General features: G+C 72.8%; 50 protein-coding genes (2 of these 50 cut by a window edge). 16 read left to right on the top strand and 34 right to left on the bottom strand.

From position 1 onward, the window contains the following. The 6 genes from E0L36_RS10675 to E0L36_RS10650 form a co-directional block, all read left to right on the top strand. Positions 1-269 carry the 3' portion of a fumarate hydratase gene (locus tag E0L36_RS10675; protein WP_180928794.1) on the top strand. The gene continues 1,432 nt to the left of window position 1, outside the view, so the window shows 269 of its 1,701 coding nt (coding positions 1,433-1,701); its start codon lies beyond the left edge, outside the window; it ends in the stop codon at positions 267-269. A 193-nt stretch (positions 270-462) separates the two neighbouring features. Then, positions 463-1,866, top strand: coding sequence for an aspartate ammonia-lyase (locus tag E0L36_RS10670; RefSeq protein ID WP_180928793.1), 1,404 nt, complete (start codon positions 463-465; stop codon positions 1,864-1,866). Positions 1,867-2,124: 258 nt separating this feature from the next. Then, positions 2,125-2,838 (top strand): DUF402 domain-containing protein, encoded by a 714-nt coding sequence (locus E0L36_RS10665; RefSeq protein ID WP_180928792.1) that lies wholly within the window; start codon positions 2,125-2,127, stop codon positions 2,836-2,838. 184 nt (positions 2,839-3,022) lie between these two features. Beyond that, complete coding sequence (locus E0L36_RS10660; RefSeq protein WP_180928791.1) at positions 3,023-3,703, top strand: class I SAM-dependent methyltransferase; 681 nt, start codon at positions 3,023-3,025, stop codon at positions 3,701-3,703. Between the two features lie 47 nt (positions 3,704-3,750). Continuing rightward, positions 3,751-5,898: a SpoIIE family protein phosphatase gene (locus tag E0L36_RS10655; protein ID WP_180928790.1), complete on the top strand. Its 2,148-nt coding sequence runs from the start codon at positions 3,751-3,753 to the stop codon at positions 5,896-5,898. 62 nt (positions 5,899-5,960) lie between these two features. Beyond that, entirely contained in the window at positions 5,961-7,292 is a 1,332-nt protein-coding gene (locus tag E0L36_RS10650) for a hypothetical protein (RefSeq protein ID WP_180928789.1), read from the top strand. A 169-nt stretch (positions 7,293-7,461) separates the two neighbouring features. Here E0L36_RS10650 and E0L36_RS10645 read toward each other — a convergent pair whose 3' ends face one another. Continuing rightward, positions 7,462-7,995: an alkyl hydroperoxide reductase gene (locus E0L36_RS10645; RefSeq protein ID WP_180928788.1), complete on the bottom strand. Its 534-nt coding sequence runs from the start codon at positions 7,993-7,995 to the stop codon at positions 7,462-7,464. Positions 7,996-8,000: 5 nt separating this feature from the next. After that, a complete protein-coding gene (locus E0L36_RS10640; protein ID WP_180928787.1) occupies positions 8,001-8,555 on the bottom strand; it encodes a peroxiredoxin in 555 nt (184 codons plus the stop codon). 719 nt (positions 8,556-9,274) lie between these two features. Here E0L36_RS10640 and E0L36_RS10635 point away from each other — a divergent pair. Next, complete coding sequence (locus tag E0L36_RS10635; protein WP_180928786.1) at positions 9,275-10,261, top strand: hydrogen peroxide-inducible genes activator; 987 nt, start codon at positions 9,275-9,277, stop codon at positions 10,259-10,261. A 36-nt stretch (positions 10,262-10,297) separates the two neighbouring features. On the opposite strand, the gene E0L36_RS10630 is transcribed toward E0L36_RS10635, so the two are convergent. Together E0L36_RS10630 and E0L36_RS10625 are read right to left on the bottom strand one after the other, a co-directional pair. Further along, a complete protein-coding gene (locus tag E0L36_RS10630) occupies positions 10,298-10,549 on the bottom strand; it encodes a hypothetical protein (RefSeq protein ID WP_180929916.1) in 252 nt (83 codons plus the stop codon). 125 nt (positions 10,550-10,674) lie between these two features. Further along, on the bottom strand, positions 10,675-11,595 hold the full coding sequence (locus tag E0L36_RS10625; protein ID WP_258016197.1) for an SPFH domain-containing protein: 921 nt from the start codon (positions 11,593-11,595) through the stop codon (positions 10,675-10,677). Positions 11,596-12,153: 558 nt separating this feature from the next. Here E0L36_RS10625 and E0L36_RS10620 point away from each other — a divergent pair. Continuing rightward, a complete protein-coding gene (locus E0L36_RS10620) occupies positions 12,154-13,992 on the top strand; it encodes an alpha/beta-hydrolase family protein (protein ID WP_180928784.1) in 1,839 nt (612 codons plus the stop codon). Positions 13,993-14,082: 90 nt separating this feature from the next. Here the strand turns inward: E0L36_RS10620 and E0L36_RS10615 are convergent, their stop codons facing one another. From E0L36_RS10615 to E0L36_RS10600, 4 genes are all read right to left on the bottom strand, one after another. Further along, on the bottom strand, positions 14,083-15,588 hold the full coding sequence (locus E0L36_RS10615; RefSeq protein ID WP_180928783.1) for an AI-2E family transporter: 1,506 nt from the start codon (positions 15,586-15,588) through the stop codon (positions 14,083-14,085). A gap of 205 nt (positions 15,589-15,793) precedes the next feature. Beyond that, a complete protein-coding gene (locus E0L36_RS10610) occupies positions 15,794-16,534 on the bottom strand; it encodes a transglycosylase SLT domain-containing protein (protein ID WP_180928782.1) in 741 nt (246 codons plus the stop codon). A 465-nt stretch (positions 16,535-16,999) separates the two neighbouring features. Further along, complete coding sequence (locus E0L36_RS10605; RefSeq protein WP_180928781.1) at positions 17,000-18,322, bottom strand: PhoH family protein; 1,323 nt, start codon at positions 18,320-18,322, stop codon at positions 17,000-17,002. Between the two features lie 580 nt (positions 18,323-18,902). Further along, complete coding sequence (locus tag E0L36_RS10600) at positions 18,903-19,664, bottom strand: isoprenyl transferase (RefSeq protein ID WP_180928780.1); 762 nt, start codon at positions 19,662-19,664, stop codon at positions 18,903-18,905. A gap of 156 nt (positions 19,665-19,820) precedes the next feature. Between E0L36_RS10600 and mgrA the strand changes: the two genes are divergently transcribed. Further along, a complete protein-coding gene (mgrA, locus tag E0L36_RS10595; protein WP_180928779.1) occupies positions 19,821-20,867 on the top strand; it encodes an L-glyceraldehyde 3-phosphate reductase in 1,047 nt (348 codons plus the stop codon). Between the two features lie 625 nt (positions 20,868-21,492). Here mgrA and E0L36_RS10590 read toward each other — a convergent pair. After that, positions 21,493-22,182, bottom strand: a complete 690-nt coding sequence (locus tag E0L36_RS10590; protein ID WP_180929915.1) for an A24 family peptidase — start codon at positions 22,180-22,182, stop codon at positions 21,493-21,495. 164 nt (positions 22,183-22,346) lie between these two features. Between E0L36_RS10590 and E0L36_RS10585 the strand changes: the two genes are divergently transcribed. The 3 genes from E0L36_RS10585 (at position 22,347) to E0L36_RS10575 (ending at position 24,571) form a co-directional block, all read left to right on the top strand. Further along, positions 22,347-22,727, top strand: a complete 381-nt coding sequence (locus E0L36_RS10585) for a DUF192 domain-containing protein (protein WP_180928778.1) — start codon at positions 22,347-22,349, stop codon at positions 22,725-22,727. A 280-nt stretch (positions 22,728-23,007) separates the two neighbouring features. Continuing rightward, positions 23,008-23,811, top strand: coding sequence for a trypsin-like serine protease (locus E0L36_RS10580; protein ID WP_180928777.1), 804 nt, complete (start codon positions 23,008-23,010; stop codon positions 23,809-23,811). Between the two features lie 250 nt (positions 23,812-24,061). After that, a complete protein-coding gene (locus E0L36_RS10575; protein ID WP_180928776.1) occupies positions 24,062-24,571 on the top strand; it encodes a hypothetical protein in 510 nt (169 codons plus the stop codon). 232 nt (positions 24,572-24,803) lie between these two features. Here the strand turns inward: E0L36_RS10575 and E0L36_RS27590 are convergent, their stop codons facing one another. From E0L36_RS27590 to E0L36_RS10480, 19 genes are all read right to left on the bottom strand, one after another. Further along, positions 24,804-26,459 carry a bifunctional phosphatase PAP2/diacylglycerol kinase family protein gene (locus tag E0L36_RS27590; RefSeq protein WP_258016133.1) on the bottom strand — a complete coding sequence of 552 codons (1,656 nt, stop codon included), beginning with the start codon at positions 26,457-26,459 and terminating at the stop codon, positions 24,804-24,806. Between the two features lie 205 nt (positions 26,460-26,664). Next, positions 26,665-27,273 (bottom strand): OmpA family protein, encoded by a 609-nt coding sequence (locus E0L36_RS10565; RefSeq protein ID WP_180928775.1) that lies wholly within the window; start codon positions 27,271-27,273, stop codon positions 26,665-26,667. A gap of 10 nt (positions 27,274-27,283) precedes the next feature. Next, positions 27,284-27,898, bottom strand: coding sequence for a hypothetical protein (locus E0L36_RS10560; RefSeq protein ID WP_180928774.1), 615 nt, complete (start codon positions 27,896-27,898; stop codon positions 27,284-27,286). Positions 27,899-27,936: 38 nt separating this feature from the next. After that, on the bottom strand, positions 27,937-28,689 hold the full coding sequence (locus E0L36_RS10555; protein ID WP_308416718.1) for a pilus assembly protein TadG-related protein: 753 nt from the start codon (positions 28,687-28,689) through the stop codon (positions 27,937-27,939). Then, positions 28,674-28,880, bottom strand: coding sequence for a hypothetical protein (locus tag E0L36_RS10550; RefSeq protein ID WP_180930089.1), 207 nt, complete (start codon positions 28,878-28,880; stop codon positions 28,674-28,676). Before E0L36_RS10550 ends, E0L36_RS10555 begins: the two co-directional genes overlap by 16 nt. A 264-nt stretch (positions 28,881-29,144) precedes the next feature. Next, positions 29,145-30,227 carry a response regulator transcription factor gene (locus E0L36_RS10545; RefSeq protein WP_180928773.1) on the bottom strand — a complete coding sequence of 361 codons (1,083 nt, stop codon included), beginning with the start codon at positions 30,225-30,227 and terminating at the stop codon, positions 29,145-29,147. 74 nt (positions 30,228-30,301) lie between these two features. Further along, positions 30,302-31,762 carry a sensor histidine kinase gene (locus E0L36_RS10540; RefSeq protein ID WP_180928772.1) on the bottom strand — a complete coding sequence of 487 codons (1,461 nt, stop codon included), beginning with the start codon at positions 31,760-31,762 and terminating at the stop codon, positions 30,302-30,304. Between the two features lie 60 nt (positions 31,763-31,822). Further along, positions 31,823-32,695, bottom strand: a complete 873-nt coding sequence (locus E0L36_RS10535) for a DUF5936 domain-containing protein (protein WP_180928771.1) — start codon at positions 32,693-32,695, stop codon at positions 31,823-31,825. Positions 32,696-32,705: 10 nt separating this feature from the next. Continuing rightward, a complete protein-coding gene (locus E0L36_RS10530) occupies positions 32,706-33,647 on the bottom strand; it encodes a type II secretion system F family protein (protein ID WP_180928770.1) in 942 nt (313 codons plus the stop codon). Between the two features lie 98 nt (positions 33,648-33,745). Further along, a complete protein-coding gene (locus E0L36_RS10525) occupies positions 33,746-35,092 on the bottom strand; it encodes a CpaF family protein (RefSeq protein ID WP_180928769.1) in 1,347 nt (448 codons plus the stop codon). A 53-nt stretch (positions 35,093-35,145) separates the two neighbouring features. Continuing rightward, the gene (locus E0L36_RS10520) at positions 35,146-35,556 is read right to left on the bottom strand and encodes a TadE/TadG family type IV pilus assembly protein (RefSeq protein WP_180928768.1); all 411 of its coding nucleotides are present in this window, start codon (positions 35,554-35,556) and stop codon (positions 35,146-35,148) included. Positions 35,557-35,559: 3 nt separating this feature from the next. Further along, complete coding sequence (locus E0L36_RS10515) at positions 35,560-35,937, bottom strand: TadE/TadG family type IV pilus assembly protein (RefSeq protein ID WP_180928767.1); 378 nt, start codon at positions 35,935-35,937, stop codon at positions 35,560-35,562. Between the two features lie 109 nt (positions 35,938-36,046). Continuing rightward, positions 36,047-37,276, bottom strand: a complete 1,230-nt coding sequence (locus E0L36_RS10510; protein WP_180928766.1) for an AAA family ATPase — start codon at positions 37,274-37,276, stop codon at positions 36,047-36,049. 18 nt (positions 37,277-37,294) lie between these two features. Further along, on the bottom strand, positions 37,295-38,011 hold the full coding sequence (gene cpaB, locus E0L36_RS10505) for a Flp pilus assembly protein CpaB (RefSeq protein WP_180928765.1): 717 nt from the start codon (positions 38,009-38,011) through the stop codon (positions 37,295-37,297). 94 nt (positions 38,012-38,105) lie between these two features. Next, positions 38,106-38,993: a hypothetical protein gene (locus E0L36_RS10500; RefSeq protein ID WP_180928764.1), complete on the bottom strand. Its 888-nt coding sequence runs from the start codon at positions 38,991-38,993 to the stop codon at positions 38,106-38,108. A 553-nt stretch (positions 38,994-39,546) separates the two neighbouring features. Beyond that, a complete protein-coding gene (locus E0L36_RS10495) occupies positions 39,547-40,164 on the bottom strand; it encodes a hypothetical protein (RefSeq protein ID WP_180928763.1) in 618 nt (205 codons plus the stop codon). A gap of 35 nt (positions 40,165-40,199) precedes the next feature. Next, positions 40,200-40,409, bottom strand: coding sequence for a hypothetical protein (locus tag E0L36_RS10490; RefSeq protein WP_180928762.1), 210 nt, complete (start codon positions 40,407-40,409; stop codon positions 40,200-40,202). Further along, on the bottom strand, positions 40,409-41,491 hold the full coding sequence (locus E0L36_RS10485) for a hypothetical protein (protein WP_180928761.1): 1,083 nt from the start codon (positions 41,489-41,491) through the stop codon (positions 40,409-40,411). The genes E0L36_RS10490 and E0L36_RS10485 overlap by 1 nt, the downstream gene beginning before the upstream one ends. 277 nt (positions 41,492-41,768) lie before the next feature. Continuing rightward, entirely contained in the window at positions 41,769-43,217 is a 1,449-nt protein-coding gene (locus E0L36_RS10480; RefSeq protein ID WP_180928760.1) for an Nramp family divalent metal transporter, read from the bottom strand. 281 nt (positions 43,218-43,498) lie between these two features. On the opposite strand from E0L36_RS10480, the gene E0L36_RS10475 reads away from it, so the two are divergent. After that, positions 43,499-44,521, top strand: coding sequence for a chitinase (locus E0L36_RS10475; RefSeq protein WP_219636595.1), 1,023 nt, complete (start codon positions 43,499-43,501; stop codon positions 44,519-44,521). A gap of 231 nt (positions 44,522-44,752) precedes the next feature. On the opposite strand, the gene E0L36_RS10470 is transcribed toward E0L36_RS10475, so the two are convergent. The 5 genes from E0L36_RS10470 to E0L36_RS10450 all read right to left on the bottom strand — a co-directional run bounded on the left by E0L36_RS10470 (position 44,753) and on the right by E0L36_RS10450 (position 50,740). Beyond that, entirely contained in the window at positions 44,753-45,652 is a 900-nt protein-coding gene (locus tag E0L36_RS10470) for a serine protease (protein WP_180928758.1), read from the bottom strand. A 196-nt stretch (positions 45,653-45,848) separates the two neighbouring features. After that, entirely contained in the window at positions 45,849-47,324 is a 1,476-nt protein-coding gene (locus E0L36_RS10465) for a GntP family permease (RefSeq protein ID WP_180928757.1), read from the bottom strand. 747 nt (positions 47,325-48,071) lie between these two features. Beyond that, positions 48,072-48,485: a RidA family protein gene (locus E0L36_RS10460; RefSeq protein WP_180928756.1), complete on the bottom strand. Its 414-nt coding sequence runs from the start codon at positions 48,483-48,485 to the stop codon at positions 48,072-48,074. Between the two features lie 249 nt (positions 48,486-48,734). After that, positions 48,735-49,520, bottom strand: a complete 786-nt coding sequence (locus E0L36_RS10455; RefSeq protein ID WP_180928755.1) for an IclR family transcriptional regulator — start codon at positions 49,518-49,520, stop codon at positions 48,735-48,737. Continuing rightward, positions 49,517-50,740 carry a sugar kinase gene (locus tag E0L36_RS10450; RefSeq protein WP_180928754.1) on the bottom strand — a complete coding sequence of 408 codons (1,224 nt, stop codon included), beginning with the start codon at positions 50,738-50,740 and terminating at the stop codon, positions 49,517-49,519. Before E0L36_RS10450 ends, E0L36_RS10455 begins: the two co-directional genes overlap by 4 nt. Before the next feature lie 253 nt (positions 50,741-50,993). Here E0L36_RS10450 and E0L36_RS10445 point away from each other — a divergent pair, with 253 nt between their 5' ends. Then, positions 50,994-52,310 (top strand): alanine racemase, encoded by a 1,317-nt coding sequence (locus E0L36_RS10445; RefSeq protein WP_180928753.1) that lies wholly within the window; start codon positions 50,994-50,996, stop codon positions 52,308-52,310. 76 nt (positions 52,311-52,386) lie between these two features. Continuing rightward, on the top strand, positions 52,387-53,997 hold the full coding sequence (locus tag E0L36_RS10440) for an amidohydrolase family protein (protein ID WP_180928752.1): 1,611 nt from the start codon (positions 52,387-52,389) through the stop codon (positions 53,995-53,997). A gap of 50 nt (positions 53,998-54,047) precedes the next feature. Here E0L36_RS10440 and E0L36_RS10435 read toward each other — a convergent pair whose 3' ends face one another. After that, the gene (locus E0L36_RS10435; RefSeq protein ID WP_308416796.1) at positions 54,048-54,683 is read right to left on the bottom strand and encodes a hemolysin III family protein; all 636 of its coding nucleotides are present in this window, start codon (positions 54,681-54,683) and stop codon (positions 54,048-54,050) included. 682 nt (positions 54,684-55,365) lie between these two features. On the opposite strand from E0L36_RS10435, the gene E0L36_RS10430 reads away from it, so the two are divergent. Next, a protein-coding gene (locus E0L36_RS10430) for a phosphoenolpyruvate carboxykinase (GTP) (protein WP_180928751.1) crosses the window boundary here: on the top strand, positions 55,366-57,086 show its 5' portion. Its footprint extends 121 nt past the window's final position; the window shows 1,721 of its 1,842 coding nt (coding positions 1-1,721); its start codon is at positions 55,366-55,368; its stop codon lies beyond the right edge, outside the window.

Here is a 57,086-nt window from a genome sequence, read left to right as displayed (position 1 = left end):
GCAGCAAGCAGGTCACCGAGGCGTGCGCCGCGCACGGCGGCTTCTACCTCGGCTCCATCGGTGGCCCGGCGGCACGGCTCGCGCAGGACTGCATCCGGAAGGTCGAGGTCCTGGAGTACGCCGAGCTGGGCATGGAGGCGGTCTGGCGGATCGAGGTGGAGGACTTCCCCGCCTTCATCGTCATGGACGACAAGGGCAACGACTTCTTCGCCGACCCGGCGCCGGAGCAGACCTTCGTCACCTCCATCCCGGTGCGCCGGGGCTCCTGACCCCGGCCGCCGCCACCGGCGCGCCGGCCACCCCGGGGCGCGGGCACCCGACCTCCGGCCCGGCGACCGCCCGCGCGCTCCGGCCCGGCGCCCGCGCGCCGCGACCGGCGTGCCCCGGCGCTGACGGATGGGCGCGGCGGACGGGAATGCCGGCGGTCCCGCGTGACGCTGGACCGTACGGAGGTGCAGCACCATGACCCAGAGCACGGACCCGGCCGAGTACCGCGTCGCCCACGACTCACTCGGTGAGGTGCGGGTGCCCGTCCACGCCAAGTGGGGGGCGCAGACGCAGCGGGCGGTGGAGAACTTCCCGATCAGCGGCCAGCGGCTGGAGCGCGCGCACATCGCGGCGCTGGCCCGGATCAAGGCGGCGGCGGCACTGGTCAACGCGCGGCTGGGGGTGCTGGACCCGCCGCTGGCCGAGGCGGTGCGCGCCGCGGCGCTGGAGGTGGCGGAGGGCCGGTGGGACGCCGAGTTCCCGGTCGACGTCTTCCAGACCGGTTCGGGCACCTCCTCCAACATGAACATGAACGAGGTTCTGGCGACGCTGGCCACCGAACGGCTGGGCTCCCCCGTCCACCCCAACGACCACGTCAACGCGAGCCAGTCCTCGAACGATGTCTTCCCCTCCTCCCTGCACGTCGCGGCGGTGGCGGCGGTGACGGGGGACCTCGTCCCGGCGCTGGAGCGGCTGGCGGGGTCGCTGGAGGCCAAGGCGGCGGAGTTCGCCGACGTGGTGAAGTCCGGCCGCACCCACCTGATGGACGCCACCCCCGTCACCCTGGGCCAGGAGTTCGGCGGCTACGCCGCCCAGGCGCGGTACGGGGTGGAGCGGCTGCGCGCCGTGCTGCCCCGGCTGGCGGAACTGCCGCTGGGCGGGACCGCGGTGGGCACCGGCATCAACACCCCGCCCGGGTTCGCCGCCGCCGTCATCGCGGAGGTCGCGCGGGACACCGGGCTGCCGCTCACCGAGGCGCGGGACCACTTCGAGGCGCAGGGCGCGCGGGACGGACTGGTGGAGCTGTCGGGCCAGCTGCGTACCGTCGCGGTGGGGCTGACGAAGATCTGCAACGACCTGCGCTGGATGGGCTCGGGCCCGCGCACCGGTCTCGCGGAGATCGCGCTGCCCGACCTCCAGCCCGGCTCCTCGATCATGCCGGGCAAGGTGAACCCGGTGGTGCCGGAGGCGGTGCTGATGGTGGCGGCGCAGGTCACCGGGGCGGACGCGACGGTCGCCGCGGCGGGCGCCGCGGGCAACTTCGAACTCAACGTGATGCTGCCGGTGATGGGCAAGAACGTGCTGGAGTCGGTGCGGCTGCTGGCCAACGCGAGTCGTCTGCTGGCCGACCGCACCGTCGACGGGATCACCGCGAACGTCGAACGGGCCAGGGAGTACGCCGAGTCGTCACCCTCGGTGGTCACCCCGCTGAACCGCTACCTCGGGTACGAGAACGCGGCGGCCGTCGCGAAGCTGGCGCTGGCCGAGCGGCTGACCATCCGCGAGGCGGTGCTGCGCGCCGGGCACGTGGAGCGCGGCGACCTCACCCTGGAGCAGCTGGACGAGGCGCTCGACGTTCTGCGCATGACCCACCCCTGAGCGGGCGCGCCGCCGAGCGCCGCCGCCGGGGGACCGCCGCTCGCGGGCCCGTTCGGACCGGCCCCGGCCGCTCCGGGCGCCCGCGCACGCCGCCGGGGGCCCGGCCGGTTCGCGACCGGGGCCCTGCCGGGGGCGCGCGGCCGGATCCGGGGGCGCGCGGCCGGGGCCGCGACCGGGTCCGGGTCCGCCGGTACTCGTATGGGTAGCGATGGCTCGCGGAGGGCGGCGGTGGCCGCGACGCGCGCCTAGGATCTGCCCATGACAGCGCACAGGGCGGCGGGCGGGCCGGAGGCGGGCGACTGGGCGCCAGGTACGCAGATCCTGTGGCGCTACCGGGCCAACGGCGCCGCCCACCACCACATCTGCCGCCCGATGACGGTGGTGCGGGACTCCCCCGAACTGCTGGCCGTGTGGATGGCGCCGGGCACGCTCTGCGTCAAACCCGAACTGGCGGACGGCACTCCGGTCCACCGCGAACCGCTCGCGACGCGGTACACCAAACCCCGCTCCCTGGTCCGTGACCACTGGTCGGGCAGCGGGGTCCTCAAACTGGCGCGCCCCGGCGACCCCTGGTCGGTGTGGCTCTTCTGGGAGCGCGACTGGCGGTTCCGGAACTTCTACGTCAACCTCGAAGAGCCGCGCCTCCGTTGGGCGGGCGGCGTCGACTCCGAGGACCACTTCCTGGACATCACCGTGGACGCGCACGGCCACTGGGAGTGGCACGACGAGGACGAGTTCGCGGAGGCACAGCGCCAGGGTCTGATGGGCCCCCGGCAGGCGGCCCGGGTGCGGGAGGCGGCCCGGCGGGCGCTGGACCGGATCCGCGCCTGGGACCCCCCGTTCGGGGACGGCTGGGAGGACTGGCGGCCGGACCCCGGCTGGCCGGTGCCCCGGCTGCCGGACGACTGGGACCGCGAACCCCCGCCCGCGCGCCCGGTGGAGCACCGGGAGGGATCGGGAGGGATGCGGTGATTGCTGCCGTCACGTCCGGTGGGGGACCGCCGGGACCGGCGAGGGGGCTACCGGCACGGACCTCCCGGTGCCCCTTGATACGCCCCCATACTGCAAACGTAGGATCAACCTCCGTAGGCGCGTTGCCACACAACTCCCCACCCCTCAACGGGGACTTGACGGGTGGCCAGAGAGGAGCCCAGTCGTGAGCAGCACCGATCGGCTCGGGGCGTACGAGGACTTCGACCGGACCGGGATTGACCGCTCCGGCCAGGCGGAGGCATTCGACGCCATCGGCAATCGTTACGACGATGCCTTTCCGCACAAGGAGGGACAGATCGCCTCGGGCGAGTGGCTGCTCGCCCAACTGCCCGCCGGGTCCCACATCCTGGACCTCGGCTGTGGCACCGGGCTGCCCACCGCGCGCCAGCTCTGCGACGGGGGCCACCGGGTGACCGGGACAGACCTCTCCCCCGGCATGCTGAAGCGCTCACGGCAGCACGTTCCCGAGGGCAGCTTCCACCGGGTGGACATCGCGGACCTGGAACGCCGCGCGCTCGGCCCGTTCGACGGGGCGGTGGCGTTCTTCTCGCTGCTGATGCTGCCGCGCCAGGAGATTCCCTTCGCCCTGCGTATGCTCCATGGTCAACTGCGCGGGGAGGGCCCGCTCGCGCTGGGCATGGTGGAGTCGGATGTGAATGACTTCTCGATTCCGTTCCTGGGCCACACAGTTCGGGTATCCGGCTATCTGCGGGATGATCTGCGCAAGGTCGTGTCGGACGCGGGATTCGAGATCGTCGGGGAGGACACCTACGCCTATGCGCCCGCCAGTACGGATGTGCCCCCCGAGATCCAGATCTTCCTGCACTGCCGACGACGCCCGTAGACCCGAGCGCCCAGCTTCGGGCGCGCCCGACGCGCAGCCCCGGATGGATGGAAACCGAACGCGTGACGGAGCACGAGATGCCTGCGGCCAGCACGGCCGAGCCGTCAGGCCGACCAGATACGACGGAGCGAGCCCCCATGGCGCACGCCGCGATCCCTGACCCGCGCTACGGGGAACATGCCGGCGATCCCGGCAGCGGCTCCTCCGACGCGCAGTCGCCCCGCCCGAACGGCGAGGCGGCGGAACGGGTGCGCCCGCGTCCGCTCGATCCGGAGGTCGAGGGCCCACCAGGTGGGCGCGCGGGAGCGGTTCAGAGCGGGGGAAGCGGCACGGTGCCGGGAACGCGCGGTGGCCCCCTCGGAGACGAGGGCGGTGCCGCCGGGCATCCGCCAGCCGACGACAGCGAGGGCGAAGTGCCGGAGATCTCCGCGGCGGACGAGACGGCCGAGCGTGAGCGGCGCGGCGGGGACCGGCTGCGCTTCGTCGGCGCGGCCACCCGGCGGATCGCCCGCGGCGTCGACCTGGACGAGACCGTTCTGGGCCTGTGCCGGGCGAGCGTGCCCGCCTACGCCGACGCCATCCTCGTCTACCTCCGCGACCCCCTGCCGGTGGGGGACGAGCGCCCTGCCAGCCCGATGGTCCTGCGGCTCCGCCGCAGCGACCGGGTTCCGGAACGCCCGCAGACCACCGACCCGACGCTCGGTCCGGTCGGTCTGGTGGCGCCCGGTGAGGCGCTGCGGCCCGACTCCGGCGAGGCCGCCTCCGAGTTGGCCGAGGTCCGGGTGGGCGGCCCGCTCGCCGAGGTGCTGCGCGGGGTGCGGCCGGTCTTCGCCGAGGCCCCGGGCGCGCGGGACGCGCTGCCCGAGCTGATCGGCCCGGCCCGCGACCTCCCGTCGGGGCACCGCGCGATCCTGGCGCCGCTGCGCGGGCGGCGGCGGGTGATCGGCGCGGCCGTGTTCCTGCGCCGTCCCGCCCGGCCCGCGTTCGAACCGGACGACCTGCTGATCGCCGCACAGCTCGCCACGCACACCGCGCTCGGTGTGGACAAGGCGGTCCTCTACGGCCGTGAGGCGTACATCGCGGACGAGTTGCAGCGCACCATGCTTCCGGACGAACTGCCGCAGCCGACGGGCGTGCAGCTGGCCAGCCGGTACCTCCCGGCGGCCGAGACCGCCCGGGTCGGCGGCGACTGGTACGACGCGATCCCGCTGCCCGGCAGCCGGGTCGCGCTCGTCGTCGGGGACGTCATGGGCCACTCGATGACGTCCGCCGCGATCATGGGGCAGCTGCGCACCACCGCGCAGACCCTGGCCGGTCTCGACCTGCCGCCCCAGGAGGTCCTGCACCACCTCGACGAGCAGGCGCAGCGGCTGGGCAGCGACCGCATGGCCACCTGCCTCTACGCCGTCTACGACCCGGTGGCGCACCGCATCATCGTGGCCAACGCGGGCCATCCACCACCCGTGTTGCTGCACCGGGGCGGCCGGGCCGAGGTCCTGCGTATACCGGCCGGTGCCCCGATCGGGGTCGGCGGCGTCGACTTCGAGGCGGTGGAGCTGGACGCCCCGGCGGGCGCGACCCTGCTCCTCTACACCGACGGCCTCGTCGAGTCCCGGCAGCGTGACGTGTGGACGGGCATCGAGCACCTGCGGGAGAAGCTGGCCGAGACGGCCCGGCTGACCCGCCCGGACGCCTCGGCCCCGCTGGAGCCGCTCTGTGACGAGGTGCTGGACATCCTCGGCCCGGGCGACCGGGACGACGACATAGCCCTGCTCGCCGCCCGGTTCGACGGGATCGCCCCGAGTGACGTGGCCTACTGGTACCTCGACCCCCGGGCGCAGACGGCCGGTCAGGCGCGTCGCCTGGCCCGCCGCGCGCTGGCCCGCTGGGGTCTCGACGAACTCACCGAGTCGGTGGAGCTGCTGGTCAGCGAGGTCGTCACGAACGCCGTGCGGTACGCCGAACGCCCCATCACCCTGCGGCTGTTGCGCACCCAGACGCTGCGCTGCGAGGTCGGCGACGACGTCCCGCAGCTGCCACGGCTGCGGCAGGCCCGTGCGACGGACGAGGGCGGCCGGGGCCTGTACCTGGTCAACAAGCTGGCGCGGCGCTGGGGCGCCACCCGGCTGTCCACCGGCAAGGTGGTCTGGTTCGAGCTGGCGGTGCCGTCCGCGGCCGGAGACGGCGCGCTCTGACACGGCACCAGCACCATCAGCACCGTCGACGGTGGCCGCGCCCGGCGCGGGGAGGAGCGGGGATGTCGCGGAGGGGTCGGGCGGCGTTCGGTGGCGTCGCGGTGGGCGTCGCTCTGGTACTGGCCGCACCGGTGGCCCAGCCCGCCGTGGCCGCTGGCCCAACCAGCACGTTCGGCCCAGTCAGCACGGCCGAACGCCTCGCGCCGAGCCGGGAGTCGGCGCCCCGGCCTCCGCTGGATCTCCCGTTGAGCAACGCCGACGGGGAGCGGGCGGGCGGCGTGCACCCCGCGCTGCCCACCGACGGCGCCGTCCTGGAGCGGATGCTCGACCGGGCTCGCGCCATGGACGTACCGCCCCGCCGGTACGCCGCGCTGCTCTGGCAGCACTGGCTGGTGCGGGCGGCGGACGCCGCCGGTATCGGGCTGCGGGACTGGGATCCGGCGGGCGGTGTCGAGCGCAACGAGCGGACCGTGCACGCCGTGTACACCTTCTACGGCGACCTCTTCCTCGCCAACCCCCGCCTCCAGTGGGCCGGGATGGCCAACATGATCGGGCCGTCGCTCGCCGGTGGCTTCCTCGACCTGGACGCGCTCGGCCGACTCGGCCCGCTGCTCGCCGCGCGACTCGCCGAGCAGCCCGCCGAGGTCCGCGCCGCGCTCCCCCGCGAGGTGCGGGATCTGGCGGAGGGGGGCCCGCCGCCGGGTGAACTCCCGTGGTTCGAGAGCGTGTTCCTGGCCATGCAGAAGCACGTCTTCATGGACCAGGCCGCCGCCCACCTGGCCTACGAGCAGGGTGGGCTGGACGCGATCCGCGAGATGCGCGCGGCCGGTCTGCTGGACGACAAGGCCGTCGGCGCCTGGCGGGACATCGACTCGGGCGGGGACGAGCGGGTCGGGCGCGGCAACGCGGTGCTGCTCGACCGCGAGCAGAACCAGATCCTGCCGGAGCAGTGGAACTCGATGTACCGGCGGCACGCCCCGGTCGGCCCGGCCCTGACCTACGCCCTGACGGTGGTGGGCAGCGCTTCCATCCCGGGCACGCGCACCCCTGGGCAGTACGCGCCGCTGCGCGTCACCGGTCCGCTGACCGGCGCACGGCTGAGCACTCCGCTCCCGGCGTTCAACCTCGCGGACCAGGACCGTCGTTGGCGCTACATCGTCGACGACACCCTCCCCGCCTACCAGCGGCTGCTGCGGGTGGACCCGGCGCGGGTGCGGGCGATCGTCGCCTCACCGATGGAGGAGCGGGTGGCCGAACAGCGCCTCTCCCGCCGCTGGCCGCGAGTGGCCGCGGGGCTGCTCACCGGCTGGCGGCTCGAACTCCCGGCCTCTTCCGGCGCGTCGGCACCGGGCGTCGCTGCCCGCGCCGCCGGGCCCGCCCCCGGGCGCGTCTGACGGGACCGGCCGCACCGGCCCACGGACGCGCGCACGGGCGGACCGGCGTGTCCTTCCCGGCGGGGCCGAACACCCCGCGCACTCCGTGCCGTTCCTGAACACACGCGTGCCCCGGACGGAATCCTCCGTCCGGGGCACGTGCATCCCGGTCGCCGGGGTGACCCGTGGGTCAGGCGGCGAGCTGGGCCTCGGCCTCCAACGTCGTACCGACGGCCTGCACCACCGCGGCGATCTTGAACGCCTCCTGGATGGTCTCCCGGTCGACGCCCGCCTTGCGGAGCACCTGCTCGTGCGAGTCCAGGCACATCCCGCAGCCGTTGATCGCGGAGACGGCGAGCGACCACAGCTCGAAGTCCGCCTTGTCCACACCCGGGTTACCGATCACGTTCATCCGCAGCCCGGCGCGGAGCGTGCCGTACTCGGGGTCGGAGAGCAGATGACGGGTGCGGTAGTAGACGTTGTTCATCGCCATGACGGCCGCGGCCGCCTTGGCCGCCCCGTACGCCTCGTCGCTCAGGTTCTCCTTCGCCTCGGGCTCCAGCGCGCGCAACGCGATGCCGGAGCGGGAGGCGATGGCACAGGCCAGCACGGTTCCCCACAGCTGCTGCTTGGGGAGGTCCGAGTTGCCTATGACGGAGCCCAGGTTGAGCTTCAGGTCCTTGGCGTAGTCGGGCAGGGCCGACTTCAGGTCATCGAGCGCCATGGGGCTCACTCACCGGCCAGCAGCTTGACCGGGTCGAGGGTCTCCTCGCCCTGGGTCCAGTTGCAGGGGCACAGCTCGTCGGTCTGGAGCGCGTCGAGGACCCGGAGGACCTCCTTCGGGTTCCGGCCGACCGAACCGGCGGTCACCATGGTGAACTGGATCTCGTTGTTCTGGTCCACGATGAAGACGGCGCGCTGGGCGAAGCCGTCGGCGCCCTCGATGCCCAGGTCCCGCATCAGCTGGTGCTTGGAGTCGGCCAGCATCGGGAAGGGCAGGTCGCGCAGGTCGTCGTGGTCCCGGCGCCAGGCGTGGTGGACGAACTCCGAGTCGCCGGAGAAGCCGAGGACCTGGGCGTCGCGGTCAGCGAACTCGTCGTTCAGCTTCCCGAAGGCCGCGATCTCGGTGGGGCAGACGAAGGTGAAGTCCTTCGGCCAGGCGAAGATGACCTTCCACTTACCTTCGTAGGTCTTGTGGTTGATCGTCTCGAACTCCTTGCCCTTCTCCAGGGAGACACAGGCGGTCAGTTCGAACTCGGGGAACTTGTCACCGACAGTGAGCAACGCGCACTCCTTGCAGGACGGAACGCCTCCGTGCGGGAGGGTTCCTGAGGGTTGGACGATCCCCACAGTGCCACAGAGATCATTGATCGCGGAAATAGCCGGATACGGAGCGGCTGATCGCCTTCCCCTATCAGTCCCGGCCCGCCCTCACCTCGTCGTCCCCTCCCAGCGGCCCCGCCACCACCGTCCGCGCCCGGCCCGCCACCGGTCATCCGGCCCTGGCCGCCCGGCCGTTGGGACCTCACCACCCGGCCACGGCGCTCCGCGCACGGTAACCCCCGCCGCCCCGCCCGCACCAGCGCCGTACCGCACCCCGGGACCTCCCCCGGCCATCCGGACCGTCCTACGGCCCCGACGGGACGACGGGCAGGTCACACCCCGGACGGCACCCGGGGACCCGGCCCCGGAGCGGGACGGGGACGGCGGGGACGGGGACAGCGGGGACTGGGACAGCGGGGACTGGGGCGCGGCAGGCCGGGACAGCGCGGGGGCGGGGAGCCAGGACCGGCCGGGGGATCAATCGGCCGAGAGGATAAACTTGCCGCGATTGATCGCATGTCGGTATCAGTGGCGGTATCGGGAACGGGAGCGGAGGTGGTCGCGGTGCGGATCGGAACCGTCCGCGCGCCCTCGCCGCCGCGCCCCCGGGCCCTCGCGGCCGCACGTCCGGTGGCCGCCTCGGCGCCGCGCTCGCCGTCCGCCTCCGGGGAGTCCCGTCCATGACGCGCTCCACCCCCACGCTGCCCGCGCAGCGAGGCGGGAAGGCGAAGACGCCGAGCCTCGCCCAGCTGCGCGCCTTCGCCGCAGTCGCCGATCATCTGCACTTCCGCGAGGCCGCCAGCGCGATCGGCATGAGCCAGCCCGCGCTCTCCGGCGCCGTCGCCTCGCTGGAGGAGGCGCTGGGCGTGCGGCTGCTGGAGCGGACCACGCGCAAGGTGCTGCTCTCCCCAGCCGGGGAGCGGATGGCGGCCCGCGCCCGCGAGGTGCTGAACGCGGTGGGCGAACTGCTGGAGGAGGCCGAAGCCGCCCGGGTCCCGTTCACCGGTCCCCTGCGGCTGGGTGTGATCCCCACCGTGGCCCCGTACCTGCTGCCCACGGTGCTCGGCCTGGTGCGTGACCGCTATCCGCGGCTGGACCTGCGGGTCCACGAGGAGCAGACGGCCTCCCTGCTGGACGGCCTGGCACGCGGACGACTCGACCTGCTGCTGCTCGCGCTCCCGACGGGGGCGCCGGGGCTGCGCGAACTGCCGCTGTTCGACGAGGACTTCGTCCTGGTCACCCCGGAGTCGCACCCCTGCGCCGGTCGGACGGGTCTCCCCCGGTCCGCCCTCCGGGAGCTCGACCTGCTCCTGCTGGACGAGGGCCACTGCATGCGCGACCACACCCTGGACATCTGCCGGGAGGCGGGCGTCGCCCACGGAGCCCGGTCAGGCGACGCGCCGGTCTCCACCACCGCCGCCGGGCTGTCCACCCTCGTTCAGCTGGTCGCGGGCGGGCTGGGCGTCACGCTGCTTCCGCGGACCGCGCTGCGTGTGGAGACCGCCCGCAACGAGGCACTGGCCACCAGCCGCTTCGCCGATCCGGCGCCCGCCCGGCGGATCGGCCTGGCGATGCGCGCGGGCGCGGCACGGGAGGAGGAGTTCGTCCTCTTCGCGGACTCCCTCCGCTCCGCCCTCGGGGACCTGCCGGTCCGCCTCGTCGACTGAGCCCGCGCCCCGCCGTCCCGCTCCCCGGCCAGGCGGTCAGTCGGCGGGTGGTGGCTGCTCGCGGGGTGGGCGGCCCCGGCGCGGATGCGGACGGGCGTCGTCCGGCAGCCGTCCGGCGTCCCGCAGCGCGCGGCGGAGCAGGAAGTCGATCTGCGCGTTGGTGGACCGCAGTTCGTCGGCCGCCCAGCGGGCCAGCGCCTCGTACATCACCGGGTCGAGGCGCAGCAGCACCTGCTTCCGGCGGGCCGGGGTGGCGCGGGACCGTGGACGCGCGGCCGTGCCCTCCACCGCCTCCGCCCGGTCGGGGGCGGCTTCGGGGGAGGGTCCGGTGACGCTGGGACCGTCGTCCGGTGTTCCCGGTGCACCGCTTCCGGGGGTTCCGGGCTCGGGCGGGTCGGTCACTGATCCGTCCGTTACTGGTAGAGGGAGCCCGCGTTGACGATCGGGTGCGGGGTGCGGTCCCCGCAGAGCACCACGAGCAGGTTGCTGACCATCGCCGCCTTGCGCTCCTCGTCCAGTTCCACGAAGTTCTGCTCGGTGATCCGGGAGACGGCGTCCTCCACCATTCCACAGGCCCCTTCGACGATCTTCTCCCGCGCGGCGACGACGGCGCCCGCCTGCTGCCGCTGGAGCATCGCGGACGCGATCTCCGGAGCATAGGCGAGGTGGCTGAAGCGTGACTCGATGATCCGCACACCCGCCGCCCGGACCCGCGCGGTCAGCTCGACCGCCAGCTTCTCGGTGATCTCCTCGGCGTTGCCCCGGAGGGAGAGTTCACCCTCGTCCTGCGCGTCGTAGGGGTACTCGATGGCGATGTGCCGGACGGCGGCCTCGGTCTGGGTGGAGACGAACTCGACGAAGTCGTCCACCGAGAAGGTGGCCTGCGCGGTGTCCCGCACCTGCCAGACCACCACGGCGGCCAGTTCGACGGGGTTGCCGTAGGCGTCGTTGACCTTGAGGACGGCGGTCTCGTGGTTCCGCACCCGGGTGGAGATCTTCTTCCGGGTCGTCAGCGGGTTGACCCAGCGCAGCCCGTCCGTCCGGATGGTGCCGGTGTACCGGCCGAAGAGCTGGACGACCCGTGCCTCACCCGGTGCCACCATGTTCAGCCCGGACATCGCGAAGACCGAGCCGATCAGCGTCAGGATGCCCAGGACGAGGAGCGCCGCTCCCGCGCCGGGCGCGCTCATGCCGAGCAGCGACTCCCCGCCCAGCACCGCCCCGCCGCCCACGATGGCGGCCGCTCCGACGAGCACCCCCAGCAGCGAGAGCAGCAGGCCGAGCGCCCCGCTGACGTTGGCGGCGGCGGTCTCCTCCACCTCGGGCTGCGGCATCGCGGCGAGGTCCGGCGTATCGCCGGGTCCGCCCTCCCCCGGGTGCGAAACCGTCGCTGCCGGGACCGGGGCGGGCGCGGAGTGGTTGTCGGGCATCTGGTTCCCCATCTCTCAGTGGTCGGCGGGGACGGTCGCTGGCCGCGCGGAACCTGCGGAGCGCGGCCGGCCGTGTCCCCGTGCTGTGCCAGGCGATGCCCCCCGTGCACGCGCCAGCTGGCGCCGCGCCCTTGAGTGATGGCATGCGTCTAGCAAAGTGATAACACTTTAACGTCTGGACGCGATCCTGGCCAGCCGCCCACCCCCGCCCCGCGCCCAGTCCCCCACCCGTCCGCCCCTCGTCGGCGCCCGGAGAACCGGTGCCCGACGGCGTGCGCCCGGCGCGCTCACGCTCCGCCCACCACGGAGAAACCCCCGGTCAACCCCTGCCGCGCGGGCTGCGTCCCCCTTTCCGGCGCCCTCGTCCAGCGGTCGGGACCACCGCTCGCGGGACGGCGCGGGCACCACCTCACCGGCCGCCCACCGGGCCGCCACGACACCGGAACGAGCGGGAGCGCACAGATGCAGGTACCGGCCGGGGCGTCGGAGACCGCACCCCGGACCGGGGAGGCGGCCGGGCCGAGCACCGGCGCGCCAACCGGTCACATACCGGACACGCGGCCGGGCCGCGCCCTCCGCCGGACACTCGCGCTCGTCCGGCGGCCGTACTGGGACCCGCCGGACGAGCGCCGCGTCGTCCGGCGGTGGCCCGCGCTCGCCGCGACCTGCGTCGGCACCCTCTTCTTCCTGCTCTCCCTCACCCCCTCGCTGGTCCCGCGCCCCTGGGCACTCCAGGGCGTGATGGGCGGGATCACGGCGGCCATGGGGTACGGCGTCGGGGCGCTGGTGGGCTGGCTGCTGCGGCTCACGCTCGGCGGGCTCTGGCGGCGCCACGCGCCGTGGCCGCGTCCCGGGGAGCGCTGGCGGGCCCGCGGCTGGCAGGCGTACTACGTGCTGAGCACCGGGCTCACCATCACCGCGCTGTCCTGGAGCGCGGACGCCCAACGGGAACTCCGTCGCCTCCAGGACATGCCGGAGACCCTGACCTGGCACTCCCTGATGATCACGCTGATCGCCCTGGGCGTCGGCTGTCTCCTCCTGCTGCTGGCGCGGGCGGTGCGGCTCGCCACCCGGGAACTCATCAGCGGACTCGGCCGGTTGCTGCCCCGTCCGGCCGCCATCGTCGCGGGCGTGCTGATCAGCGCCACCGTGGTCGCGGTCGGCACCCGGGACGTCCTCTTCGACCGGGGCATCGTGGACGTGGTGGCCCGGGTCGCGGAGAGCACCAACCGCGGCACCAAGGACGGCGTCACGCAGCCCGGTTCCCGCTACGTGTCGGGCAGCCCGCACTCCCTGGTCAAGTGGGACGACCTGGGGTACGAGGGACGGAACTTCGCCGGTTCCGGGCTGACCGCCCGGCAGATCGCCTCCGTCACCCGCAAACCCGCGCGCGATCCGGTCCGCGTCTACGTCGGGGAGCAGAGCGCCGACGGGTTCACCGCCCGGGCCCGGCTGGCCGTCCGGGAGCTGGAGCGGACCGGCGCCTTCGACCGCGAGGTCCTGGCCATCGCGGGCACCACCGGCATGGGCTGGGTCAACTCCACGGACGCCGAACCGCTGGAGTACCTGTACGGCGGGGACACCGCCATCGTCGCGGTGCAGTACTCGTACCTGCCCAGCTGGGTCTCCTTCCTGGTCGACAAGGAGCAGGCGGGCCGGGCCAACCGCGCCCTGGTCAAGGCGGTACGCGAGCGCTGGCTCCAGGAACCACCCCGGGAGCGCCCGAAGTTGGTGGTGTTCGGCGAGAGTCTGGGCGCCTACGGCATCGAGGCGGCCTTCGACGGCCCCGCCGACCTGCTGTCCAAGGTGGACGGCGCCTTCCTGGCGGGCTCCCCGAACTTCTCACCGATCCGCGAACGGCTCACCGCCGCCCGCGATCCCGGCAGCCCGGTGTGGCGCCCGCGGTACCGGGAGGGGCGCAACTTCCGGTTCGCGCAGTGGCCCGACCGGGACTTCGACCGTCCCCCGGCCGCCTGGGAACACCCGCGCGTGGCCTATCTCCAGAACGCCTCGGACGCGATCGTCTGGTGGTCGTGGAGCCTGGCCTTCGAGCGCCCGGAGTGGCTGTCCGGCCCCCGTGGCCCGGACATCACCTCCGGTGTGCGGTGGTTCCCGCTCATCACCTTCTGGCAGACCACCGTCGACATGGCCGTCTCCTACGGGGTGCACGCGCCGCACGGCCACCGGTACGGCAACGGCTCGGTCGAGGCGTGGACCTCCGTCCTCCCGCCGGACGGCTGGCGGGAGAGCGACACCCGGCGGCTGAAGCGGTTCATGGACAACCGCGAGGCCCCGTACTGACCCGCCCGGAACGGCCCTCGGCCGCTCGGTGTGGGTACCGGACGGCCCGAGGGAGAAGCACACGCGAGGGCTTGAGGCGAGGGGGTGGCGTCAGCCTCCGCTCTCCCGGTCTCCCGCTCCGGTGGCTCCGGGCGTCTCCGGAGCACCGGAGGCCGGGCCGTCCGAGGGGGCCGGGGCCGCGGGCGCCGCGGGCTCGGTCGGGGACGACGCCGCCACCGGCGCCCCCCCACCCGTCCCGGCCCCGACCGGGACCGGGGTCGCTCCCCGTGGCACGCCAGCGGCGGCCACCGCGGCGGCCGCGCTCTCCGCCGCGTACGAACGCAGGTAGCCGACCACCGAGTTGACGACCGCCACCAGGGGCACCGCCACGACCGCGCCCGCGATCCCGGCGATCAGGCTGCCGCCGGTGACGGCGAGCACCACGGCCAGCGGGTGCACACGCACCAGCCGCCCCAGGATGAACGGCTGGAGGATGTGGCTCTCGATCTGCTGCACGGCCAGCACGACGGCCAGCACCAGCATCGAGGTGACGAAGTCGTTGGTGACCAGCGCGACCACCACGGCGAGCGCTCCGGACATCACGGCGCCGACGATCGGGATGAACGCGAAGAGGAAGATGAACACCGCGAGCGGCACCGCCATCGGCACGTCGAGCAGATGGATGCCGACACCGATGAAGACCGCGTCGATCAGGGCCACTATCACGGTGCCGCGCACATAGCCGGTGAGCGTCTGCCAGGCCCTCGGCCCGGCGCCCGCCACGCCCTCCCGCGCGGCCGCCGGGACGAACTTCAGCGTCCAGTCCCAGATCCGGCGGCCGTCGTAGAGCAGGAACAGCGTGACGAACATCGCCAGCAGCATTCCGGAGAGGAACTCGAAGAGGACGGTCACGCCCTCGATCCCGGCGGAGGTGATCTCCTTGCTGTTGTCGCCCAGCCAGTTGCTCAGGTTGTTGGCGACGTCGTTGATCTGCTCCTCGGAGACGTGGAAGGGGCCGTTGACGGCCCAGCTCTTCAGCTCCTCGATACCGTCCTGCACACGGCCGGTGAGGGTGTCCAGGTTCTCCATGACCTGCCACACCACGAACCAGCCCACCAGACCCATCACCACGAAGCCGGTGATGAAGGTGATCGCGGTGGCGAGTCCCCTGCCGAGGCCGATCCGCCGCAGCCGGGCCACGGTCGGCTGGAGCAGCGCGGTGATCAGCAGTCCGGCCGCGAAGGCCATGATCAGCAGGCTTATCGCGCTGACCACCTTCATCAGCACGTAGATCACCCCGGCCAGCACCAGCAGCCGCCACCCCGCCTCAGCCGCCACCCGCACCCCCCAGGGGACGGCGGCGGCGGGCTCCGGTTTGGCGACCACCGCGGGAGCGTAGCTCGGTGGTGCCGGTACGGCGTCCGCGGCGGCCCGGGCGTCCCGGTCACCGACTCCCGCGGCGCCGACCCCGGCGGCGGCGTTCGACGGATCGTCGAAACCGCCCGCGCCCTCCGCCCCCTTGGGCCCCGCTGGCTCGTCCGGCTCGCCCTTGTCCGCGACGACCTGCGCGGCCCAGCGCGCCACGCCGAGCCGCAGCCTGTCGAACCTGCTCGTCATTCCACGTCCTCCGCCCCCGGCGTGACCACCGTCGTGCACCTGCCGTGTGGGGGACGAGGCTACCGGCGTGTTTGGTTGCTTTTGGCGGACGCACGATACCCCCGGCCGAAGTTGGCGCGGGGGTAACGTACGCGTCGCGTTCACGTGGCGGGGCCGGGGGGCCACCGTGTCGGTGGCCCGGGGCGCGGCCCCTCGCGTCAGCGGCTCAGTACCAGTTGTTGGCCTGCCAGAACTCCCATGCCTCGCACGGGCTTCCGTAGCGGTCGTTCATGTAGTTCAGGCCCCACTTGATCTGGGTGGCGGGGTTGGTCCGCCAGTCGGCTCCGGCCGAGGCCATCTTGGTGCCCGGCAGCGCCTGGACCAGACCGTACGCACCCGAGGACGGGTTGGTGGCCTTGTAGTTCCAGTTCGACTCGCGCTCCACGATGTTCGAGAAGCACTGGTACTGCCCACCACCGACGATCTGCCGGGCCATGGACTTGACCTCGCCGACCGAGTACGAGGGCTGCTGCTCGAAGTCGCCCGGGTCGGAGCGCTCCTCGTCGCGGCTGGCCTTCTCCTCGCGCTCCTCGCGCTCCTCAGCGGCCTTCTTCGCCGCGGCGGCCTTCTTCTTCTCAGCCGCGAGCTTCTTGGCCGCCGCGTCCTTGGCCGCCTGCATACGGGCGGATTCCTCGGCGGACTTCTTGGCGGCGGTGGTGGCGGCGGAGGACTGGGTGTCCGCCTGCTGGGACAGCGAGGCCGTCTGCAACTGGCTCTGCTCACCCGCTGGGATGTCCTCAAGGAGCGTCGCGTCAGCGGCGGTGGCCTCGACGTCGGTCGACGTCTGGCCCTGGTCGCTGCCCGAGGCCACACCGACGACGGCGCCGACGGTGGTGACCGCGGTGGCGGACGCCACGGCGAATCCCCGGACCGAGATCCGAGCAGTCACACGGTTTCCTTCCAACATGCCCGCTGGTGTGACCTCGCGGGCGCAGATCGTGCCCCTGGCGCTGACCTCCCTCGTACGTGGCCACGGGAGGTACGGGCCCGGTGGGCCCCCGTGAGGGGAACCCGCGTGGTTCTTCGGGCGGCATACGGCGTCACCGCTTTTCAGTTCTGTGTAGCTCTGTGGTGCCGCACCCCTGGGGGTGCTGATGTGCCGTATGCGGGGCCTGACGAACCCACACCCTGCCGGAGACGTCCGGGGTGAGGCAATTCCCTCCCGAGTGGGATAGCTCACACGGGGTTTGACCCTGGAGCTTATCGGAAAGACGGGCGCGAACGAGCCCCGTACGGCTAGGCTTTCCCGCCCACTCCGTACGGGGCTCGTCATATCGGTCAACCACGGGCCAGCGACCCGTCCTCCGGGAGGTCGACCGGGGGCGACGGCGGCTGACGGTCCGTTACGCCGCCTGGGCCCGGTGCGCTCCGCTCAGACCCGGCCCTCCTCCAGCATCTCGGTCACCAGCGCGGCGATCGGCGACCGCTCCGAGCGGTTCAGCGTGACGTGGGAGAAGAGGGGGTGTCCCTTCAGCTTCTCCACCACCGCGACGATTCCGTCGTACCGGCCGACCCGCAGGTTGTCGCGCTGTGCCACGTCGTGCGTCAGCACCACCCGCGAGCCGGTGCCCACCCGGGAGAGCACCGTCAGCAGCACGTTGCGCTCCAGCGACTGCGCCTCGTCCACGATGACGAAGGCGTCGTGCAGCGAACGGCCCCGGATGTGGGTGAGCGGCAGCACCTCCAGCATGCCGCGCGCCACCACCTCCTCGATGACCTCCCTGCTGGTGACCGCCGAGAGGGTGTCGAAGACCGCCTGCGCCCAGGGGTTCATCTTCTCGGCCTCGGTGCCCGGCAGATAGCCGAGGTCCTGTCCGCCCACCGCGTACAGCGGACGGAAGATCATCACCTTGCTGTGCTGCCGCCGCTCCAGCACCGCCTCCAGTCCGGCGCAGAGCGCCAGGGCGCTCTTGCCCGTACCGGCCCGGCCACCCAGCGAGATGATGCCGACCTCCGGGTCGAGGAGCAGGTCCAGCGCGATCCGCTGTTCGGCGCTGCGCCCCTTGATGCCGAACGCCTCCCGGTCGCCGCGCACCAGCCGCACCCGCCGGTCGGGAGTGACCCGGCCGAGCGCCCTGCCCTTCTCCGAGCCGAGCACCAGCCCGGTGTGCACCGGCAGTTCGGCCGCCTCGGGCACGAAGACGCTCTCCGCGGCGAACAGTTCGTCGATCTCCTCGCCGGGGAGGGTCAGTTCGGCCATCCCCGTCCAGCCGGACTCCGTGACGGCCAGTTCGGCCCGGTACTCCTCGGCGAGGAGCCCCACGGAGGACGCCTTGATCCGCAGGGGCAGATCCTTGGAGACGACGGTGACGTCGAACCCCTCGGCCTGGAGGTTGCGGGCGACCGCCAGGATGCGGGAGTCGTTGTCCCCCAGACGGAAACCGGCGGGCAACAGCGCGGGGTCGGAGTGGTTCAGCTCGACCCTGAGCGTGCCGCCCAGCTCGCCGATCGGGATCGGGGCGTCGAGCCTGCCGTACCGGACCCGGTGCTCATCCAGGCGCCTCAGTGCCTGCCGGGCGAAGTAACCGAGTTCGGGGTGGTGGCGCTTGGCCTCCAACTCGGTGACAACCACCACGGGCAGCACGACCTCATGCTCGTCAAAGCGGTCCATGGCCGATGGGTCGGCGAGCAGCACGCTGGTGTCGATGACATACGTGCGCCGTTCGGAGTCGCTGCGCTTCTTGCTGTTCACCACGGGTGGACGTACCCCCTTGGATGAGGTCGGGGAGCGACGGCGTCGCGGGAGAAGTGACCGGGCCGGACCCGCTGGGAACGGGCCGGACACCGGCCCTGTCGCGCGCCGCACCTCGCGTGCGGTCGTCCGTGGTCTGCAACGGGCCTCCCGGCGGCCACGGATCCGGTACCGGGAACCGGTGCGGGCGCGGCCTCAGGAGGGGTATTCCCCCACCGGTCAGCATGCATGCTTTGGCATATGTCACCGGAACCGCGGCGGCCAGCCGGGGGACGGACCAACCGGGTCAACACCCCTGTGACCAGGGGTGGGAGAGAGGCCGGGGCGCGGAACACCGCCGTCCGAGGCAACGTCACCGGCAGGCGCATGGCCGTGTCGCCACGCCACCGGAGCACGCGGGCGCGGCGGGAAACGTTCTCTCCGCCACCGCATCGGCCGACCCTCGGCCAGCTCCGCCTCCGGTCTCCCCGTCGCCGGGCCTACCCTGCACGGGCGCCGGGAAGCCGCGCGGGAGTACCCGGAAGAGAAGGTGAGAGAGGGGAGAGAGGGGGGAAGGGGGAGGGTCGCGGCGAAGGGGTGGCGGTCAGCTGCCGTAGCGGCGGGACCGGGCGGCGTAGTCGCGCAGTGCGCGCAGGTAGTCCACCCGGCGGAAGGCGGGCCAGAAGACCTCGCAGAAGTAGTACTCGGAGTGCGCGCTCTGCCAGAGCATGAAGCCGGAGAGACGCTGCTCACCGCTGGTCCGGATGACCAGGTCCGGGTCGGGCTGGCCACGGGTGTACAGGTGCTCCGAGATGTCCTCGACGGTCAGGCTGTCCGCCAGCTCGTCGAGGCTGCCGCCCTGGGCGGCGCGGTCGGCGAGCAGGGAGCGCACCGCGTCCGTGATCTCCTGCCGTCCGCCGTACCCGACGGCGACGTTGACCAGTATCCCGTCGATCTCCCCGGCCTGCTGCTCGGCCTCCTTCAGCACCCGCTGGGTCCGCGCCGGGAGCATGTCCAGCTGGCCCACGTGGTGGACCCGCCAGCGCCCGTCCGCCGCCAGGTCACGCACGGTGCCCTCGATGATGCCGAGCAGCGGCAGCAGCTCGTTCTCCGGCCGGGTCAGGTTGTCGGTGGACAGCAGCCAGAGGGTGACGACCTCCACGTCGGTCTCGGCGCACCAGCCGAGCAGCTCGCGGATCTTCTCGGCGCCCGCCTGGTGTCCCTGCTCCGTCGTTCCCCCGGCCGCCCGGGCCCAGCGCCGGTTCCCGTCCAGGATGACGCCGATATGCTTCGGGATTCGACGGTGGTCGAGGCGGTCCTCGACCCGGCGCGCGTAGAGCCTGTACACCAGGTCGCGAAGCTTCATGGGATTGTTCAGCCCCTCAGTGCCGAGTCCGGGATCCCAGAACCCTACTGCTGTTCGCCCTCCCGAACGAAGTCGGGCCCGTCCGCCCCGTACCACGGGCACCACCCGTCACCCGGGCTCCGCCGGACCACCCGCCGCAGCGACAGGAAGGCAGTCATGACCGACGACACAGGGCGCTACCGAGCCGCCGAGAGCCGGTACGACACGATGGAGTACCGGCGCAGCGGACGGTCGGGCATGATGCTGCCCGCCATCTCGCTCGGGCTGTGGCACAACTTCGGGGACGACCGGGCGTTGGACACCCAACGCGCCATCCTGCGCCGCGCGTTCGACCTCGGCGTCACCCACTTCGACCTGGCGAACAACTACGGTCCGCCGCCCGGGTCGGCCGAGCTGAACTTCGGGAAGCTCCTCGCCCAGGACTTCGCCCCGTACCGCGACGAGCTGGTGATCTCGACCAAGGCCGGCTACCCCATGCACCCGGGCCCGTACGGGGACGGCGGATCGCGGAAGTACCTGCTCTCCTCGCTCGACGCCTCGCTGCGCCGGATGGGGCTGGAGTACGTCGACGTCTTCTACTCCCACCGGGTCGATCCGGACACCCCGCTGGAGGAGACGATGGGCGCGCTCGCCTCCGCCGTCCAGCAGGGCAAGGCGCTCTACGTCGGGATCTCCTCGTACAACGCGCGGCGGACCCGGGAGGCGGCGCGGCTGCTGCGCGAGATGGGGGTGCGCCCGCTGATCCACCAGCCGTCCTACTCCCTGCTGAACCGCTGGACGGAGGAGGACGGGCTGCTCGACGTGCTGGACTCCGAGGGCATGGGGTGTATCGCCTTCGCCCCGCTCGCGCAGGGCCTGCTCACCGACCGGTACCTGAACGGCGTCCCCGAGGGCTCGCGGGCCTCCCGGGGGACCTCCCTCGACCCGGGGCTGCTGACGCGGGAGATGGTGGAGCGGCTGCGCGGGCTGAACACCCTGGCCCAGCGGCGCGGCCAGTCGCTCGCGCAGCTGGCGCTCCGCTGGGTGCTGCGCGACCCGCGGATGACCTCGGCGCTGATCGGCGCGAGCAGCGTCGCCCAGCTGGAGTCGAACGTGGCGGCGCTGAGCACCCCCGCGCTGACCGAGGACGAGCTGGCCGAGGTGTCCGTCCTCGCGGCATCGGAGCCCGGTACCAACATCTGGGCGCGGAGCAGCGAGAGCTGAGCTTCTTCCGGCCCCTGTCCGGGTGAGGGCTCGGTGCGGTCGGCCAGGCGCGCGGACGGCCGGAGGACAGGGGCCGGGCGGGGCGTCCGACGGGCTGGCACGGGCCGGGCGCCGGGGCGGGCTTGGTGCCGGGGCGGGCCGCACACAGAAAGCGGGCCGGTCCGTGGGGGGATACGGACCGGCCCGAGGGGGGGTTTCCACCCTAGCCCTTCGCGTCCGGCGAGCCGCCCTCCCGACGTCGGCCGGGCGCGCTCCACGGGGCGCCAGCCGTGACGCACACCGTCCCGCGATTCCGTCACACCGTCCTGACCTGCACAAACACCAGAGTCCCCGGTGGGCGGCCACGGTGACGATCGCCGCGAATGAGACGAAAGGCATGTCGGCCACGTCCGCGTCCGCCCTCCCAACGAGCGACCCCGGCGCGCACGCCGGCTTGACGCCCCACCGTGCCGCCGCCCCGGCGCGCGGCCGCACCGGGCTGCTCGGGGACGGACCGGAGGGTCGGGGACCGCCTCGTTCGGTGGAGCCGTCGGCGGACCGGGCACCCTCGGGCCGACGCGCGGCACCGGCTCCTTCCCCGCGCCCCGGGGCACGCGGTGTGCCGGGGAGAAGGTCCCCGGCGGACTCAGCCCCGCGCCGCGAGGGCGCCGACCAGCAACCCCAGCAGGGTCCCAAGGGTCATGAAGGGGCCGAACGGGATGGCGGTCTTCCGGCTCGCCCGCCGGAGCAACAGCAGGCCCAGTCCGTGGACGGCGCCCAGCGCCAGCCCGAGGAACGCGCCGAGCGCGAGGACCGCCCAGCCGTACCAGCCGAGCGCGGCGCCCAGCGAGAGGGCCAGCTTGACGTCCCCGAAGGCCATGCCGTCGGGGTTGATGAGGAACAGCACGAAGTACCCGACGCCGAGCGCCGCCAGCCCGCCGAGGGCCCCGGTCCAGTTCCCCCGCGCGCCCGGCAGTGTGGCGGCGAGGCCGAGGAGCACCGGCAGCGCTCCGGCGAGCGGGAGGGTCAGCTGGTCAGGGAGCCGGTACGCCCGTGCGTCCACCGCCGCCAGGACCAGCCAGCACGGCAACGCGAGGAGCCATACCGCCAGTTCGGGGCTCGGGCCGGTGGCGAGCGCGAGGAGTGCGCACAGCGGCGCCGCGACGAGCGGGTACGGCCAGCGTCGCGGGCCCAACGGACCCGCACAGCGGGGGCAGTTGGGCCCACCGAGCCATCCGCGCACCGGGCCGGTCAGCGGGTGCCCGGCCGGGCAGTCCCGCCGGGCGTCCCCTCCGGGCTCGACCGCGAGCCGGTACACCACGCGCGGCAGCGACATCCCGGTGGCCGCCCCGTATCCGGCGGCGCATCCGGCGAGCACCAGGGCGGACGTGGACGGCACGGGCCGAGCCTACGCCCACCGTCCGCCGTCCGCGGGCCGGTTCGGAACGGGGCGGGGACGGCACGTACCGAACCGCCCCCGGGCGCCGTACGGTTGCCGCCATGAGGCGAGAGTGGAGGGACGGCCCGGCGCTCCTCACCGTCCTGGGCGAGGACGAAGAGGTGGCCCACACCGTCCCGTTGGAGGTCGCGGCCTCCTACCGGGCCCGCACCCGGGGCCTGTTGGGTCGTGACGGCATCGAGGGCGCGTTGCTGCTGACCCCGGCGGGGAGCGTGCACACCTTCCGGATGCGCTTCGCCATCGACGTGGCCTATCTGGACCGAGCCGGACGGGTGCTGGCGGTGCGCACGATGCGCCCCGGCCGCCTCGGACTCCCCCGGCCGCGCGCGCGGCGGGTGCTGGAGGCGGAGGCGGGGGCCATGGGTGGCTGGGGGCTGCGGGCGGGCGGGCGGGTGCGCCTGACGGCCGTCGAGACCGGCTGAGGCGAGGGCGCCGGACCGCCTTCCGCCGTTTTCGGGATCTGTCATCTCCGGCGCTCGGACAGCGAGTTGACGGGACGGACCGGGGCGTGTGGGGGCGCCGCGGAACGCCCGGTGGTGAGCGCGGCGGACGCGGCTACCGGGGAGGAGGACCGGCTCGTTACCGGCGAGAAACCCCCCTTCCCGTTTTCGGATTTGTCGGTACTCTGACAACGCGCATGGGGCTCCACAACTGGCGTCTCACGCACGGAAGTTCCTTTACCCCCCACATCCTGGAGAACACATGTCCCTGTCGGTTGGACGCTCAGCGAAGCGCGCCATCGTCGTGGGCGCGGCGCTCGCGCTGGCCGCGGTGATGCCCGGTGCCGCGCAGGCCGACCCGGCCTCGGACGGCCCGAAGCCCACCATCATCGGTGGCGAGCCCACCACCACCGAGGAACACCCCTACACCATGGCGCTGACGGACACCTCCGGCCGTCAGTTCTGCGGTGGCACCCTCGTCGCCCCCAACAAGGTCGTCACCGCCGCGCACTGCGTGGACGGCGACAGCCCGGGCAGTGTCAACGCGGTCGGCGGCCGCACCGACATGACCACCGACGAGGGCACCTCGATCACCACGTCGGACATCTGGGTCCACCCGGACTACGGCTCCGCCGGGCAGGGCGCCGACGTCGCCGTGCTCACCCTCGAAGAGGAAATGCCGTACGAGGCCGTGCCGTTCGTCTCGGCCGACGAGACCGACGTGTACGAGCCCGGCTCCCCCGCCACCATCCTCGGCTGGGGCGCGACCTCCGAGGGCGGCTCCACCTCCGACGTGCTCCTCAAGGCCGAGGTGCCGACCGTCTCCGACGAGGACTGCTCCACCGCCTACGGTGACAGCTTCAACGCCGAGGACATGGTCTGCGCCGGACTTGAGGAGGGTGGCGTCGACGCCTGCCAGGGCGACAGCGGCGGCCCGCTGATCCTCAACGGCAAGCTCGCCGGCATGACCTCCTGGGGCGAGGGCTGCGCCCGGCCCGGCAAGCCCGGCGTCTACGGCAAGATGACCGCCTTCTCCGACCTGGTCAAGGAGCAGGTCGAGAGCTGAGCGGAAACACCGCACGGGGCGGGGCCCGGCGCGCCGACAGGCGTGCCGGGCCCCGCTGTTCGGCCGCCGCGCCACCCCGTACCCGCCACGCGCCCACCAACCACGTCCGCCGCCATGGCAGTTGGGAACGACGGGTGTCAACGGCCCTTCACACGGCGGTTCCTCGCCTCTGCGACACGGCCCCGCAGCGGTCTGCCACAGCCCCGCAACGCCGGGAACCACCGCCCGCGCCGGGCGCGTGGGACGCCACATGAATCAGATCAACGACGCCCTGGACACCCTCGCCGCCGCCTTCACCGGGGAGTACTCCCCCGAACGGGACATCCTCGACCCGCAGGGCCACGAGGGCACCTGCTCCGACATCATCCACCCCGAACGTCTCGACCGGGACCGGCTCGACTACTCGGTCGCCAGCCTCAAGCTCGTCGACGCCTACCTCACCCACCTGCACCGGCGGTACCCGGAGTGGCCCGGCGCGGAGTGGACCCGCACCGTGTTGCGGACCGGCGCGTACGTGGGTGAGGTCATCCGGCGCAACGCCCCCCGCGCCTACGACTGGGTGGAGTTCGCCGAGTACGTCGAGGCCCACCCGCGGAGCGTCCGCGTCTTAGGCGAGGACGCCGAACTTGCCGTCTGCGCCCTGCTGGCCACCGCCGACGGACGGGTCACCCTGCCGCTCAACCGTGTGCTGGCCTTCCTCGGCAACGGCGCCGAGGCCAGTGTCCAGCGCTACGCGGAGACCGAGTGCCACGAGGACTGACCACGCCCGCCGCCCCGCCGGACGGCCACCTCACCCCAACCGCCCTGTCGTAGCGGCCGGTTGGCACGCCGCTTCCCCGACCGCCGGCCATGCCCGGGACGTACGGCCATCCCGTACCACCGGCGCCACCCGGCTCCGGCCCTCTCCCGCCCCGGACCCAGCACACGCGCCGCCCCCGATCGGGAGTCGCGGCGCGCGGGTCGTTCCGGGTCCAACGCGGCCCGCCCCCACGTCAGTTCACCTCCGGCCGGTAGACGGTGAGCGCCTCCGGAAGCTTGTCCAGCACGAACGCGCTGGGAGCCGGGGCGACTTCGCCGTCGTAGGCCATCCGCGCCCCCACCGGCAGCCCGGCCACGTACATCCGGCTCGGCCGGGCCGTGGCGTACACCGGGGTTCGCGCGAGACCGCCCAGCACCGCCGCCGCCAGGAGTCTGGTCCGCGCGAACCGTCCACCGAGCGCCGCCCGCACGTCCAGCAGGCCGTCGGCGAGGTCGAAGCGGCGCACCGGCGCGATCCCCACACTCCGGTAGGCGCCGTTCCCCGCGAACAGCAGCCACAGCGAACGGGGCCGCCCGTTGACCTCGGCCCGGACCGGCTTCGCCGTGCGCAGTACCCGCACCACCCCCAGCAGCGTCGCGGCCGGACCACCGATCCTCGGTGACCAGCGCTCCCGGACCCGCACGAGATCCGGATAGACGCCCAGGCTGAAGGTGTTGAGGAACAGCACCGGGGCGCTGAGCACCGGGTTCAGCGTCGGGCCCGGCACCGCGTCCAACGCCCGTCCCGCCAGCGACCGGACACCGCCTCGCTGTCCCGACCCCGCCGCCTCGCCGACGAGTTGGGCACGCGACGCGGAACGGTCCGGCTCGTGCTCCCGGAACACCACCGGCCGGGCGCCCAGCGGGGTCACCCGCCCCACGTCCGCGCGTATCGCACGGCCGGACTCCACCGCGGCGCACACCCCGGGCACGGTCTCGGCACCCAGGTCGGCCGCGAAGTGGTTGAACGTGCCCCCGGGGAAGACGGCCAGCGGCACACCGGCGCGTAGCGCCGCCAGCGCCGCCGCGTTGACCGTACCGTCGCCACCGACCACCCCGAGCGCCCCGCCGCGGTTCCGCGCCCGGTCCGCCGCCTCGTCCAGCACGTCCGGCAGCGGCCCCGACTCCTCCCGGTGCCACACGAGTTCGGCACGCGGCAGCTCCTGCCTCAACTGCCGTACTGGATCACTCAGTTGAGGCTGAGCGCCGGAGGACGGGTTCACCACGACGACCAGCCCGGCGCCCTCCGGCAGCGCCGGAGCGTCCCCCCGCGGCCTGCCGGGCGGGGGCAGTTGGGCCCGGGTCGGCGCCATACCGCGCAGCGACAGCGCCGCACCGGCCCCGAAGGCCGCGCCCGCCAGCACGTCACTGGGGTAGTGCACCCCCGAGTAGATCCGCGAGAACCCGACGGCGGCGGCGGCCGGAGCCAGCACCGCGCCCCAGCGCGGCGCCTCCAGCGCGACACCTATCGCGAACGCCGCGGCCGAGGCCGCGTGGCCGCTGGGAAAGGACGTGGTGACCGGCTGACTCGGCAGCCGCCGCGCCACGGGTACCGCGTCCAGCAGCGGACGGCCGCGCCGTACCGAACGCTTCCCCAGGGTGTTCACCGTCACGGAGGCCAGTGCCAACGACAGCGCGCCCCGGGCCGCCGCCCGCCGCGCCCGGCCGTCGCCCAGCGCCCACATGCCCGCGCCCACCCCGAACCAGAGCAGACCACGGTTGGCGGACCGGCTCAGCCGGGGCAGCAACGCCTCGGCGCCCGGCCAGTTCCGCGCCGCGACCCGCTCGAACACCGCCAGGTCAGCTCGTGTCAGCGCCCGGCGGGCCCGGTCCCTCCACAGTTCCCGCATGGGCTCCCCCCTACCCCTGAAGGGTGAACCCACGCTTACCTCCGACGGGGAACCGGCACCACGCCCCCTCCGCGCCGAAGCCCACCGGCGGCCCCCGGTCACCCGCGCCCGATGGCGTCACCCACCGCGCGCCGGAAGGGACCGGCCCGGCGGAGACGAGACGGCCTGGACGGACGGCGGCGGGACGGCGGCCACCCCTCAGCGGCTACTCCTCGGTGCGGGGGAAGGAGACCTCCACCCGGCGGTTCTTCTTCCGCCCCTCCTCGGTGCTGTTCGAGGCGATGGGCTTGTCCTCGCTGTAACCCCGGATCTTGTACGTGATCCCGCCGCCCGACACCTCCTTCCGCAGCGCCCTGTGCACCGCGTTGGCGCGCGCCTTGGAGAGCTTCTTGCCGTGCGCGTAGGAACCGAGGTCGTCCGTGAACCCGAAGACGTTGACCTCGTTTGAGTCCTGCTTCTCGATCTCCTCCGCGATCTCCCGGATCCGGGAGTCCGCCCGCGCGGTGAGCTTCGCGCTGTCCTTGCCGAACAGCACCTCGGCCTGGATCTGAAACGTCACGTCCGCGTTGGAGTCCTCCCGCTTCTCCTCCCCCTGCTCGTCGCCGACGATCCGCTTGATGTCCAGGACCTTGGGGTCCGCGAGCTTCTTCCCCTCGGGAAGCTTCAGATCCGGATCGGCGGTGTCGACCTTCCCCTCGAACACCGAGGGCGCCTCCTTGGCCGCCGCCGAGGACGCGCCGAGCGCGCTCATCCCGGTGACGCCGGAAGCCAGAACGCCCGAGGCCAGAAGTGCGGTGCCGTAGCCACGTCGCATCGCCGTCACCTCAGCTGTCCGTCAGCGCGAGGGAGGCCGACTGGAAGGTGGGAATCTGGAGGTCCATCTCGGTGGACTTCTTCGGCGGCGCCGGGAACTGGATGAACACCCGCAGCTTCTCCCCGGCGTCCACGCTGGAGATCCCGGTGGTGGTCAGGGGCGCGTCCTCGGTGTCCCGCAGGGTGTAATACCGCTTGTTGTCCTTCTTGTCCACCAGCGTCGCCGCACCGAGGGAGCCACCTCCGTCAGCTTTCTGGAGTTCGAGGTCGCCGCCCGCCCAACTGGAGGTGTGCCGGAAACCAGAGTCCGACGTGTTCTTCAGGACACCGTTGACCGTGACGAAGCCGCTGGAGTCACGCGTGGCCGACGTCACGTCAAAAGCCATACCGGCCTGCCCGTTCAGCGTGGCGATGACCTTGCTGTCGTCGGCCTGCTCCGGCTGCTTCCCCTGCTCGTCCGAGGAGTCCGAAGAGTCTGAGGAGTCGGAACCGCCCTGCTCGCCGGAAGAGGACTTGTCGTCCTTCCCCCCGCCGTCGTCACTGCACGCGGAGAGCGTGAAGGCCAGCGCCACCGCGGCCGAACCCGCTGCGGCGGCGCGGCCCAGCCGGGAGATCTTCCTGCTCATTGCCACTAATCCTCTGGTTGTGGTCCAGCGTCGGACAGTCAGTCGGAGAGAGTAACGGAGAAGAGGTCGGCCACATCCGGGAACAGGTCCTGCTCGTCCGGGTCGATGACCCAGTCCTTGTCACCACACTTCAGGGTGCCGCCGGGCTTCTCCTTGTCCTTGTCGTCCTCGTCGTCCTCGTCGTCCTTTTCCCCCTCGCCCTCGTCCCCGTCGCCCTTGTCGTCTCCGTCTCCGTCTCCGTCACCGTCACCGGGCCCGGGCGTGTCCCCGCCGTTCTCCGGATCCGGTGTGATCTCGCACTCGAAGGTGATCAACGCGGTGGCGCTGGCCTCCGCGTACTCCTTCTCGGTCCCGGGGATGACGGAGCGTCCGACGGGTTCGTTGGTGCGCACCTCGACGGTGAACCCGTCCGGGCGGCCGTACGGCTCGCGCTGACAGGCCGATCCGTCGTTGTCGGTGTCGTACAGCTGGGCGTCGTTGCGGGCCGCGAGCCGCTCGGCCGCCGCGCAGCCGCTGGCGGTGCCCAGGCGCTGGCCCTTCCCGATGTCGTCCCAGTTGTCCGGGTCGAGGATGTCCCGGAGGAGGTCCTCCTTGAGGTGGTCCCGCGCCTCCTGGGCGGCCGCGAGGGCCGCGGCGTCCGCGGCGCCCTGGGCGCTGTTGCGGCTGGCCGCGGCCTGGCCCACCGCGAAGAACGCGAACGCGAGGAAGAGCAGGCCCGCCACCACCGTGATGTAGATGGGGAGCGCCTGCCCTGCCTCACGCCGGGGGGCTGTGGTCAGCCGTTTCCGCACTTCTCGCCCTCGAACCCCGCTGAGCAGGCCACGGCGTCCTTGATCTTGTTCGTGATCTCCGTGCCGATCCCCGTGACGACGATCGCGCCGATGATGGCGAGTACCACGAACAGGATGCCGAGGTACTCGATCGCGGTCTGGCCGGCCGTCTTCCTCTTGCCCTGCATCCGCTCGTATCGCGAGGCGACCATGGTCCGGATCATCTTCTGCCCCTCCGTAATTCCCCGGCCACGAACGGGCCGTGACGAACGCCTGTGCACCGACCCCCGCACCGGCCCCCCGAGGTCCGGTGCCGTGGTCAGTCTCCAGCAGCCAAGCACAGCACGGCACTTGGCGCATGGGCCCGCGGGCCCAACCGCGGGCCCAGAACCGGCGCGGGCGCGCCACGCGGGCACCGGCGCGGTGGCGCTCGCGCGCGCTGGCCTCGCGCGGGCGGTCCTCCGTGGTGTCCTCAGTCATGGTGCCCTCTCCCTCGGCGCCGTGCCGAGCCACCGGGCGATGGCCTCGCTGCGGGACTCGGCGTGGAGCTTCGCGAAGATTCGGTTGACGTGGTTCTTCACCGTCTTCTCGCTGATGAAACAGGCGTCCGCGATCTGTGAGTTGACCATTCCGGAGGCGATCAGCTCCATGACCTCCGCCTCCCGGGCGCTGAGCCCGAACCGCCCGGCCGAGCGTGTCGCCGGGACGTGGTCGGGGCGGTGCGGGGGTGGTTCGGGCGCTTCGGTGGCCGCGGGCGGCGGATCCCCGGTCTCCGGTCCGGGCGACACCGGGGGCGCGCCGGGGTGGTGGGCGTGTCCGGGGGGTCCGCCCGCGCTGTCGCGGAGTTGGGTGAGGAGGACGCCCGCGGCGGTGGGCGAGAGGTACGGCTGTCCGCGGCGGACGTGGTGGACGGCGGCGATGAGTTCGTCGGCCTGGAACTCCCCGTGGACGAGGTAGCCGCGGGCGCCGAGCCGGAGCGCCTCCCGCACGGTCTCGTCGGCGTCGCTATAGGTCAGCATCAGGACCGGGGCGACCTGGGTGAGGTGGGGCAGCGCGGCCAGACCGTCGACGCCGGGCATCCGGACGTCCAGCAGCACCACGTCCGGCCGGTGGTGCCAGGCCGCCTCGTACGCCTGTCTGCCGTCGGCGGCTTCGGCGACGACGCGGACCTCGCCGCGTCCGGAGAGCAGCGCGGTCAGTCCGGCGCGGACCACCGGGTTGTCGTCGGTGACGACGACGCGGACCGGTCCGCTCTCGCCGGGCGCGGGCGCGCCGAACGGGTCGGGGGCGGGGTCGGGCCGTCCGGACACGGGTGGCGGTACGGGCACCCGGGTGGGGGTGTGTTCGGTGCCGGGGTCGAGCCGCCGGGCGCTGGTGTGCTGGGAGGTGTTGGCCGAGTGCGCCGGGTGTCCGCCGACTCCGGGAACGGTGGTGGGCCGGGGGGTGGCCGTGTCCGATCCGGGCGGGGGTGTGGGGGTGGGCCCCGGGGGTGGGGTCCATCCGTCGGGGGTGGACGGCTGGGGGAAGCCGTGGGGGGAGCGAGGAGCGTCACCCGGCATGCTGGGGACCTCTCTTCGTGAGGAGACGGGGGGCGGCGCGGAGACGCCGAGACGCGACGGGGACCTGTCACCCATCATGGCAGCCCGCCGTCCCGCCCGGTGGGGTTCGGCCCGGGTGGTGCCGGTGGGGCGTCCGGTGACGTCGGGGCACCGCTTCCGGAGGTTCCGGACGGCGGGTCCGGGGTGCCCTCGGCCGCGTCAACGGACGGTCGTGGTGGGCGGGTTGGCGGGGTCAGCGCGGCGAGCGGGAGGTCCAGCCGAACCTCGGTGCCGCGGGTGCGCCTGCCCCGGCCGACGCGGATGCGGGCGCCCACCCCGGCCGCCCGCTCGACCATGCCGACGAGCCCGAAGTGACCGTCCGCGCGCAGCCGTTCGAGGGAGGTGCCGGAGGGCAGTCCCGGGCCGTCGTCGACCACCGAGATCCGCAGTCTGCCGTCGGTCACGCGCGCGGCCAACTCGACGGGGCCGCTGGCGGCGTGCCGGTGGGCGTTCTCCAGCGCCTCGGCGACGATCGAGAGGAGCTGCCGGGCGACCACCGGCGGCAGCGGGGGCAGCGGCGTTCCCCGGGGTGTCCACTCCACCCGGCGGCCGGTGCGCGTCTCGAACTCCCGTACCTGGGTGGTGAGTCCGTCGGTGAGGTCGGTGCGGTCCGGCTGCCGTTCCTCGCGACGCAGGTCGGTGAGGAGTTCCCGGGCCTCCCGGGCGGCGCGGCGGGCGGCCTCGGAGACGAGTTCGGCCTGCCGCTGGACGGTGTGCGGCTCGGCCCGGTCGGCGGAGCGGGCGAGGCCGTCGGCCGAGAGGGCGAGCCCGTGCAGGGTCTTGGCTACGGTGTCGTGCATCTCGCGGGCCAGTCGGGCGCGTTCGCCCTCCACGGCCTCGTGGACGGAGAGCCGGGAGAGCGCCTCGGACAGCGACTCGCTGGCGGCGCCGAAGCGGAACAGCAGTCCGCGCAGCGAGACCCCGACCGCTCCGGCCAGTACGCACAGGCCGGGCAGCAACCCGGCTCCGGCGAAGGTCACTTGGGCCTCGCTGGTGGTCGCGTAGGCCAGCAGCAGCGAGACCAGGGTGAGTGAGGCGAAGACCCCGGCGCCGCGCCAGTGGTACATCAGTCCGGCCAGCAGCGGGGTGCAGACGACGACGTATCCGAGGGGGCTGGCCGGTCCGGCGACGATCAGGAGCAGGGCGCCGAAGGTGACGTCGACGCCGAGCAGCGCCGGGTGCCGGAGCAGGAAGGGGCCGAAGCGCTCCCAGTCCCGGATGAGCATGTAGGAGCCCATCACGGTGCAGACCACGGCGAGGGCGACCAGCCAGGTGGGCCAGCCGGGGCGGGTGCCGTCGAAGGCCAGCGGGGTGGCGATGGCGATCATCGCGAGCCGGAAGCCGAAGACCTGACGGCACATCGCCTGGAGGGCGTTGAGCTGGATCCGGAAGGCGGGTTCGGAGGCCCGGCCGCCCCTGGTCCGGCCTGGGACGCCGGTGCCGCCGGGCCCGGTGTCGAGGGTGGGGCCGGGGCCGGCTCTGAGGGGGGTGGTCATGGTCGCCTCCTTCCGGTGGGCTGGGACGGTCCGGCCGGGGCGCCGGGGGCGGGCGGGGTGTCAGATGGAGATGCCTCCCGCGCCGAGGAACATCCCCGCGCCGATCAGCACGATCGTGGCGGGCACCATGAGCATGGCGACGAGGGAGGTGGCCTTCGGTACCGCCTTGGCGGCCTTGCGCCGCGCGTTCTGCGCGTCGGTGCGGCGCATGTCGTTGGCGATGGTGATGAGGGTGTCGACGATGGGGGCGCCGAGTTCCTCGCCCTGCTGGAGGGCGTTGACGAACATCGCCACCTGCTCGGAGTCGTTGCGGCGGCGCAGTTCCGCGAACGCCTCCCGGCGGCTGACTCCCATGTCCATCTGGCGCAGGGTGATGCGCAACTCGTCCGACCAGGGGCCCTCGTAGCGCTCGGCGACGCGGTCCAGCGCCTGCCGGAAGCCGAGTCCGGCGGAGACGACGACGGCGAGCACGTCGAGGAAGTCGGGGAGGGTCCGTTCGATGGCGGCCCGGCGTTCGCGGATGGCCGCCCAGATACCGACCTCGACCCAGAACAGCCCGAAGGCGAGCATCAGCACGGCCAGGACCGGCTGTCCCTTGTCGAGCATGACGAGGGCGCCGAGCGCGCCGAGGAAGCCGTAGACGAAGCGGCGCGCCGCGTACCGGTCGACGGTGAGGCCGCCGGGGTTGCCCGCGCGGTCGATCCGGCGGCGTACCGCGGCCACCCGCCGCTGTCCCATGAGCCGCAGCACCAGCGGGGCCCAGCGCATCCCGAGCCGGTCGATGAGCGAACCGCCCAGTCCGGTGCGGGTGGAGCCGACCTCCAGGGCGACCGACAGGTCCTCGGGCAGCCGTGCCTCGGCGCGGGACAGCCGGATGCCGTAGAGGGCGCCGAACACGCAGAGCCCGATGACGAAGGCGTAGAGAAGTCCCATCGTCTGCCCCTCAGACCTCGATCTTGCCCAGGCGGCGGATCAGCACGAAGCCCAGGACGTACAGGAAGAGCGCGAAGCCCAGTGCGGCGAGCCCGGCGGGCGTCGAGGTCATCTTGTCCAGCACCCCGGGCCAGATCTGGCTCATCATCAGCAGGAAGGCCAGGCCCATGCCGGGGATGATGAACGCGGTGGCGTTCACCTGGGACAGCTGGGTGCGGACCTCGCGCCGGGTCTCCTTGCGCTCCTCCAGGGTCTGGGTGAGGTTCCGCAGCGAGGCGACGACCGAGCCACCCGCCTTGTTGGACAGCACCAGGGTGCTGACCAGCACGCCGAGTTCGCGGGAGGGGAGCCGGTCGGCCAGCTCGCCGAGCGCGTCCTCCACCGAGTGCCCGACCGCCAACTGGTCGGCGACCCGGCGCAGTTCGGCACCGGCCGGGTTCTCCAGCTCGTCGGCGGCCATCGCCAGCGCGGTGCGCAGGGCCAGTCCGGCCTGGGTGGCGTTGGCGATCGTGCGGGAGAGTTCCGGGAGTTGGCTGATGAACGCCTCGATGCGCTTGCGCTGCTGCCAGTTGAGGAAGGCGAAGGACGTCCAGATGCCGATGCCGGCGGCGATCGGCCCGAAGAGCGCGGCGAGGAGGTAGTCACCGACGAACCAGAGGACGGCGCTCAGCGCGACCATGTAGACGAAGAACTCGCCCGGTGTCAGGCCGAGTCCGGTGGCGGAGAGCTTCCGTTCGATGCGGCGGCCGAGTGAGGTGCCGCGCAGCCGTCTGTCGATGCGCCGGAACCCGCGGCGCCGTCCGGCGGACCGGGGCAGCGTCTCCAGTTGGGCGAGCCGCCCGACCAGGTCCTCGTGGCGGGCGCGGCCGGAGGCGTAGACGTGCACGCCCGCCACCGCGCATACCGCGCTGAGCAGGGCGGCGCCCGTGGCCACCAGTGCGAGTGTGCTCATGGCAGTTCAGAAACCTTCCGTCGCGCTCGTCGCTCCGCCCGCCGGGTCGCGGACCGACTCCGGCTCCGGGCTGCCGTGTTCGCTGTGCCGGTCATCGTTCACTCGCCCGTCTCCCCGCCGCGGGCGGCGAGTTGGCTGTCGTCGGCGGCGACGCCGAAGGCGGGTGGGGTGGTCTCCCCCGCGAGGTAGAGCCGTTCGGCGATCCGGCGCGGCACCGGGTGGTAGCCGAAGTGGCCGTGCACAACGCCGTCGCTGGTGAACGGCCGCGCCTCGAAGCGGCAGACGGAGACGATCCGGTACTCCTCGCGGCCGTGTGAGTCGAGGATGGCGATCTCGCTGACCTTGCGGGAGCCGTCCGGGTAGCGGGCGAGCTGCACGATGACGTCCACCGCGCTGTTGATCTGGTCCTTGAGCGCGATGTACGGGATCTCCACGTCGGACATGGAGCCGAGGGTCTGGAGCCGCATCAGCCCGTCCTCCGCGCTGTTGGCGTGCACGGTGGCGAGCGAGCCGTCGTGGCCGGTGGACATCGCCTGGAGCATGTCGAGCGTCTCCCCGCCACGGACCTCGCCGACGATGATGCGGTCGGGGCGCATCCGCAGCGAGTTGCGCACCAGGTCGCGGATGGTGACCTGGCCCTTGCCCTCGACGTTCGGGGGGCGGCTCTCCAGCGTGATCACGTGCGACTGCTGGAGCTGGAGTTCGGCCGAGTCCTCGATGGTGACGATCCGCTCGCCCTCGGGGATCAGCCCGGAGAGGGCGTTGAGCAGCGTGGTCTTGCCGGTGCCGGTCGCGCCGGAGACGATCACGTTGAACTTGGCCCGGACGAACCCGGCGAGCAGCGCGATGATCTGCTCGTCCAGCGAGCCGAAGCCGATCATCTCCTGGAGGGTGAAGGCGCGGGGGAAGCGCCGGATGGTCAGGGTGGGGCCGGACAGCGCGAGCGGCGGGATGATGACGTTGACCCGCTCCCCGGAGGGCAGTCGCGCGTCGACCATCGGATGGGACTCGTCCACCCGGCGGTTGACGGTGGAGACGATCCGCTCGATGGTCTGCATGAGCTGTTCGGTGGAGGCGAAGCGCATCGGCAGCCGTTCGATGCGGCCGCCGCGTTCGACGAAGATGTTCTCCGGCCCGTTCACCATGATCTCGGTGATCGAGGCGTCCTCCAGCAGCGGTTCGAGGATGCCGAGCCCCAGCGCCTCGTCCACCACCCGCCGGATGAGCAGGGAGCGTTCGTGGGTGGAGAGAACCGGGCCCTCGCGGCTGATGATGTGGCCCAGCACCCGCTCCAGCCGCACCCGCCGCTCCGCCGCGGCGAGTGCGGACATCTCCGCGAGGTCGATCTCCTCCAGCAGCTTCGCCCGGTAGACGGCGACGAGATGGCCCTCCTCGTGCTGGCCGCTGACGGCCTCGGGGGCGTTGATGCGTGCCCTCAGGCTCATGTGGGGACTCCTCGGTGCTGGTGGTCGGCGGTACGGGCGGGGACGGGGCGGGGTCAGTCGCGCGGCATGGTGGTGGTCCGTACCGCCGGGCCGAACGGGTCGTCGACGCCGGGGATGACGGAGGGGATCTCCACCTCGACGCGGACGGTGACCTCCTCCGGGCCCCCGCCCTCGCTGGTGATGGTGGCGTTGTCGGCCAGCCAGTCGCTCATCGCCTCCCGTCCGGCGTCCTGGTAGCCGAGCGGGGTGTCCTCCTGGCTGGCGATCCGGGCCGCCGCGCGGGAGGCGGTACCGGCCTGCTGCGCGGCGTAGGCGATCAGGCCGAGCTGGATGGCGGCCATCGCGACGAGGATCAGCAGCGGGATCATGCCCAGGTACTCGATCGCGACCTGGCCACGCTCCCCCCGCCCGCGGCGGGCGGGGGGGCGCCCTGGGGCGTTCCGGCCGGCTGTCGGCACCGTCATGGCTCAGCCCTCCTCCGCCGCGGCGGCCTCGCTGGTGACCGTCCACGGGAAGTCGGCCGTGCCGGGGAACAGCACCGGGACCCTGACCCGTACCTCCCCCTTGACCAGCCCCCGTTCACGGTGGCAGCGCACGTCCAGGGAGGCGTGGAATCCGCTGGTCAGCACCGCGCGGGCGCCGCGTTCGCAGGCGGCGGTGTAGGACTCGCCGGTGTGTCCGGCGGTCGCGCCGGCCCGTACGGCGGCGTCCGCCGCGTTGCCCGCCACGGTGTAGGTGTAGCCGGCGATGGCCGCCTGCCACAGGAGTATCAGGGTGAGCAGCACCAGCGGGAGCATGCCGAGGAACTCCACGGACACCTGCCCGCGCTCGTCGTGCCGTCCCATCCGCCCTCCCTCCCCTCTCCGTTCGCCTCGGTCCGTTCTGGTCCCGTTCCGGTCCTTCCCATGCCGTGCCCGTTCCTCGTCCAACCTCGCGTCCCCGCCCGGCGGTTGGCTACCGTCGCGGCTCTCCGCGGTCCCGGCCCCGGCCGCCGCGGCGCTCCGGCGCGGCGGCGGCGCGGACGAGGCCGATCTCCCCGGCCAGCCCCCACAGCGCCTGTTTGACACTGCCGCGGCCGTCCAGTTCGTGCATCCGCCCGGAGTCGACGGCGGACTGGAGTTCCTTGAAGCGCGCCGGGACGGTGGTGCGCGCCACCCGGCTCCCCACGATCCGCTGGATCAGCTGCGGCTGGATCTCGGCGGTGCGGCTGTGCCGGTTGACGACGACGGATGTCTCCTCCGGTTTGCGCACCTGGAGCCGTTCCCAGAGCCGCACCATGCGCTTGGCCCCGCGCACCGCCACCACGTCGGGCGTGGTGAGCAGCAGCGCGGTCTCGGCCATCTCGACCATGGCGGTGTTGGCGCTGTTCATCTGGCTTCCGGTGTCGACGACCACCACCTCGTAGCGGGAGCGCAGCGCGCTCAGGGTCTGCCGCGCGGTGCGGTCGGTCACGTCCTCGGCGCGTTCCGCCTCGGCCGGGGCGAGTATCAGCCCCAGCCCGGTGGGGTGGGTGAAGACCGCGTCCTGGAGGACCCGCGGGGAGATGTCGCTGATCTGGGCGAGGTCCGCGATGGAGCGGCGGAACCGCACGTCCAGGTAGGAGGCGATGTCGCCCGCCTGGAGGTCCATGTCGACCAGCGCGGTGGGCCGTCCGGACGCCTGGGCGGCGAGGGCGAGGTGGACGGCGGCGACGCTGGCGCCCACGCCGCCCTTGGCGCCGGTCACCGTCACCACGGTGCCGCCGGGGCCGCCCGGCGGCTCGGGCCCGGCCTGGAGGTGGCGGCGCATCCCGCTGGACCACTGGGCCGCCGCCTGCACCCGGGCGAGGAGTTCGTCGTAGGACGCGGGAAGTGCGACGATCCCGCGTGAACCGGCGTCCATCGCGGCCGAGTAGAGCCCCGGTCCCGCGTCGGAGGTCAGCAGCACCACGCCGACGACGGGGAAGCGCAGCGCTATCTCCCGCACCAGCTCCAGCGCGGGCACCGGGCCGACGCGCTCGTGGACGAGCACCACCTCGGGCAGGTCCTCGATGCCCTCGTGGGCGAGGGCGGCGAGGGTGTCCAGCAGCGCGGTGGAGTTGCTGATCGGCTGGGCCGGGTCGACGTCCGGCAGCTGGCTCAGCAGTGTGGCGACGGACCGGGCCACGTCGACGTCGCCGACGGCCGGAACGATGCGGGTGACCATCCCTTGTCTCACCTGTCCTCAGTTGCCCTTGTCGTCGGACAGGGTGTAGTCACGCTCCCCGGACGGGATGCGGGTGTCGCTGCCCGGGGCGACCAGCGCCAGCCGTACGTGGCTGGCGAACGACTCGGCGTACGCGATGCGTTGGGCGTTCTTGGTGTTGAGCGCGAAGGTGATGGGCACGGCCTGGCTGCCGGAGGCGTCCCCGCCGTCCTCGTCGTCCTTGGGCCGCAGGGCGGTGATCCGGCCCACGTCGATGACCTTCGCGTTGTTGACGAGCACCCGGGACTGCGGCTTCCCGTTGCCCTCCGCCTGGAAGGTGGCGTAGACGTTGACGGTGGCGCCGGGGGTGATCTTCCCGGCGACGCCGGTCTCCGCGTCGATCATGATGGCGATCTCCTGCTGGCCGGGCTCCAGTTCGGGCCGGTCGGCGAGCATGTCGGACTGGAGGAGCGAGCCCTTCCTCAGCTTGTTGGTGGCGACCTTGCCGCGCACCTCGTCCAGGTCGCGGACGGCGGTGTCCGGCAGCCACCGCTTGGGCAGCGTGACCTTGTCGAAGTCGCCCTCGCTGAGCGTCTTGTAGGGGGACACGTCGGAGGTCAGCTCGTAGGCGGTGACCTTGTTGCCCACCTGGGACTCGGCGTCGTTGACGACCGAGAGCACACCGACGAACGCGCCGATGGCGACCAGGACCGACACGAGCAGCAGTATGACGCCGCGACGCTGGCGTGAGTTCATGGTGCGGACTACCTCGGATTGGGAACGGTGGCGGTGGGCGGAGTGACGCGGTCGTGCGGGGCCCGTCCGGGGCCGGGCCGGCTGCCCGGCGGGGCTAGTCCCATGACCGGCCGGTCACGGGGGCCACGTGGTGCACGACGCCCCCGGCCACCGGCTGGTTCTCCGGCGGCGGAGTGGGCGCCGCGCAGAACGCGCAGCGGTCGCCGATGAGTTCGAGTCCGCACCAGCGGCACTGCCGCACCTGGACGGAGTTCACCAGCTGGTACAGCGTCGCGACGTCGGGGATGGCGGCGGCGAACTCGACCAGCTTTCCGGTGCCCCACCAGCGGGCGGAGTCGGCGGGGAGTTCCGCCTCCTGGACGGCCTGCACCGGCCACTGGGTGGCGAGCGTGCTCCGCACCCAGTCGGAGGTCAACTGGCCCTGGGCGACCAGGAGATGGGTGGCGAACTCCGGTCCGGCCAGTTTCGCCGAGCCACCCACCTTGACGAGTTGCGGACGCGGATTGGCCAGCACCCCGAACTGGGCCCCGGGAACCCAGGACTTGGCGTGTGAGGTCAGGCCGACGGGAACCCGGTCCAGCTTGGCGACGGAGTTGAGCAGGGCGCCCGCGTAGACGTAGTGGGCGAGCAGCCGGGCGGCGGAGGCGAGGACCCCGGGGCTGAAGTCGTAAACCGAGAGCTGCCGCAGCTGCCGAATGAGAATCGCTGTCGCAAGCGGCGGAAGGTCCATCTCCAGCAGGGCGATGCGGTCGCTTTCCAGGAGCGAGCGCACCATGTGCATGCGCTGTACAACGGGAAGCGGGGTGCCCGTCGGGTAGACCGTGACGACATATCCGTGCTGTTCGACGAGTCGGTGCAGCTCGGTGAGGGCGGAATCCAGCGGTTGCCGGTCGGGCGGCGTCAGCACATGGGCGGCCGGGGTGTGCCGGTCGGGTGGCGGCAGCGCGAGACCGGGGTTTGTGACTGCAATCGCGGTGGACACCTCGGGCTCCCGGTTGGCTGCTGCTCGGCACCCCCGCTCCGGCCGCGGCGGCCGTCACACGCGGGTACTTCTCTTCTGGATCGCAGCTTATCCACACCTTATCCATCAGAGAACACCCTCATGGGCCCCGTATGACGCTCAGTTAGGCACACACCGCGCCGGACGGAGCCGAACGGGGCATCACGTGCGAAGTCGGCAGCGTAGCGAAGAACGGCGGAACTCTCAGCCGTTGCAAGGGAAAAGCACGGATCCGATGATCCCCAGGGGGAGTTGTGCGGTTCCCGACGGTCTACGTCTGCCCCGGGCGCCGCGCCGTTACGCGTGAGCGCGCCGATTCCCGTGTCCGCTGCCCGGCTCCCCAACTCGGGCCCTGAGCACGATGATCCATGGTTTCCCGCGTGAAACTGCCTCTTCGGTACGGGATTTCACCGCGCGTGGGACCGAAATGCCCGCGCCTCGGGCCGGTTGGCTCGTCCAGCGATTCCGTACCGGAACACGGCGGCCCAACACCGGTGTGGGAAGCGGGAGTCGGAACATCCGGGCCGGGCGTGGCTCAGCCGCGCACCGCCACCGAGGAGACGAGGCGGTCCACGTCGGCCTTCGGAACGGCGCCCCGCTCGGTGATGATCCGTACCAGGAAGGGCTTGTCCCGGGCGTCCATGCCGACCACGTCGGTGCCGTTGACCACGGTGCCCCTGGGCGGGACCCGGTCCCGGCCGGTGGACTCGCGCGGCTCGTAGTCCAGCCGCTTGGCCGAGTCGGTGCCCTCGACCTCGATGTCCTTCCGGCTCTTCGTCCGGCCGCCGAAGACGTAGGAGCCCGCCGCGCCGATGGCCGCCAGTTCGGTGTCCGAGGCGCGCATGAAGTCGAGCTGGATGACCACCTTTCCGGTGATCTCGCCGTCCTCGCGGAGCACCGCCGCCGCGTCGTTGTTCTCCGGCAGCTTGTCGTCCGCCAGCACCATCCAGCCGTCCGGGCAGACGGCGCTGACGCCCCCGGCCTCCAGCCGCCCTCCGCCGTCCTCCGGCTCGGCGGCGGAGCGGCTGTCCGAGCCGCAGCCCACCAGCACCGCCCCCAGCAACAGCGCGACACCGCCGGTGACGCGCGCCCGGCGGGCCGCCGCGGAGGCCGGGACCGGGGTGGTGGCCGGGCGGGCTCCAGCGTGTGTCATGACGGTCACTCCCACTCGTCCGGACGGCGTCGCGGTCACTTCGCGCACAGGCTGAAGGGTACGTACTTCCGTTTGCCCTGGTACGGAGCGCCGAGGTAGGTGGCGTCCCCGATCTGTTCGGTGTTCTCGCCGAACCTCGCGGTGTAGCCGAGGTCGGCGGCGCCGAGGTTCAGTTCGAACCCGAAGTCGGCGGCGTCCTCGACCCCGGAGTAGCTGGTCCTGCTGGACGTTCCCCGCTCGTACATCAGCTGTTCGAGCTGTCCGCTCCGGCCTTCGGGTCCTTTTCCGGCGCGATGCCCGAGAAGAGCGTGAATATCGTGGAGTTGGGCCCCTCGGTGAGGTCGCCGGAGAGCCAGTCCTCGGCCACGGCCCGCTGCTTGGCGACGCCGGGTTTCCCGTCCTGGAAGGAGAGGATGTCGGTGTCGGTGTCGGTGCGGGTGGCCTGGCGTCCGCCGCCCCCGCTGACCTTCCCGCCGTCCTTCCCGCCTCGGGTCTTCCGCTCCCCCGAGGCCGCGCCGCCGCCCTTCCTCTGCGTGGTGCGGGTGATGATGAGGGACCTCAGCCGGTCGGTCTCCGGGTCACGGTTGACCGTGACGGTGGCGGTGCGGGTGGCCGAGCCCTTCGCGGATCCGCCCTTCCCGCCCGCGCCGTAGCCCCGCTCGGTGAGCTTGCTGAGCGCGCACTGGAAGCGCTGTCCGACGGCCTCCCCGATCCCGGTCGTGGAGACCGCGAGCACCATGCTCAGCACCACGAACACCGCGCCCAGGTACTCGACTCCGGTGGCGCCCCGCTCCCAGCGGCCGTCGCGCCAGCTCGGCGGCGCGGACGTGCCGTCCCACACCACACCGGAGCCGCGCGCGGCCCGGCGGCCCTCCAGCAGCGCGTCGAGGGCCAGTCCGGCGCCGCCGCCCAGCAGCGCCGCCGTCGCCATCAGCGCGGCGCCCTCGGTGGCCAGCAGCGCCCCGCCCTCGGCCAGCGCGCGGGCCAGCGCCAGCAGCGGCACGCCCGCGGTGGCCGCGAGGTGCCAGAGGAGGGAGGCGCGGTAGGGACGCCGGTGCGCCCGCGCGGCGGCGAGCGCGGCGCCGGTGGCGATCAGCAGGTTCGGCAGGTGGATGAGCGTGAGGCGCCAGCCGACGGCGGACAGCCGTTCGGCGTCGGCGACGTCGGACAGCAGCACGTCGGACAGCAGACCGGCCGCGCAGAACACCGCGATGCCAGCCGCCCAGGCGACCAGCAACGGGAAGAGTCCGCCCGATCGCCGCCGTACCGCCGGGAGTTCACCGCCGTCCCCGGTTCGTGAGTCCACGTCCCCCGCTGCGCCACGCACCCCGTACGGCCTCCCTTGTCGCACCCGCGTTCGCACGGTAGCCCCCGCCGCGCGGGCCGCCATGGGCACAGGGCCCAGGACCGGACCCAGAGACCCGAGTTCGGCGCCCGGCCGGAGGGCACCGGGACGGGGCCTCCCCCGGCACGAGACCGCCCGGACGCGGAGGGCGCCCGGGCGGGGTGGTGCGAAAGGATCCGGTGAACGGACGGTGCCGTGTGGGTGGTTGGACGGGCGGACGCCGAACGGGCGGGCCCGGTGGGATGGATGGGGCCGCGGCTCAGCCCAGCCAGCTCCAGTCGAGTTCGGTGAGCTCGTGCACGGAGAGCACCAGGAACAGCAGCCCGGCGACGGTGAGCAACCCGTTGCTCAGCGGCCCGTTCCGCCAAGGGCGGGGCGTGCGGCTGGTGTTGAGCAGCCAGACCAGGGTCAGCGCGAGGAAGGGCATGAAGAAGGCGCCCAGCACCCCGTACGTGATGATCAGGCCGATCGGCTTGTCCAGCCAGAGCAGCGCCATCGGCGGGAAGGTCAGCCAGAGCAGGTAGGCGCGGAAGGGGCCGGTTCCCTCGCGCTGACCGGACGCCACGGCGGTGGCACTGTCGGCCCCGGCCTCGCCGGAGGTCTTCCGGGCCAGGCGCGCCCGTTCGACGAAGTCGGAGAACATCAGGCTGACGCCGTGCCAGACGCCGACGAGCGAGGAGAAGGAGGCGGCGAAGAAGCCAACCAGGAAGAGGGTTGAGGTGACCTCGCCGAAGCGCTCCTCCAGCACCGTGTCCAGGTCGAGCAGGCCACGCCCCTCACCGTCCTCGGTGAGCGCGATGTTGGCGGAGTGCAGCAGCTCGGCGCCGATGACCAGCATCGCGACGACGAAGATGCCGGTGGTGACGTAGGCGACGCGGTTGTCGACGCGCATCATCCGCATCCAGCCGCTGTCGGTCCAGCCCTTGGCGTTCACCCAGTACCCGTAGGCCGCCATGGTGATCGTCCCGCCGACGCCACCGATCAGGGTGAGCGTGTAGAGGACGGAGCCGTCCGGAAGGGTGGGCACCAGACCGGTGACGGCGTCACCGAGGTGCGGGGTGACCCGGATCGCGACGTAGACGACCACCACGAACATCACGCCGACGAAGGCCATCAGGACCTTCTCCACGACCGCGTAGTGGTTGAACCACACGAACAGCAGCCCGAGCAGGCCGGTGATGACGCCCCAGGTCTTGAGGTCGGGCCCGCCCGGGAAGAGCGCCTGGAGGGGCAGCGCGCTCGAACTCATCGCGGTCGCCCCGTAGACGAAGCCCCAGATGACGACGTAGATGGCGAAGTAGACCGTGGTCCACGGGCCCAGGGAGCGCCAGCCGTCGAACAGGGTGCGTCCGGTGGCCAGATGGAAGCGGCCCACGGCCTCCGCCAGCGCGATCTTGACGACGCAGCCGAGGACGGCGGCCCAGAGCAGGGTGTAGCCGAACTTGCTCCCGGCGACCAGCGTCGCCACCAGGTCCCCGGCCCCGACGCCGGTGGCCGCGACCACGATCCCCGGCCCGATCAGCTTCCAGTTGACCTTCCGGGCGGTCGGCGTGCTCCCCGCCTCGCCCCCGCCGCCACCCGCCTGGCGCGGTACCGCGGCCGAACCGGCCCCGGCCCCGGGGTCGTTCGCGACGGCCGGGGGGCGCTCCGCGGAGCGCCCCCCATCGCCTGACGCTCCGCTCTCCGGCGGTCCCTGATGCGTGCTCATACTGGCGCCTCCGGCTCCTCGTCCCCAACGTGGGGGGAATCCAACCCGTCGCGTCACAAGCAGCACAAGGGCACGGACCCGGGTTCCGCATCTTGACAACCGCATTGGTCTGGACCACGTTGGAGGCGAGCGCTGGGCGGCCCCCGCCGCGCACCGCGCCACCTCGCACGGCACCGCACACTCCAAGGACCCCCACACCGGAGGCAGTTGTGGCACGCGCACGAGCACGTTCCGATTCCCCCACCTCTCCCGGACGCGACCGGCGCTCGACGCGCCACCGGCTGCTGGCCGGACTGGCCGCCGGAGCGCTGGCGGCCGGCGGGCTGCTGGCCGTCGGCACCACCAGCGCCAGCGCGGACCCCGGTACGGCCACCGCCGACACCCGGATCACCGTCGACTCCCCCGCGCCCCGGGTCGGCGCCTCGGCGGTCCCGGCCCACGCGGTCACCGGGTACTGGCAGAACTTCGACAACGGCGCGACCGTCCAGACCGTCGCCGAGGTGCAGGACGAGTACGACATCATCGCCGTCGCCTTCGCGGACGCCACCGGCCAGCCCGGCGAGGTCGACTTCACCCTCGACCCCGCGCTGGGCTACTCCGAGGAGGAGTTCAAGGCCGACGTGGCGGCGAAGCAGGCCGAGGGCAAGTCCGTGATCATCTCCGTCGGCGGGGAGAAGGGCAACGTCAGCGTCGGCGACGGCACGGCGGCCACCAACTTCGCGAACAGCATCGTCGGCCTGATGGACGAGTACGGCTTCGACGGGGTCGACATCGACCTGGAGAACGGCCTCAACGCCACCTACATGACGGAGGCGCTCAAGTCGATCCACGCGGAGAAGAGCGACGTGGTGGTCACCATGGCGCCGCAGACGGTGGACATGCAGTCACCGGAGAACGAGTACTTCAAGACGGCGCTGAACATCAAGGACTTCCTGACCGTCGTCAACATGCAGTACTACAACAGCGGTTCGATGATCGGCTGCGACGGGAACGTCTACTCCCAGGGCTCGGTGGACTTCCTCACCGCGCTCGCCTGCGTCCAGTTGGAGGGCGGCCTCGACCCGTCCCAGGTCGGCCTCGGCACCCCGGCCTCACCCAGCGCCGCCGGCTCCGGCTACGTGGAACCGGGCGTGGTGAACGACGCACTGGACTGCCTGGCCAAGGGCGAGAACTGCGGCTCCTTCACCCCGGACACCACCTACCCCGGGATCCGCGGCGCGATGACCTGGTCCACGGCCTGGGACGCCTCGAACGGCAACTCCTGGTCCAGCACGGTCGGTCCGCACGTCCACGGACTTCCGTGACGGCGGGCCGGGGAACGGGCGCCGGATGCCGAGCGCCCGTCCCCCGGCCTCGCGTACCCGGTCTCGCCGCCGCCGGGGGGCGGCGGCGCGGTCCGGTCCCGGGCCACCACCCGGACACCGCGCGGGGGCCACGGCGACGAACGCCGTGGCCCCCGCGGTGTGTTGACACGCCGCGCCCGCCGGGCGCCAGCCGTGGCGGTCGACCGCCAACAGCGCCCGGCGGACGGGACGTTACGGCTTGGGCAGCGCGCACTCCGGCAGACTCAGGTCCACCGTGTTGCCCTCACCGACACACGAGGTGATCTGGTACGTCTGCTGGCCGTAGTTGGTGCCGGGGCGGACGGTGACCTCCCCGTTCTCGTCGACCTCGCACGGGTTGTTCATCGTGCACTCGCCACCGTTCTCGTTACCGGTGTTGTTGACGCCCACGACCTTGCCGGAGACGTCGTCCACGATCGGCGAGCCCGAGGTGCCGCCCTTGGTCTCGCAGGCCTCCGTGTAACGGATGGAGTCCTTCATCGTCCAGCCGCCCTCGCGCAGTTCGTGCACGAAGCCGTCGATGTCGCAGCTGTAGGTCTCCTTCCAGTAGCCGGAGACCACCGTGATGGCCGAACTCTCCTTCGGACGCGCCGAGTCCAGCTCCAGCGCCTGGACGCCGTGCTGCGCCTCGATCTCCTCGTAGCTGGCGTCGACCTGGTAGAGCGAGACGTCGGTGCCGGTCATCGTGGCGTATGCCAGCTTCGTGGCGTTCACCGTCCCGGCGTCGGCGCCACCGGCGTCCAGCAGCGTGAAGCTCCGGCTGGACGGCTGGTCCACCAGGACCGTGCCCGGCTCCGGCATCCCGCCCTCCAGGCAGTGCCCGTTGGAGAGCACCAGCGCGGGGTCGCCCGGCTGCGAGTCGGCGGTGCGGACCACCGAACCGGAGCAGTTGCTGAGCGCCACCGTGCCCTCGAAGTCAGGTGCCGCCAGCGGCAGTTCGGCGCCGCCACGGCTCTCACCGCCGCCGGTGTCCGCCCGCTCGGCGGACGCGGCCGGACGCTCCGCCGCTCCCGCGGGCGCCGCCGCGCCACCCACCAGGGTGGCGGCTCCCAGGAGCGCCACCGCCAGCGTGCTGACGAGAGGTCGTTTCATGTGGGGGTTCCTCTCTCGATACCGAGGACCCCCTGGTGTGGGGGTCCGTCCGGTGTACCGCGTGCATTCTTGGGGCTGCCCGGCCCGCCCACAAGACTCCGCCTCGCGATAGGACCGTCCCATCTCCCCGGCCGCCCGACCCCACGTCCCCGTCCGCGCGCCGCGCCGCGCCGTTCGGACCACCGGGTACGCCGCGTCAGATCACCAGGTACACCGCGGCCGCCGCGAGGAAGCCGACGACCGAGAGCACCGACTCCAGCACCGTCCAGGACTTGAGGGTGTCCCGCTCGGAGATGCCGAAGTACTTGGCGACCATCCAGAATCCGCCGTCGTTCACGTGCGAGGCGAAGATCGAACCCGCGGAGATCGCCATGATGATCAGCGCCAACTGGGCCTGGGACAGCCCCTCTCCCTCGACCAGCGGCAGCACGATGCCCGCGGTGGTCACGATCGCCACGGTGGCCGAACCCTGCGCCACCCGCAGCACCACCGAGACCAGCCAGGCCAGCACGATCACCGGCAGCCCCACGTCCCGGAAGGTGTCGGACAGCGCGTCGGCCACCCCGCTCCCCTTCAGCACCGCGCCGAAGATCCCGCCCGCCCCGACGACCAGCAGGATGTTGCCCACCGGCTTCAGCGAGGCGGTGGAGACGGTCTCCAGCGACCGCCGCGACCAGCCGCGCCGGATCCCGAGCAGGTAGTACGCCATCAGCAGCGCGATGGTGAGGGCCACGAACGGGTTGCCGAAGAACTCGACGACGGAGCGGAGCGTACTGGGGTCCAGCGCGACCGAGGAGAAGGTGGCCAGCAGGATCAGCACCAGCGGCGTACCGATGATGGCCAGCACGGTGAACAGCGACACCGGCTTCTCCGAGGGCCTGACCCCGGCCGCGGCCTGTTCGGCCGCCACCGCCGCCCGCGCCTCGTCCGCCGCCTCGACCATGTCCTGCGGCACCTCGACGAAGATCCGCCGGCCGATCCAGGCGGAGAACGCCCAGGCGGCGAGCACCGCCGGGGTACCGCAGACCAGCCCCATCAGGATGACCATGCCCAGGTCGACCTCGAACAGCCCGGCCGCGGCGACCGGCCCCGGGTGCGGCGGCAGAAAGGCGTGCGTCATGGAGAGCCCGGCCAGCAGCGGCATGCAGTACAGCAGGATGGACTTGCCGCTGCGCCTCGCGGTGGCGTAGACGATCGGCGCGAGGACGAAGATACCGACGTCGAAGAAGACCGGAACACCGAAGATCAGCCCGGTCATCCCCATCGCCAGCGGCGCCCGTCGCTCCCCGAAGAGGCCCAGCAAGCGGCGGCTGAGCACCTCGGCCCCGCCGGAGACCTCCAGGATGGCGCCGAGCATGGTGCCCAGCCCGATCACGATGGCGACATGGCCGAGGATGCCGCCCATGCCGTCCTCGATGAGCGAGGGAACATCCGAGTTCTGCACGGTGCCGAAGAGTTCGGTCACCGAGAGCCCCGCGGCCAGCCCCACCGCGATCGACACGGCGAGCAGGGCGACGAACGGCTGGAGGCGGACCGTGATGATGAGGTACAGCAACAGCAGGATGCCGAGCGTCGCGACGATCAGCAGTCCTGGGGTGCCACCTATGAGGAGCAGCAGCCCACCGGTGTGCGGTGGCCCCTCCTCCTCGGCGGTCTGGGCGAGCAGCAGCATGGGGACCTCTGGCTTCCATGTCCGGGTGTGTGGACGGGAGTTCGGTCGGATATGCGAACGCGTGCAGGGTGCTGGGTGCAGGGTGCCGGTCTTCGGGAACGGGAGTCGGAAGCGGACCGGGATGCGGAACGAGGCGCGGTACGGGGACGGTTGGCGTTACGGACCGGTTCGTACGCGAGCGGTGCGGGCCGGACGGCCGAGGGCGGCGCGGAGGACTCCGCACCCGGGTCCGACGGGACCGGTGTGACACGCGGTACGTCGGTGTCTACCCACCGGGGGCCCGATCCGTACCAGCCAGCGGGGCCGGAATACCCGAGCCCAGGTGAACGCCCCCTATACCAGGGTCAGTTGGCGGGCGCCGTCACGTCCCACGGAGAGCCGGAGCACCGGAACGGGAACGCGGACGGCAGCGGGAACGGCAACGGGAACAGGGACGGAGCAGGGGGCGGGGACGGAAACAGGAACGGATGCGGGGACGAGACGAGGGGCGAACACTCCCGCACGGGCGCCCCGGCCGACACCCCGAGCGAGCGCCCCGGACGAACATCCCGGGAGCGGGCCCGAGAAGAACGCCCGGGGGCGAAAGACCGCCCGGGCACGCTCCGTTGGCCCCTCCCAGACCGAACCCCGCCTCGCCGTGCGCTCGTCGGACGGCCGGACGGGTTCACGGCGAGGGGCGGAGACCCGGCATCGGGAACGGGCCCGGTGGCGGACCGGGGGGCGGATTCGGGGGCTGGCGGGGGCGGTTCAGCCGAGTACCGCCAACGCGTCGATCTCCACCAGCAGTCCGGCCGGAAGACCCACGTAGACGGTGGTACGCGCGGCCGGGGCCTCCTGGAGTCCGGCGAAGAACTCGTTGTAGATCTCGTTGAGTTCGGGGAAGTGGGCGGTGTCCGTCAGGTAGACGCGCAGCATCATCACGTCCTCCCAGGAGGCACCGCCCTCGCGCAGGATCGCCTCGACGTTGGCCAGCGTCTGGAGGGTCTGCTCGCGCAGCCCGGGGCCGACGGGGGTGGGTGCCTGGCCCTCGGCGGCGGGCCCGAAGCCCACCTGCCCGGCGACCTGGAGGATGTTGCCCTTCCTCACCCCGTGCGAGAACCTCGCGGGGGGCGTGGTGTGAGTGGCGGGGGTCAGCGCGGTCTTGGTCAGCTTCTCGGTCATCGGCGTCGCTCGCTCTCTCTCCGTGTCGTCCGGATGGTCCGGCGTGTGCGGGGTGGTGGTCCGGGGCGTGCGGGGCGGTGGTGATCCGGGGGTGGTGACCCCGGTGGTGGGTGTGACGGGCGGGAGCGGTACGGGACCGGGCTCGGCGGACCCGGCCTCGGGGACCGGGCTCGGGGACCGGCGGGAGACCGGCCTCGGGGACCCGCACCAGGGGCCGGAACCAGGGACCGGACCCGGAGGCCGGGTCGGTCAGGGGGTCCGGGCGGGGCCGGGGCGCTCCTCCTCCGTGGGCCGGGGCCTGCCCGCGTACTCGGCGCTGATGGCCTCGGCGGTGTGGCGCACCCGGGGCAGCAGCGTGAGGAGTTCGTCGGCGGAGACCACGACGTTCGGCGCGGAGACCGACATCGCCGCGATGGTCCGGCCGTCGGTCCCCCGGATGGGTGCGGCGACACAGTTGATCGACTCCTCGTGCCCGCCGAGGTCGGTGGCCCAGCCCTGTTCGCGCACGGTGGCCAGCTCGGCGAGGAAGGCGGTGGCGTTCGGCGTCGAACGGGCCGTGTACTGGGGGTAGTCGAGGCGGGCGGCGAGGGCGCGGCGCTCCGGCTCCGGGAGGTCGGCCAGCAGCAGCTTGGCCACGGCGGCGACGGTGATCGCGACGGGCTTGCCGATCCGGGAGTACATCCGGACCGGGTAGCGGCTCTCGAACTTGTCGATGTACAGGACCTCGTTCTCCTCGTGCACGGCGAGGTGCACGGTGTGCCCGCAGGCCGCGTTCAGCTCGGCCAGGTGCGGGTGGGCGATCTCCCGTACGTCGAGGTTCTCCACCGCCTCCTGGGCGAGGGCGAACAGCCGGGCGCCGAGCCGGTAGCGGTGGTCCGGCTGACGGTGGACGATGCCGTGTTCGTGCAGGGTGCGAAGCAGCCGCAGCGCCGTTGACTTGTGCACGTCCAACCGCCGCGCCACCTGCTCCAGACTGGCCGGGCCTTCGGCCAGCAGCGGCAGGATGCTCAGCGCGCGGTCAACGGTCTGGCTCATGCGGTGGGTACCTCCGCGTCCGTGGGGTGCTCGTCGCCCGGTGCCGTCCAGCCGGGGCCGAGTCGCAGTGTCTCCCACGCCTCGTCGCTCAGCGCGGCCAGCCGGTCGGCGTGCTCCCGGGCGGGTGGCGCGGCGAGGTCACCGGGGACGGTGAGCGCGGCGGCGGCGGTGAGGTGGCCGTGCCGGAGCCGGTCCCGGGTGGGCAGGTCGCGCAGGGACGCGGAGAGGTACCCGGCGGCGAAGGCGTCCCCGGCGCCGACGGAGGCGACGACGTCGACGCGCGGCGCGGCCACGCTCACCACCGTGTCCGGGCGGTGCCCGCCGGACGCTCCGGGAGCGGCGCCGGGCTCCGGTGCGGTGGCGCCCGGCTGGGGCTCGCCGTCGGCGGGTTCCCTGGTGAACGCGGTGGCGCCCGCGGCGCCCCGCTTGACGATCAGCACGCGGGGTTCGGGCAGCGCGGCGCGTACCGCGGCGGGTCCGCCGGTCACCCCCCAGGCCGCCGCGGCCTCGTCCTCTCCGACGAAGACCAGGTCGCAGCCGCGGGCCAGCTCCAGCAGCACCTCGGGGCCCTCCGGCGCCGTGCGCCACAGCCCCAGGCGGTAGTTGACGTCGAAGGAGACGCACGGGCGGCCGGGGCGCGGGGCGGTGAGCTGGCGGAGCAGCGCGAGACAGCTGGCGGAGAGGGCCGCGGTGATCCCGGTGAGATGCAGTACCCGGCAGTCCGTCGGCGCCGGGGTGTTCTCCGGGGACATCGCGGAGGCCGCCGAGCCCGCGCGGTAGTACACGACCTCCGCGACCGGCCCGTCCGGAGCGACCGCCCCGTCCGTGCCATCACCCGGAGGTGGACCGCCGGGAAGCGGGCCCCCCGGTGGGCACCCGGGCGCGGTGGTGGCCCGCTCTCCGCTGGTGCGGAAGTAGATCCCGGTGGGCCGGGCGCCGTCGCGGGCGACGGCGGAGGTGTCGACACCGTGCCCGGCGATGGTGCGCACCAGGTGGTCGCCGAAGCCGTCGGCGCCGACCCGGCTGACCCAGCGGACGCGGTGACCGGCGCGCGCGAGCGCGCAGGCGACGTTGGACTCGGCGCCGCCGATGGCCCGGTCGAAGGAGGGCACGTCCGCGAGCGGTCCCGCCCGGTGCGGCACGAAGGTCACCAGCGACTCGCCCAGGCAGACGGCATCGGTGTACGGACTGGTCTCCACGGCCGGTACCGCTCCCCTCATGTCCCCTCCTGTCCACGTCACCGCCGCCGCGCCGCCCGGCCGAGCGGGCCCCAACACCCGCTCCGCGCCCCGTCGTTGGCCTGCCTCCGGTGCCCGCCGTCAGTACCGCCGTCGATGACGTCCGCGCCCCGTCGTGGCGGGGATCGGGGCGGGTCCGCACATTGACCCGGTGCTCAGCGGGATGCTAGACAGCGTCAAGCGTTATGCGCAATGTGCATTGCATACTTTGCAACTTCATCGCTACGGAGTCGCCATGGCCCCCGCCGACACCCCCGTCGCCCGCCTCGCCGACGAACGCGTCGACCACCGCTTCAAGGGCCTCCCCCCGGACGCCGAGGGCCGCACGCTGGGTCAGCTCGCCGCCGAGCGCCGCTCCCTGTTCACCGGCGGCTTCACCACCCCGGTGCTCGCGCTGTCCGAGGACCACCTGGCGCACAACCTGGCGCTGCTGGAGCGGTACGCACGGCGGCACGGGCTGGCCTTCGCCCCGCACGGCAAGACGTCCATGGCCCCCCGGCTCTTCGAACGCCAACTGGAGCACGGCGCCTGGGGGATCACGCTCGCGGTGCCGCACCAGGCGCGGGTGGCGCGGGCCTTCGGGGTGGAGCGGATCTTCCTCGCGAACGAGCTGGTGGACCCGGCGGCGCTCCACTGGGTCGCCGCCGAGCTGGACCGGGACCCCGCCTTCCGGTTCCTCTGCTACGTCGACTCGGCCGAGGGCGTCGCACTGATGGACGAGGCACTGCGCGCCGCCCCGCGCGCGCCCGGGCCCGGGGCGACGCCACGGCCGGTGGAGGTCGTCATCGAGCTGGGCGCGGGCGCGGGGGCGCGCACCGGAGTGCGGTCGCGGGCGCCGTTCCGCGAGTGCGTCGCGCTCGCGGAGGCGGTGGCGGGCACCGGGACCCTGCGGCTCGCCGGGGTCGCCGGGTACGAGGGCGAGGTGCCGGAGGCCACGCCCGCGACGGTCACCGGCTGGCTGCGCGAACTCACGGCGCTGGTGGGCACGTTGGACGCGGCGGGGCACTTCGCGGAGCTGGACGGGATCGTGCTGAGCGCGGGCGGCAGCGCCTGGTTCGACGCGGTGGCGGAGGTCTTCGACGCGCTGCCCGCCCTGTCCCGGCCGGTGCTGAAGCTGCTTCGCTCCGGTGCGTACGTCTCCCACGACGACGGCCACTACCGGGACGTGACGCCCTTCCGCCGGATCCCCGAAGAGGGCGGGCTGCGCTCCGCGTTCACGCTCTGGGCCCAGGTCGTCTCCCGGCCGGAGCCCGGGCAGGCGTTCCTCAACGCGGGCAAGCGGGACGCCGCCCACGACCTGCGGCTGCCCGAGCCGCACACGGTGCGCTCCGCCCGGGACGGCGGTCAGCGCCCGGCGCGTGGGCTGACCGTCACCGGCCTCTCCGACCAGCACACCTGGCTGCGGGTGGACGCGGCGGCGGAGCCGCCGGAGGTCGGGGACTGGGTGGGTCTCGGGATGTCACACCCGTGCACGATCTTCGACCGGTGGGGCTGTGTGCCGGTGGTCGAGGGGGACGGCACCGTCGTCGAGTTCGTCCGCACCTTCTTCTGACCCGTCAGCGAGCGCGCGGCACCGGGCGCGGGCGGTACCGCGCCGGACCGTCGTCGGCCGAGACCGAGGAGCCGGTATGGAACTGGTCATCAGGGACGCACGTGTCGTGGACGGCGGCGGGGCGCCCGCCTACCGCGCCGACGTGGGGATCGAGGACGGCCGGATCGCCACGATCGTCCGCGAGGGCGAGCCGCGCCCCGGCGGTCGGCGGGTGCTGGAGGCCGACGGGCTGGTCCTCTCCCCCGGCTTCGTCGACATGCACGCGCACAGCGATCTGGCGCTGCTGCGCGATCCTGACCACTCGGCCAAGGCGGCCCAGGGCGTCACCCTGGAGGTCGTCGGCCAGGACGGGCTGTCCTACGCGCCGGTCGACGACCGCACGCTCGACGAGGTGCGCGGGGCCATCACCGGCTGGAACGGCGGCGGCCCCGGCGACACCTCGCTGGACTTCGACTGGCGCACCGTCGGCGAGTACCTGGACCGGATCGACCGGCAGGGCACCGCGGTGAACGCGGCCTACCTGGTCCCGCAGGGCACCGTGCGGATGCTGGCGGTCGGCTGGGAGGACCGTCCCGCGACCGCCGGCGAGCTGCGCCGGATGCGCGAACTGGTCGCGGAGGGGCTGGAGCAGGGCGCCGTGGGCATGTCGTCCGGGCTGACCTACACCCCGGGCATGTACGCCTCGGACGCGGAACTGACCGAGCTGTGCCGCACGGTGGCCGCGTACGGCGGCTACTACTGCCCGCACCACCGCTCGTACGGCGCGGGCGCCCTGGAGGCGTACGAGGAGATGGTCGGGCTGGCCCGGGAGGCGGGCTGCGCCCTGCATCTCGCGCACGCCACCATGAACTTCGGCGTCAACGAGGGGCGGGCGCCCGAGCTGCTGGCGCTGCTGGACCGCGCGCTGGACGGCGGAGCGGACATCACGCTGGACACCTACCCCTACACCCCGGGCTGTACGACGCTCGTGGCGATGCTGCCCAGCTGGGCGAGCGAGGGTGGGCCGGAGGCGACCCTGGCGCGGCTGCGGGACCCGTCGACGGCGGCCCGCGTCCGGCACGTCATGGAGGTGGAGGGCGCCGACGGCTGCCACGGGGTACCGATCGACTGGGACACCATCGAGATCTCCGGGGTGACCCGCCCCGAACTGGCGGGGTACGTCGGCCACACCGTCGCGCGGTCGGCCCGGGAGCGCGGCGAGGCACCGTTCGACACCGCGGTCCGGCTGCTCGTCGAGGACCGGCTCGGCCCCACGATCCTCCAGCACGTCGGCCACGAGGAGAACGTCCGGCGGATCATGCGGCACCGGGTGCACACCGGTGGCAGCGACGGCATCCTCCAGGGCGACAAGCCGCACCCCCGCGCCCACGGCACCTTCCCGCACTACCTGGGCCACTACGTACGGGAGTTGGGGGTGCTCTCGCTGGAGGAGTGCGTGGCGCACCTGACCTCGCGCCCGGCGGCCCGGCTGCGGCTGCCCGACCGGGGCCTGGTCCGCCCGGGATACCGCGCCGACCTGGTGCTCTTCGATCCGGACACGGTGGCCGCCGGTTCCACCTTCGACCGCCCGCGCACCCCGCCGGTCGGCATCCCGCACGTCCTGGTCGACGGGCGCCCGGTCGTCGAGGACGGGCGGCGCACCGACGTCCTCGCGGGCCGCTCCGTGCGCCGGACCCCGCTCCGCTGAGCCGGGCCACCCGCCGGACGGCCGGACTGGCCGCCAGCTGGGCTGGTTCGCTAGCTGTGCTGGTAGGCGACGAGCGAGATGCCCACGTAGTGCACGACGAAGGCGGCCAGCGTGAAGGAGTGGAACACCTCGTGGAAGCCGAACCAGCGCGGTGACGGGTTCGGCCGCTTGATGCCGTAGACCAGCCCGCCGAGGCTGTAGAGCAGCCCTCCGACGATCACGCAGACCAGCACCGCGATGCCGCCCGCCTGGAGGAAGTCCGGCAGGAAGAAGACGGCGGCCCACCCCATGGCGACGTAGCACGGGGTGTAGAGCCAGCGGGGGGCGCCGACCCAGAACACCCGGAAGGCGATGCCCAGCGCGGCGGCGGCCCAGATCCCCCAGAGCAGCAGGTCCCGACGGCCGTCCGGGAGCAGCAGTATGGTCAGCGGCGTGTAGGTGCCCGCGATGATCAGGAAGATGTTGGCGTGGTCCAGCCGCCGCAGGACGGCGGTGGCGCGCGGGCTCCAGTCCCCGCGGTGGTAGAGCGCGCTGACGCCGAACAGCAGGCAGGCGGTGAGCGTGTAGATCGCGCAGGCCAGTCGGCCGCGCGTGCTCCCAGCGAGCGCGGTGAGGAAGATCCCGGACACCAGGACCGCGGGGAACATCCCCGCGTGCAGCCAGCCCCGCAGTCGGGGCTTGAGCACCTGGGCGGCGGAGGCGGCGGCCGAGGAAGCGGCGGAGGCCGCCGAGGCCGCGGCGGGGAACCGCGATCCGGGACGCGGTGCCTGGCCGCCCGCACCGCGCGGCGGTTCGTCGCCGACGGCGGCGTCCGGGGCGGAGCGGGGGACGTTGGCGGCGCCGGTCTCGTGGTTGTTCTCCGCCACCGGCTCCGGGTGCGCGGTCGCGGAATACGCGGAAGACGGCGACGGCTGGGACGGGCGGGACGGGGACGGGAACTGCGCGCGGGCCGACGGCCCGTCGGCCGCCGGGGTGGGGAACGGCTCCGCGGCTGGCGTCTCCTGGGACGGGGAATCAGCGGCAGTCATCGGGCAATCGTAACCAGAACGCCCTCCGAACCTACGGGGGCGTAAGTGACGGACGACGCCCCGCGCGTGGGAGGGGCCGACGCGCCCGGGCGGCTTCGCGTGCGTGCCGTGACCAGCGCGCGGTGCGGGGCCGGAGCGCGAGTGGTGACGGACACACCGTTCCCATCTGGACAGTCAGCGTCTAGGCTCGGATGATCAGATGAGCAAGGGCGGCACCGGATGAGCATGCGCACCCGCCACGGACGCATCCGGGTCGCGGCCCCCAAGGGGCGTGCAGAACCACCAAGGAAGCGGATACCCGTGCCGTATCCGCATGTCACCCTCAACGTCTGGAGCGATCGTGGCGCGCAGTTCTGCGGCTCCCACCACCCACCCGATCCCCACCCGCCACCAGGAACTGATCTCCTGGGTCGACGAGATCGCCGCACTGACCCAACCGGACCGCGTCGTCTGGTGCGACGGCTCGGAGGCGGAGTACGAGCGGCTGTGCGAGGAGCTGGTGGCGAAGGGCACCTTCACCAAACTCGACCCGATCAAGCGCCCCCACTCCTACTACGCCGCCTCCGACCCGAGTGACGTCGCCCGGGTCGAGGACCGCACCTTCATCTGCTCCGAGAAGGAGGAGGACGCGGGCCCCACCAACCACTGGAAGGCCCCCGCCGAGATGCGGGAGCTGTTCTCCGGTGAACGCGGCGTCTTCCGCGGCTCGATGCGCGGCCGCACGATGTACGTCGTCCCGTTCTGCATGGGCCCGCTGGGCTCGCCGCTCTCCGCGCTGGGCGTCGAGATCACCGACTCGGCGTACGTCGCCGTCTCCATGCGCACCATGACCCGGATGGGGCAGCCGGTCCTGGACCAGCTCGGCGCCGACGGCTTCTTCGTCAAGGCCGTGCACAGCGTCGGCGCCCCGCTCGCCGAGGGCGAGAGCGACGTGCCCTGGCCGTGCAACAGCACCAAGTACATCTCGCACTTCCCGGAGACCCGCGAGATCTGGTCCTACGGCTCGGGCTACGGCGGCAACGCGCTGCTCGGCAAGAAGTGCTACGCGCTGCGCATCGCCTCCGTCATGGCACGGGACGAGGGTTGGCTGGCCGAGCACATGCTGATCCTCAAGCTGACCCCGCCGAAGGGCGGCCCGGAGGCCGCCAAGTACGTCGCCGCCGCCTTCCCCAGCGCCTGCGGGAAGACGAACCTGGCCATGCTGGAACCCACCATCCCCGGCTGGACGGTCGAGACGGTCGGCGACGACATCGCCTGGATGCGGTTCGGCGAGGACGGCCAGCTGTACGCGATCAACCCCGAGGCGGGTTTCTTCGGTGTCGCGCCCGGCACCGGTGAGCACACCAACGCCAACGCGATGAAGACCCTCTGGGGCAACTCGGTATTCACCAACGTCGCCCTCACCGACGACAACGACGTCTGGTGGGAGGGGATGACCGAGGAGTCGCCCGCGCACCTCACCGACTGGAAGGGCAACGACTGGACGCCCGAGTCCGGCACCCCCGCCGCCCACCCCAACGCGCGCTTCACCGTCCCGGCCGGACAGTGCCCCAGCATCGCGCCCGAGTGGGAGGACCCGCGCGGGGTGCCGATCTCCGCGATCCTCTTCGGCGGACGGCGGGCCACCGCGGTGCCGCTGGTCACCGAGTCCTTCGACTGGCGCCACGGCGTCTTCCTCGGCGCCAACGTCGCCAGCGAGAAGACGGCGGCGGCCGAGGGCAAGGTCGGTGAACTGCGCCGCGACCCCTTCGCGATGCTGCCGTTCTGCGGCTACAACATGGGCGACTACTTCGCCCACTGGGTGCGCCTCGGCGAGGAGGCCCCGGACCCGGCGAAGCTGCCCCGGATCTACTACGTCAACTGGTTCAAGAAGAACGACGAGGGCTCGTTCGTCTGGCCCGGGTTCGGCGAGAACAGCCGGGTGCTCAAGTGGATCGTGGAGCGGCTGAACGGCGAGGCGGAGGGCGTCGAGACGCCCATCGGCACCCTCCCGACCAAGGCCGCGCTCGACACCGACGGGCTCGAACTGACCGACGAGGAGCTGGACTTCATCCTCGCCGT

It is taken from the genome of Streptomyces sp. AJS327, assembly GCF_013450295.1.
Lineage (GTDB): Bacteria > Actinomycetota > Actinomycetes > Streptomycetales > Streptomycetaceae > Streptomyces.
Note: the sequence above shows the minus strand (reverse complement) of the source record. Positions and strands in the feature narration are given on the sequence as shown.

Excerpts from the sequence above, each read along its gene's own strand:
- E0L36_RS10670 (WP_180928793.1), top strand. The coding sequence starts at position 463 with ATGACCCAGAGCACGGACCCGGCCGAGTACCGCGTCGCCCACGACTCA.
- E0L36_RS10665 (WP_180928792.1), top strand. The coding sequence starts at position 2,125 with ATGACAGCGCACAGGGCGGCGGGCGGGCCGGAGGCGGGCGACTGGGCG.
- E0L36_RS10655 (WP_180928790.1), top strand. The coding sequence starts at position 3,751 with ATGGAAACCGAACGCGTGACGGAGCACGAGATGCCTGCGGCCAGCACG.
- E0L36_RS10650 (WP_180928789.1), top strand. The coding sequence starts at position 5,961 with ATGTCGCGGAGGGGTCGGGCGGCGTTCGGTGGCGTCGCGGTGGGCGTC.
- E0L36_RS10645 (WP_180928788.1), bottom strand. The coding sequence starts at position 7,995 with ATGGCGCTCGATGACCTGAAGTCGGCCCTGCCCGACTACGCCAAGGAC.
- E0L36_RS10635 (WP_180928786.1), top strand. The coding sequence starts at position 9,275 with ATGACGCGCTCCACCCCCACGCTGCCCGCGCAGCGAGGCGGGAAGGCG.
- E0L36_RS10625 (WP_258016197.1), bottom strand. The coding sequence starts at position 11,595 with ATGCCGCAGCCCGAGGTGGAGGAGACCGCCGCCGCCAACGTCAGCGGG.
- E0L36_RS10620 (WP_180928784.1), top strand. The coding sequence starts at position 12,154 with ATGCAGGTACCGGCCGGGGCGTCGGAGACCGCACCCCGGACCGGGGAG.
- E0L36_RS10615 (WP_180928783.1), bottom strand. The coding sequence starts at position 15,588 with ATGACGAGCAGGTTCGACAGGCTGCGGCTCGGCGTGGCGCGCTGGGCC.
- E0L36_RS10610 (WP_180928782.1), bottom strand. The coding sequence starts at position 16,534 with ATGTTGGAAGGAAACCGTGTGACTGCTCGGATCTCGGTCCGGGGATTC.
- E0L36_RS10600 (WP_180928780.1), bottom strand. The coding sequence starts at position 19,664 with ATGAAGCTTCGCGACCTGGTGTACAGGCTCTACGCGCGCCGGGTCGAG.
- mgrA (WP_180928779.1), top strand. The coding sequence starts at position 19,821 with ATGACCGACGACACAGGGCGCTACCGAGCCGCCGAGAGCCGGTACGAC.
- E0L36_RS10590 (WP_180929915.1), bottom strand. The coding sequence starts at position 22,182 with ATGTCGCTGCCGCGCGTGGTGTACCGGCTCGCGGTCGAGCCCGGAGGG.
- E0L36_RS10585 (WP_180928778.1), top strand. The coding sequence starts at position 22,347 with ATGAGGCGAGAGTGGAGGGACGGCCCGGCGCTCCTCACCGTCCTGGGC.
- E0L36_RS10580 (WP_180928777.1), top strand. The coding sequence starts at position 23,008 with ATGTCCCTGTCGGTTGGACGCTCAGCGAAGCGCGCCATCGTCGTGGGC.
- E0L36_RS10575 (WP_180928776.1), top strand. The coding sequence starts at position 24,062 with ATGAATCAGATCAACGACGCCCTGGACACCCTCGCCGCCGCCTTCACC.
- E0L36_RS27590 (WP_258016133.1), bottom strand. The coding sequence starts at position 26,459 with ATGCGGGAACTGTGGAGGGACCGGGCCCGCCGGGCGCTGACACGAGCT.
- E0L36_RS10565 (WP_180928775.1), bottom strand. The coding sequence starts at position 27,273 with ATGCGACGTGGCTACGGCACCGCACTTCTGGCCTCGGGCGTTCTGGCT.
- E0L36_RS10560 (WP_180928774.1), bottom strand. The coding sequence starts at position 27,898 with ATGAGCAGGAAGATCTCCCGGCTGGGCCGCGCCGCCGCAGCGGGTTCG.
- E0L36_RS10550 (WP_180930089.1), bottom strand. The coding sequence starts at position 28,880 with ATGGTCGCCTCGCGATACGAGCGGATGCAGGGCAAGAGGAAGACGGCC.
- E0L36_RS10545 (WP_180928773.1), bottom strand. The coding sequence starts at position 30,227 with ATGCCGGGTGACGCTCCTCGCTCCCCCCACGGCTTCCCCCAGCCGTCC.
- E0L36_RS10540 (WP_180928772.1), bottom strand. The coding sequence starts at position 31,762 with ATGACCACCCCCCTCAGAGCCGGCCCCGGCCCCACCCTCGACACCGGG.
- E0L36_RS10535 (WP_180928771.1), bottom strand. The coding sequence starts at position 32,695 with ATGGGACTTCTCTACGCCTTCGTCATCGGGCTCTGCGTGTTCGGCGCC.
- E0L36_RS10530 (WP_180928770.1), bottom strand. The coding sequence starts at position 33,647 with ATGAGCACACTCGCACTGGTGGCCACGGGCGCCGCCCTGCTCAGCGCG.
- E0L36_RS10525 (WP_180928769.1), bottom strand. The coding sequence starts at position 35,092 with ATGAGCCTGAGGGCACGCATCAACGCCCCCGAGGCCGTCAGCGGCCAG.
- E0L36_RS10520 (WP_180928768.1), bottom strand. The coding sequence starts at position 35,556 with ATGACGGTGCCGACAGCCGGCCGGAACGCCCCAGGGCGCCCCCCCGCC.
- E0L36_RS10515 (WP_180928767.1), bottom strand. The coding sequence starts at position 35,937 with ATGGGACGGCACGACGAGCGCGGGCAGGTGTCCGTGGAGTTCCTCGGC.
- E0L36_RS10510 (WP_180928766.1), bottom strand. The coding sequence starts at position 37,276 with ATGGTCACCCGCATCGTTCCGGCCGTCGGCGACGTCGACGTGGCCCGG.
- cpaB (WP_180928765.1), bottom strand. The coding sequence starts at position 38,011 with ATGAACTCACGCCAGCGTCGCGGCGTCATACTGCTGCTCGTGTCGGTC.
- E0L36_RS10495 (WP_180928763.1), bottom strand. The coding sequence starts at position 40,164 with ATGACACACGCTGGAGCCCGCCCGGCCACCACCCCGGTCCCGGCCTCC.
- E0L36_RS10490 (WP_180928762.1), bottom strand. The coding sequence starts at position 40,409 with ATGTACGAGCGGGGAACGTCCAGCAGGACCAGCTACTCCGGGGTCGAG.
- E0L36_RS10480 (WP_180928760.1), bottom strand. The coding sequence starts at position 43,217 with ATGAGCACGCATCAGGGACCGCCGGAGAGCGGAGCGTCAGGCGATGGG.
- E0L36_RS10470 (WP_180928758.1), bottom strand. The coding sequence starts at position 45,652 with ATGAAACGACCTCTCGTCAGCACGCTGGCGGTGGCGCTCCTGGGAGCC.
- E0L36_RS10465 (WP_180928757.1), bottom strand. The coding sequence starts at position 47,324 with ATGCTGCTGCTCGCCCAGACCGCCGAGGAGGAGGGGCCACCGCACACC.
- E0L36_RS10460 (WP_180928756.1), bottom strand. The coding sequence starts at position 48,485 with ATGACCGAGAAGCTGACCAAGACCGCGCTGACCCCCGCCACTCACACC.
- E0L36_RS10455 (WP_180928755.1), bottom strand. The coding sequence starts at position 49,520 with ATGAGCCAGACCGTTGACCGCGCGCTGAGCATCCTGCCGCTGCTGGCC.
- E0L36_RS10450 (WP_180928754.1), bottom strand. The coding sequence starts at position 50,740 with ATGAGGGGAGCGGTACCGGCCGTGGAGACCAGTCCGTACACCGATGCC.
- E0L36_RS10445 (WP_180928753.1), top strand. The coding sequence starts at position 50,994 with ATGGCCCCCGCCGACACCCCCGTCGCCCGCCTCGCCGACGAACGCGTC.
- E0L36_RS10440 (WP_180928752.1), top strand. The coding sequence starts at position 52,387 with ATGGAACTGGTCATCAGGGACGCACGTGTCGTGGACGGCGGCGGGGCG.